This is a genomic window from Tessaracoccus caeni, from assembly GCF_029211185.1.
GTDB lineage: Bacteria > Actinomycetota > Actinomycetes > Propionibacteriales > Propionibacteriaceae > Arachnia > Arachnia caeni.
The window spans coordinates 1-56,829 of the sequence record NZ_JARGDO010000005.1 but is presented as its reverse complement, the minus strand read 5'-3'; the positions used below and the strand labels follow the sequence as shown (position 1 = coordinate 56,829).

Annotated in this window: 49 protein-coding genes, 1 tRNA gene and 4 pseudogenes; 33 read left to right on the top strand and 21 right to left on the bottom strand. The window is 66.9% G+C overall.

Annotation, left to right across the window (positions count from 1 at the left end; translation table 11 throughout):
* Window positions 1–12 precede the first annotated feature (12 nt).
* Window positions 13–1,428 carry a pyruvate kinase gene (pyk, locus tag P0D62_RS05990; protein WP_275701719.1) on the top strand — a complete coding sequence of 472 codons (1,416 nt, stop codon included), beginning with the start codon at window positions 13–15 and terminating at the stop codon, window positions 1,426–1,428.
* Window positions 1,429–1,491: 63 nt separating this feature from the next.
* Here pyk and P0D62_RS05985 read toward each other — a convergent pair.
* Window positions 1,492–1,577, bottom strand: a tRNA-Leu gene (locus P0D62_RS05985).
* A gap of 149 nt (window positions 1,578–1,726) precedes the next feature.
* On the opposite strand from P0D62_RS05985, the gene P0D62_RS05980 reads away from it, so the two are divergent.
* Window positions 1,727–2,311, top strand: coding sequence for an ANTAR domain-containing response regulator (locus P0D62_RS05980; RefSeq protein ID WP_275701718.1), 585 nt, complete (start codon window positions 1,727–1,729; stop codon window positions 2,309–2,311).
* A gap of 13 nt (window positions 2,312–2,324) precedes the next feature.
* On the opposite strand, the gene P0D62_RS05975 is transcribed toward P0D62_RS05980, so the two are convergent.
* Complete coding sequence (locus P0D62_RS05975; RefSeq protein WP_275701717.1) at window positions 2,325–2,735, bottom strand: PaaI family thioesterase; 411 nt, start codon at window positions 2,733–2,735, stop codon at window positions 2,325–2,327.
* 52 nt (window positions 2,736–2,787) lie between these two features.
* Here P0D62_RS05975 and polA point away from each other — a divergent pair, with 52 nt between their 5' ends.
* Entirely contained in the window at window positions 2,788–5,460 is a 2,673-nt protein-coding gene (polA, locus tag P0D62_RS05970) for a DNA polymerase I (RefSeq protein ID WP_275701716.1), read from the top strand.
* A 19-nt stretch (window positions 5,461–5,479) separates the two neighbouring features.
* Here the strand turns inward: polA and P0D62_RS05965 are convergent, their stop codons facing one another.
* On the bottom strand, window positions 5,480–6,193 hold the full coding sequence (locus P0D62_RS05965; RefSeq protein WP_275701715.1) for a class F sortase: 714 nt from the start codon (window positions 6,191–6,193) through the stop codon (window positions 5,480–5,482).
* Between the two features lie 180 nt (window positions 6,194–6,373).
* On the opposite strand from P0D62_RS05965, the gene rpsA reads away from it, so the two are divergent.
* Complete coding sequence (rpsA, locus tag P0D62_RS05960) at window positions 6,374–7,807, top strand: 30S ribosomal protein S1 (RefSeq protein WP_275701714.1); 1,434 nt, start codon at window positions 6,374–6,376, stop codon at window positions 7,805–7,807.
* A 72-nt stretch (window positions 7,808–7,879) separates the two neighbouring features.
* On the top strand, window positions 7,880–8,473 hold the full coding sequence (coaE, locus tag P0D62_RS05955; protein ID WP_275701713.1) for a dephospho-CoA kinase: 594 nt from the start codon (window positions 7,880–7,882) through the stop codon (window positions 8,471–8,473).
* On the opposite strand, the gene P0D62_RS05950 is transcribed toward coaE, so the two are convergent.
* Entirely contained in the window at window positions 8,470–9,714 is a 1,245-nt protein-coding gene (locus P0D62_RS05950) for an MFS transporter (protein ID WP_275701712.1), read from the bottom strand. The two genes, coaE and P0D62_RS05950, sit on opposite strands and share 4 nt — an antisense overlap.
* A 139-nt stretch (window positions 9,715–9,853) precedes the next feature.
* Between P0D62_RS05950 and P0D62_RS05945 the strand changes: the two genes are divergently transcribed.
* The 4 genes from P0D62_RS05945 (at window position 9,854) to P0D62_RS05930 (ending at window position 11,981) form a co-directional block, all read left to right on the top strand.
* The gene (locus P0D62_RS05945) at window positions 9,854–10,087 is read left to right on the top strand and encodes a nucleoside triphosphate pyrophosphohydrolase family protein (protein ID WP_275701711.1); all 234 of its coding nucleotides are present in this window, start codon (window positions 9,854–9,856) and stop codon (window positions 10,085–10,087) included.
* 31 nt (window positions 10,088–10,118) lie between these two features.
* Window positions 10,119–10,367 (top strand): ribbon-helix-helix domain-containing protein, encoded by a 249-nt coding sequence (locus P0D62_RS05940; protein WP_275701710.1) that lies wholly within the window; start codon window positions 10,119–10,121, stop codon window positions 10,365–10,367.
* Complete coding sequence (locus P0D62_RS05935; RefSeq protein WP_275701709.1) at window positions 10,364–10,792, top strand: TA system VapC family ribonuclease toxin; 429 nt, start codon at window positions 10,364–10,366, stop codon at window positions 10,790–10,792. Before P0D62_RS05940 ends, P0D62_RS05935 begins: the two co-directional genes overlap by 4 nt.
* A 142-nt stretch (window positions 10,793–10,934) precedes the next feature.
* Window positions 10,935–11,981 (top strand): S66 family peptidase, encoded by a 1,047-nt coding sequence (locus P0D62_RS05930; protein ID WP_275701708.1) that lies wholly within the window; start codon window positions 10,935–10,937, stop codon window positions 11,979–11,981.
* 10 nt (window positions 11,982–11,991) lie between these two features.
* On the opposite strand, the gene uvrB is transcribed toward P0D62_RS05930, so the two are convergent.
* A complete protein-coding gene (gene uvrB / locus P0D62_RS05925; RefSeq protein ID WP_275701707.1) occupies window positions 11,992–14,046 on the bottom strand; it encodes an excinuclease ABC subunit UvrB in 2,055 nt (684 codons plus the stop codon).
* A 55-nt stretch (window positions 14,047–14,101) separates the two neighbouring features.
* On the bottom strand, window positions 14,102–14,818 hold the full coding sequence (locus P0D62_RS05920; protein ID WP_275701706.1) for a maleylpyruvate isomerase family mycothiol-dependent enzyme: 717 nt from the start codon (window positions 14,816–14,818) through the stop codon (window positions 14,102–14,104).
* A gap of 112 nt (window positions 14,819–14,930) precedes the next feature.
* On the opposite strand from P0D62_RS05920, the gene uvrA reads away from it, so the two are divergent.
* Entirely contained in the window at window positions 14,931–17,783 is a 2,853-nt protein-coding gene (uvrA, locus tag P0D62_RS05915; protein WP_319946989.1) for an excinuclease ABC subunit UvrA, read from the top strand.
* Between the two features lie 5 nt (window positions 17,784–17,788).
* Here uvrA and P0D62_RS05910 read toward each other — a convergent pair whose 3' ends face one another.
* A complete protein-coding gene (locus P0D62_RS05910; protein WP_275701705.1) occupies window positions 17,789–18,376 on the bottom strand; it encodes a hypothetical protein in 588 nt (195 codons plus the stop codon).
* A gap of 59 nt (window positions 18,377–18,435) precedes the next feature.
* On the opposite strand from P0D62_RS05910, the gene uvrC reads away from it, so the two are divergent.
* A complete protein-coding gene (uvrC, locus tag P0D62_RS05905) occupies window positions 18,436–20,361 on the top strand; it encodes an excinuclease ABC subunit UvrC (RefSeq protein ID WP_275701704.1) in 1,926 nt (641 codons plus the stop codon).
* A 400-nt stretch (window positions 20,362–20,761) separates the two neighbouring features.
* Here uvrC and P0D62_RS05900 read toward each other — a convergent pair.
* The 4 genes and pseudogenes from P0D62_RS05900 to P0D62_RS05885 all read right to left on the bottom strand — a co-directional run.
* A pseudogene (locus P0D62_RS05900) lies at window positions 20,762–21,535 on the bottom strand (IS3 family transposase); the annotation flags it as partial.
* 5 nt (window positions 21,536–21,540) lie between these two features.
* Window positions 21,541–22,404: pseudogene (gene istA, locus P0D62_RS05895) on the bottom strand (IS21 family transposase); the annotation flags it as partial.
* 128 nt (window positions 22,405–22,532) lie between these two features.
* Window positions 22,533–22,694: pseudogene (locus P0D62_RS05890) on the bottom strand (ISL3 family transposase); the annotation flags it as partial.
* Window positions 22,695–22,873: 179 nt separating this feature from the next.
* Window positions 22,874–23,089, bottom strand: coding sequence for a hypothetical protein (locus P0D62_RS05885; protein WP_275701703.1), 216 nt, complete (start codon window positions 23,087–23,089; stop codon window positions 22,874–22,876).
* A 176-nt stretch (window positions 23,090–23,265) separates the two neighbouring features.
* On the opposite strand from P0D62_RS05885, the gene P0D62_RS05880 reads away from it, so the two are divergent.
* Window positions 23,266–23,964: a glycine-rich domain-containing protein gene (locus P0D62_RS05880; RefSeq protein WP_275701702.1), complete on the top strand. Its 699-nt coding sequence runs from the start codon at window positions 23,266–23,268 to the stop codon at window positions 23,962–23,964.
* 198 nt (window positions 23,965–24,162) lie between these two features.
* On the opposite strand, the pseudogene P0D62_RS05875 reads toward P0D62_RS05880, so the two are convergent.
* Window positions 24,163–24,520: pseudogene (locus P0D62_RS05875) on the bottom strand (transposase); the annotation flags it as partial.
* Window positions 24,521–24,694: 174 nt separating this feature from the next.
* Here P0D62_RS05875 and P0D62_RS05870 point away from each other — a divergent pair.
* Together P0D62_RS05870 and P0D62_RS05865 are read left to right on the top strand one after the other, a co-directional pair.
* On the top strand, window positions 24,695–24,952 hold the full coding sequence (locus P0D62_RS05870; RefSeq protein ID WP_275701701.1) for a transposase family protein: 258 nt from the start codon (window positions 24,695–24,697) through the stop codon (window positions 24,950–24,952).
* Window positions 24,953–25,567: 615 nt separating this feature from the next.
* Window positions 25,568–26,416 carry an alpha/beta hydrolase gene (locus P0D62_RS05865; protein WP_275701700.1) on the top strand — a complete coding sequence of 283 codons (849 nt, stop codon included), beginning with the start codon at window positions 25,568–25,570 and terminating at the stop codon, window positions 26,414–26,416.
* Between the two features lie 68 nt (window positions 26,417–26,484).
* On the opposite strand, the gene P0D62_RS05860 is transcribed toward P0D62_RS05865, so the two are convergent.
* Complete coding sequence (locus tag P0D62_RS05860; RefSeq protein WP_275701699.1) at window positions 26,485–26,889, bottom strand: type II toxin-antitoxin system VapC family toxin; 405 nt, start codon at window positions 26,887–26,889, stop codon at window positions 26,485–26,487.
* Window positions 26,886–27,128, bottom strand: a complete 243-nt coding sequence (locus P0D62_RS05855; RefSeq protein WP_275701698.1) for a FitA-like ribbon-helix-helix domain-containing protein — start codon at window positions 27,126–27,128, stop codon at window positions 26,886–26,888. Before P0D62_RS05855 ends, P0D62_RS05860 begins: the two co-directional genes overlap by 4 nt.
* 193 nt (window positions 27,129–27,321) lie before the next feature.
* Here P0D62_RS05855 and P0D62_RS05850 point away from each other — a divergent pair, with 193 nt between their 5' ends.
* From P0D62_RS05850 to P0D62_RS05805, 10 genes are all read left to right on the top strand, one after another.
* On the top strand, window positions 27,322–28,533 hold the full coding sequence (locus P0D62_RS05850) for a globin domain-containing protein (protein WP_275701697.1): 1,212 nt from the start codon (window positions 27,322–27,324) through the stop codon (window positions 28,531–28,533).
* 122 nt (window positions 28,534–28,655) lie between these two features.
* Complete coding sequence (locus P0D62_RS05845) at window positions 28,656–29,570, top strand: alpha/beta hydrolase (RefSeq protein ID WP_275701696.1); 915 nt, start codon at window positions 28,656–28,658, stop codon at window positions 29,568–29,570.
* A gap of 120 nt (window positions 29,571–29,690) precedes the next feature.
* Entirely contained in the window at window positions 29,691–31,271 is a 1,581-nt protein-coding gene (locus P0D62_RS05840) for an FTR1 family iron permease (RefSeq protein WP_275701695.1), read from the top strand.
* A gap of 5 nt (window positions 31,272–31,276) precedes the next feature.
* Window positions 31,277–31,936 carry an iron transporter gene (locus P0D62_RS05835; RefSeq protein ID WP_275701694.1) on the top strand — a complete coding sequence of 220 codons (660 nt, stop codon included), beginning with the start codon at window positions 31,277–31,279 and terminating at the stop codon, window positions 31,934–31,936.
* Between the two features lie 19 nt (window positions 31,937–31,955).
* Window positions 31,956–33,227: a DUF2318 domain-containing protein gene (locus tag P0D62_RS05830; RefSeq protein ID WP_275701693.1), complete on the top strand. Its 1,272-nt coding sequence runs from the start codon at window positions 31,956–31,958 to the stop codon at window positions 33,225–33,227.
* Window position 33,228: 1 nt separating this feature from the next.
* Entirely contained in the window at window positions 33,229–34,509 is a 1,281-nt protein-coding gene (locus P0D62_RS05825; protein WP_275701692.1) for an ABC transporter permease, read from the top strand.
* Window positions 34,510–34,513: 4 nt separating this feature from the next.
* A complete protein-coding gene (locus P0D62_RS05820; protein ID WP_275701691.1) occupies window positions 34,514–35,656 on the top strand; it encodes an ABC transporter permease in 1,143 nt (380 codons plus the stop codon).
* A 1-nt stretch (window position 35,657) separates the two neighbouring features.
* Complete coding sequence (locus P0D62_RS05815; protein ID WP_275701690.1) at window positions 35,658–36,365, top strand: ABC transporter ATP-binding protein; 708 nt, start codon at window positions 35,658–35,660, stop codon at window positions 36,363–36,365.
* Complete coding sequence (locus P0D62_RS05810; RefSeq protein WP_275701689.1) at window positions 36,362–36,805, top strand: FMN-binding protein; 444 nt, start codon at window positions 36,362–36,364, stop codon at window positions 36,803–36,805. Before P0D62_RS05815 ends, P0D62_RS05810 begins: the two co-directional genes overlap by 4 nt.
* A 224-nt stretch (window positions 36,806–37,029) precedes the next feature.
* The gene (locus tag P0D62_RS05805) at window positions 37,030–37,866 is read left to right on the top strand and encodes an FAD:protein FMN transferase (protein WP_275701688.1); all 837 of its coding nucleotides are present in this window, start codon (window positions 37,030–37,032) and stop codon (window positions 37,864–37,866) included.
* A 43-nt stretch (window positions 37,867–37,909) separates the two neighbouring features.
* Here P0D62_RS05805 and P0D62_RS05800 read toward each other — a convergent pair whose 3' ends face one another.
* Window positions 37,910–39,349, bottom strand: coding sequence for an MGH1-like glycoside hydrolase domain-containing protein (locus P0D62_RS05800; protein ID WP_275701687.1), 1,440 nt, complete (start codon window positions 39,347–39,349; stop codon window positions 37,910–37,912).
* 169 nt (window positions 39,350–39,518) lie between these two features.
* Between P0D62_RS05800 and P0D62_RS05795 the strand changes: the two genes are divergently transcribed.
* Genes P0D62_RS05795 through P0D62_RS05785 form a run of 3 tightly spaced genes read left to right on the top strand, consistent with a single transcriptional unit; the run spans window position 39,519 to window position 41,421 of the window.
* Window positions 39,519–40,115 (top strand): biotin transporter BioY, encoded by a 597-nt coding sequence (locus tag P0D62_RS05795; protein ID WP_275701686.1) that lies wholly within the window; start codon window positions 39,519–39,521, stop codon window positions 40,113–40,115.
* Window positions 40,112–40,810, top strand: coding sequence for an energy-coupling factor ABC transporter ATP-binding protein (locus tag P0D62_RS05790; protein ID WP_275701685.1), 699 nt, complete (start codon window positions 40,112–40,114; stop codon window positions 40,808–40,810). The genes P0D62_RS05795 and P0D62_RS05790 overlap by 4 nt, the downstream gene beginning before the upstream one ends.
* Window positions 40,807–41,421: an energy-coupling factor transporter transmembrane component T family protein gene (locus P0D62_RS05785; RefSeq protein ID WP_275701684.1), complete on the top strand. Its 615-nt coding sequence runs from the start codon at window positions 40,807–40,809 to the stop codon at window positions 41,419–41,421. The genes P0D62_RS05790 and P0D62_RS05785 overlap by 4 nt, the downstream gene beginning before the upstream one ends.
* 4 nt (window positions 41,422–41,425) lie before the next feature.
* Here the strand turns inward: P0D62_RS05785 and P0D62_RS05780 are convergent, their stop codons facing one another.
* The 6 genes from P0D62_RS05780 to P0D62_RS05755 all read right to left on the bottom strand — a co-directional run bounded on the left by P0D62_RS05780 (window position 41,426) and on the right by P0D62_RS05755 (window position 50,454).
* The gene (locus P0D62_RS05780; protein ID WP_275701683.1) at window positions 41,426–43,897 is read right to left on the bottom strand and encodes a DUF6493 family protein; all 2,472 of its coding nucleotides are present in this window, start codon (window positions 43,895–43,897) and stop codon (window positions 41,426–41,428) included.
* On the bottom strand, window positions 43,894–45,189 hold the full coding sequence (locus tag P0D62_RS05775; RefSeq protein WP_275701682.1) for an SWIM zinc finger family protein: 1,296 nt from the start codon (window positions 45,187–45,189) through the stop codon (window positions 43,894–43,896). Before P0D62_RS05775 ends, P0D62_RS05780 begins: the two co-directional genes overlap by 4 nt.
* Window positions 45,190–45,281: 92 nt before the next feature.
* Entirely contained in the window at window positions 45,282–46,121 is an 840-nt protein-coding gene (locus tag P0D62_RS05770; RefSeq protein WP_275701681.1) for a PRD domain-containing protein, read from the bottom strand.
* Window positions 46,122–46,214: 93 nt separating this feature from the next.
* Window positions 46,215–48,158 (bottom strand): beta-glucoside-specific PTS transporter subunit IIABC, encoded by a 1,944-nt coding sequence (locus P0D62_RS05765; protein ID WP_275701680.1) that lies wholly within the window; start codon window positions 48,156–48,158, stop codon window positions 46,215–46,217.
* Window positions 48,158–49,606 carry a glycoside hydrolase family 1 protein gene (locus tag P0D62_RS05760; RefSeq protein WP_275701679.1) on the bottom strand — a complete coding sequence of 483 codons (1,449 nt, stop codon included), beginning with the start codon at window positions 49,604–49,606 and terminating at the stop codon, window positions 48,158–48,160. The genes P0D62_RS05765 and P0D62_RS05760 overlap by 1 nt, the downstream gene beginning before the upstream one ends.
* 401 nt (window positions 49,607–50,007) lie before the next feature.
* Window positions 50,008–50,454: a helix-turn-helix domain-containing protein gene (locus P0D62_RS05755; RefSeq protein ID WP_275701678.1), complete on the bottom strand. Its 447-nt coding sequence runs from the start codon at window positions 50,452–50,454 to the stop codon at window positions 50,008–50,010.
* Window positions 50,455–50,648: 194 nt separating this feature from the next.
* Here P0D62_RS05755 and rapZ point away from each other — a divergent pair, with 194 nt between their 5' ends.
* The 6 genes from rapZ (at window position 50,649) to tpiA (ending at window position 56,703) form a co-directional block, all read left to right on the top strand.
* A complete protein-coding gene (gene rapZ, locus P0D62_RS05750; protein ID WP_275701677.1) occupies window positions 50,649–51,500 on the top strand; it encodes an RNase adapter RapZ in 852 nt (283 codons plus the stop codon).
* Complete coding sequence (locus tag P0D62_RS05745; RefSeq protein WP_275701676.1) at window positions 51,497–52,438, top strand: gluconeogenesis factor YvcK family protein; 942 nt, start codon at window positions 51,497–51,499, stop codon at window positions 52,436–52,438. Before rapZ ends, P0D62_RS05745 begins: the two co-directional genes overlap by 4 nt.
* Before the next feature lie 19 nt (window positions 52,439–52,457).
* On the top strand, window positions 52,458–53,438 hold the full coding sequence (gene whiA / locus P0D62_RS05740) for a DNA-binding protein WhiA (RefSeq protein WP_275701675.1): 981 nt from the start codon (window positions 52,458–52,460) through the stop codon (window positions 53,436–53,438).
* A 173-nt stretch (window positions 53,439–53,611) separates the two neighbouring features.
* Complete coding sequence (gene gap / locus P0D62_RS05735; protein WP_275701674.1) at window positions 53,612–54,607, top strand: type I glyceraldehyde-3-phosphate dehydrogenase; 996 nt, start codon at window positions 53,612–53,614, stop codon at window positions 54,605–54,607.
* Between the two features lie 105 nt (window positions 54,608–54,712).
* A complete protein-coding gene (locus P0D62_RS05730; RefSeq protein ID WP_275701673.1) occupies window positions 54,713–55,924 on the top strand; it encodes a phosphoglycerate kinase in 1,212 nt (403 codons plus the stop codon).
* Complete coding sequence (tpiA, locus tag P0D62_RS05725; RefSeq protein ID WP_275701672.1) at window positions 55,924–56,703, top strand: triose-phosphate isomerase; 780 nt, start codon at window positions 55,924–55,926, stop codon at window positions 56,701–56,703. The genes P0D62_RS05730 and tpiA overlap by 1 nt, the downstream gene beginning before the upstream one ends.
* Window positions 56,704–56,829 lie beyond the last annotated feature (126 nt).

The window sequence follows — 56,829 nt, the reverse complement described above, 5'->3', positions numbered from 1 at the left end:
TACGATTACGCCGTGCGTAGAGCAAAGATCGTATGTACCCTTGGCCCCGCTGCGGAGAAGACCGAGCGCCTGATCGAGTTGATCGGTGCCGGCATGAACGTCGCTCGGCTCAACATGAGCCACGGCGACTATGACGAGCACGCCGCTCGTCTGCGCAACGTGCGTGAGGCCTCAGCTACCCTCGGCCAGCCCGTCGGCGTCCTCGCCGACCTGCAGGGCCCCAAGATTCGTCTCGGCCGTTTCGAGAACGGTCCCGTCCAGCTCGAGCCCGGAGCGACGTTCACCATCACCATCAACGACGTCCCGGGCACGGTGGAGCGCTGCTCCACCACCTACAAGGGCCTGTGCGGCGACGTCAAGCCCGGCGACGACATCCTGATCGATGACGGCAAGGTCGGCCTCCGCGCCATCGAGGTCACCGACACCGAGGTCGTCTGCCGTGTCGTCGTTCCCGGCCCCGTGTCCAACAACAAGGGCATCAACCTGCCCGGCGTGGCCGTGTCCGTCCCGGCCCTGAGCGAGAAGGACGAGCGCGACCTGCGCTGGGCCCTCGCTCAGGACATCGACATGATCGCCCTCTCCTTCGTGCGCAGCGCCGACGACGTCAAGCGCGTGCACGAGATCATGGACGAGGAAGGCCGACGCATCCCCGTCATCGCGAAGCTGGAGAAGCCTCAGGCGATCGACAACCTGCAGGACATCGTCGACTCCTTCGACGCCCTGATGGTCGCCCGCGGTGACCTCGGCGTCGAGCTGCCCCTGGAGGACGTGCCGCTGGTGCAGAAGCGCATCATCAACGCGGCGCGCCGCTGGGCGAAGCCGGTGATCGTGGCCACCCAGATGCTCGATTCGATGATCGCCAACCCGCGTCCCACGCGTGCCGAGACCTCCGACGTCGCCAACGCGGTGCTGGACGGTGCCGACGCGGTGATGCTCTCCGGCGAGACCTCGATCGGTGCCTTCCCGGTGGAGACCGTCTCCACCATGGCGCGCATCATCAAGCGCACCGAGGAAGAGGGCCACAACCAGATCCATCACATCGACTGGGATCCGCACACCACCGGTGGCGTCCTGGCCTATGTGGCCAACGATGTGGCTCAGCGGATGAACGCCCGCTATCTCATCGGATTCACCAAGTCCGGCGACACCGGCTCGCGGCTGGCTCGGCTCCGTTCCGACATCCCGCTGCTGGTGTTCACCCCCGACGTGTCCACCCGTCAGCGGATGACCCTGACCTGGGGTGTGCGCACCATCATCACGCCCACCTTCGGCGATCAGGACAAGATGGTCGAGTACGTGGAGAACTTCCTCCTGGACAACGACATGATGAAGATAGGGGAGCGCGTCGTGATCCTGTCGGGCTCGCCCATGGGCCTGCCCGGCAAGACCAACAACCTGCGCGTGCTGCGCGCCAAGGAACGCGGCTGACGCTCGCGGGAGCACAGCGATGAGGGCCGGACGCCATGTGGCGTCCGGCCCTCACCTTTTCTGTGGTGCCCGGGAGGGGAGTCGAACCCCTACGGCCTTGCGGCCAGACGGGTTTGAGCCGTCCGCGTATACCATTCCGCCACCCGGGCCTGCCCTAGCGCATCCACTAGGGCGAACATCATTGTGCCATAGGTCCACGGAACTTTTCTCCAGGGGGAATTTGTTGCGGAGACGCGATAGGATTTGCGCGGGGCAGATCGACGAGAAGCCCCAGTAGACGTTTAGGAAGAGACAGTGCATGAGTAAGAAGAAGCCAACCGTGCTCGTTGCCGAGGACGAGGCCCTGATCCGTCTTGATCTCGTCGAGCTCCTCGGAGAGGAGGGTTACGAGGTTGTCGGCCAGGCAGCTGACGGCGAGGAAGCCGTGGAGCTGGCGCGCAAGCTCGTGCCCGACCTGGTGATCATGGATGTGAAGATGCCCAAGATGGACGGGATCGCGGCGGCGGAGGTGATCGCCGAGGAGCGCATCGCGCCCATCGTGATGCTCACCGCCTTCAGCCAGCGCGATCTGGTCGAGCGGGCGCGCGACGCCGGCGCGATGGCCTACGTCGTCAAGCCGTTCGACGCCTCCGACGTGGTGCCCGCCATCGAGATCGCGATGGGCCGGTTCGCCGAGCTCAAGGCGATCGAGGACGAGCTGGCCTCCTTGGAGGAGCGCTTCGAGTCCCGCAAGATCATCGATCAGGCCAAGGGCATCCTGCAGAAGGATCTGGGGCTCACCGAGCCCGAGGCCTTCCGCTGGATCCAGAAGACCGCGATGGATCTGCGCAAGTCGATGCGCGATGTCGCCGAGGGCGTCATCAGCCACAACAAGAAGAAGTAGGGCTCGGCACCTCTCACCCGCGCGCCGGCAGGTCGACCATCTGACAGGTCAGCCTGCCGGTCGCCGTTACCCGGCCTTGATCGTCGGTGAGCGTCACTTCGTAGATGGCCAACCGTTCGCCCAGGTGGATGGCGGTGGCCACACCCGTGACCATCCCGGAGCGCGCGGAGCGCACGTGGGTCACGTTGAGGTCGACGCCCACCCCGGCGCGGCCTCTCGGACGTCCATGGGCATAGGCGCCCATCGACGCCAGCGATTCGATCAGCACGCCGTTGGCGCCGCCATGCAGCAGCCCGAACGGCTGCTGGTTGGCCTCGACGGGCATGACGCCGCATACCCGCTCGGGGGTGAGCTCGGTCAGCACGATGCCCATCTTCTGGTCGAGCGGGGAAACCATGGGCACGGCCCAGTCGGGGAGAGTCATGTGCCGAGCCTATCGATCTCATACTGTCGGGGCGGACCGATAGGCTCGTGGGGTGACCAACAGCAAGCGGCTTCTACTGATCGACGGCCATTCGGTGGCCTACCGGGCGTTCTTCGCGCTGCCGGTGGACAACTTCGCGACCTCCACGGGGCAGCACACCAACGCGGTGTTCGGGTTCACCTCGATGCTGATCAACGTGCTCCGCGACGAGCAGCCCACACATCTGGCGGTGGCCTTCGACGTGTCCCGGCACTCGTTCCGCACCGACTCCTACCCGGAGTACAAGGCCACCCGCTCCGCGTCGCCGGCGGAGTTCAAGGGGCAGGTCGAGCTGCTCAAGGACGTGCTGGATGCGCTCAACGTCGTGCATCTGGAATCAGAGGGCTATGAGGCCGACGACATCATCGCCACCTTGGCCACCCAGGCGGGTTCGGAGGGCTTCGAGGTCTCGATCGTCACGGGAGACCGCGACGCCATGCAGCTGGTCACCGACAAGGTCACGGTCCTGTACCCGCGCAAGGGCGTCTCGGATCTCGCCCGCATGACGCCGGAGAGCGTCGAGGAGAAGTACCTGGTGCCGCCCGCGCGCTACCCGGAGCTCGCGGCCCTGGTGGGGGAGGCCAGCGACAACCTGCCGGGCGTGCCCGGCGTCGGCCCCAAGACCGCGGCCAAGTGGCTCGCCCAGTACGACGGGCTGGAGAACCTGCTGGAGCGCGCAGAGCAGGTGCCGGGCAAGGCCGGTCAGTCCTTCCGCGATCATCTCGAAGACGTGCGGCGCAACCGCCGGCTCAATGCGCTGGTGCGCGACGTGGCGCTGCCGATGGGGCCCGACGAGCTGGAGCGCCACGACTGGGATCGGGAACGGGTGCACAGCCTGTTCGACGCGCTGGAGTTCCGGGTGCTGCGCGAGCGGCTGCTGGAGCTGAGCCCGTCGGAGCCGGTCGCCGTCGAGCAGCTCGAGGTGCGCGGACAACGGCTGGCGGCAGGGGCGCTGCCCGGATGGCTGGATGCGCACGCGAAGGATCCGGTCGCCCTCCACGTGGTGGGTCTCTGGGGCGCCGGTGCGGGCGACGTCTTCGCGCTGGCGTTCGCGGCCGGCGACGGCGAGGGCGCCTATGTCGACGTGGCGGAGCTCGGTCCGGAGGACGAGCAGGGGCTCGCCGACTGGCTGGCCGACCCGGCGCGGGGCAAGGTGCTGCACGAAGCCAAGGGGCCCATGCTGGCCTGTCGCTCGCGCGGCTGGCAGCTGAGCGGCGTCCTCTTCGACACGCTGCTGGCCGCCTATCTGCTGCGGCCCGATCAGCGCACCTACGACCTGGCCGACCTGGTGCTGCGGTACCTGAAGCGCGATCTCGCTCCCACCGAGGCCAGCGATCAAGGCCAGCTCGCCTTCGACTTCGACGAGGAGAGCGACGACGACGCCGACTCCGCGCTGCGCACGGCGCGCGCGATCTTCGACCTGGCCGAGGTGCTCCGCCCCGAGCTGGGGCAGCGCGGCGTCGCCGCTCTGCTCGACCAGGTGGAGCTGCCGCTGCAGCGCACGCTGGCCGACATGGAGGTGCTCGGCGTCGCCGTCGACCTCGATCGGCTGAACGGGCTGCGCGACGACTTCGACGGGCTCGTCAGCGGTGCCCAGCAGGCCGCTTATGACGTGCTCGGCCACGAGGTGAACCTGGGCTCGCCCAAGCAGCTGCAGGGCGTGCTCTTCGACGAACTGGGCATGCCCAAGACGCGGCGCACCAAGTCGGGCTACACCACCGACGCGGAGGCGCTCGAGTCGCTGTTCGCCAAGACGGGCCACCCGTTCCTCGAGCACCTGCTGGCGCACCGCGACGCGATCCGGCTGCGGCAGACCGTCGACGGGCTGCTCGCCGCGGTCAAGGACGACGGGCGCATCCACACCACCTACGTGCAGACCATCGCCGCCACCGGGCGCCTGTCATCGGTGGATCCCAACCTGCAGAACATCCCGATCCGCACCCCCATGGGCCGACGCATCCGCAGCGCCTTCGTGCCGGGCCGCGGCTACGAGACGTTGATGAGCGCCGACTACTCGCAGATCGAGATGCGCCTGATGGCCCACGCCAGCGGCGACGAGGGGCTGATCGACGCGTTCCGCTCCGGTCGCGACTTCCACAACGAGATGGCGGCCATCGTCTTCCATGTGCCGTCCGAAGAGGTGACGGGGGAGATGCGCGCCCGGATCAAGGCGATGAACTACGGTCTCGCCTATGGGCTCAGCGCCTTCGGGCTGTCCAACCAGCTCAAGATCTCGGTGGCCGAGGCGCGGGAGCTGATGGACGCCTATTTCGCGCGGGTCGGCGGAGTGCGCGAGTACTTGGCGAAGGTCGTCGAGGAGGCGCGTACCCGCGGCTACACCGAGACGCTGCTGGGCCGGCGCCGCTACCTGCCGGATCTCACCTCCAGCAACCGGCAGCGTCGCGAGATGGCCGAGCGCGCGGCGCTCAATTCGCCGATCCAGGGGTCCGCCGCCGACGTTATCAAGGTGGCGATGATCAAGGTGGCCGATGCGCTGAAGGCCTCCGGCCTGCAGAGCCGGATGCTGCTTCAGGTGCACGACGAGCTGGTGCTGGAGATCGCGCCGGGGGAGACCGACGCCGTCGCATCGTTGGTTAAGGCCGAGATGGCGGGCGCCATGGAGCTGGCGGTGCCGTTGGAGGTCTCCATCGGCGTCGGATCGTCCTGGCAGGACGCCGCCCACTGACCATGGTGGGCGGCGGGCGTCAGATCGCGTCGGCGTAGAACAGCGCCCGGTTCTCCCAGATTTCGGTGTCCCAGTCGAAGGCCGTGCAGATGATGAGGACCAGCGACGGGGCGCCGTCCTCCTTGATCATCACGTCCGAGTTAGGGTCGTAATCGGCCGCCACGATCTCGGTGAAGTCGGCGTACTCGTAGCAGGCCGTGTTGCCCTTGTCGTCGTGGAGGGCGATGATGTCGCCCTTCTTCAGGGGGGTCTTGTCGGTCTTCTCGTCCAAGAGCTCGTTGCCCAGCGCTCCGCCGTTGCGGTAGGTGTGAATCGACAGGATCACGCGGCCTTCATCGTCGCCCGGGATCGGACCCTCGTTCCACCAGGCGGCCACGCGGGCCTCGCGCTTGGGGGGCGCGGGAATCGAGCCATCGTCGGTGAGGGGCAGGGAGACCACCGGCTCGTCGACGTCCAACGATTCGATGGTGTAGCGCGTGGGAGTGAAGCCCTCGGTGGCCGTCGTCACGCATCCGGCCGGCGGGGAGTCGGCAACGGAGACGGAGGGGGAGGGAGAAGCGGCCGGAGCGGGCGAGCTGGTTGCAGATGGTTCTGTGACCATGCTCACGGAGCCGGTGGGCTTGGGTTCGGTGTTCTGGCCGTCGGGCCTGCTGAGGTAGTAGACGAGCGCTACCAGGATCACCGCGACCACGGCGATCACGGCGTAGCGAACACGGCGCTGCGAGGAAGTCACCCCGCTATCCTAGGCGTAGTCGCTGGGGTCAGTTTGACCATGCGTTCCACGCGGGGATAGGCTGGTTGGGCATTGTGGCCTGCCCGCCTTCAGACCTAGCGAGGCTGGCTCGCCCTGGCGGCCTCGCCGCCGAGGCAAGGTTACGGGCACAGAAGAATTATCCAATCGGAGCCCTACTACATGACCTCCTCCACTGAGGCATCGACTGTCGCAGTCGACGACTTTGGCACTCCCGAGGCTTTCCTCGCCGCGGTTGACGCCACTATCAAGTACTTCAATGACGGGGACATCGTCTCCGGCACCGTCGTCAAGGTTGATCGGGACGAGGTCCTGCTCGACATCGGCTACAAGACCGAAGGCGTCATCCCCTCCAAGGAACTCTCCATCAAGCACGATGTTGACCCGTTCGACGTGGTCCAGGTCGGCGATGAGATCGAGGCCCTGGTGCAGCAGAAGGAGGACAAGGAAGGCCGCCTGATCCTCTCCAAGAAGCGTGCCCAGTACGAGCGCGCCTGGGGTGCGATCGAGAAGATCAAGGAAGAGGACGGCGTCGTCACCGGCTCCGTCATCGAGGTCGTCAAGGGCGGCCTGATCGTCGACATCGGCCTGCGCGGCTTCCTGCCCGCGTCGCTGGTGGAGATGCGTCGCGTCCGCGACCTCCAGCCCTACGTGGGCATGGAGCTCGAGGCCAAGATCATCGAGCTGGACAAGAACCGCAACAACGTGGTGCTGTCGCGTCGCGCGTGGCTGGAGCAGACCCAGTCCGAGGTTCGCCAGACCTTCCTCACCCAGCTGCAGAAGGGCCAGATCCGCAAGGGTGTCGTGTCCTCGATCGTCAACTTCGGCGCCTTCGTCGATCTTGGCGGCGTCGACGGCCTGGTGCACGTCTCCGAGCTGTCCTGGAAGCACATCGATCACCCGAACGAGGTTGTCGAGGTCGGCATGCCCGTCACCGTCGAGGTGCTCGAGGTGGACATGGATCGCGAGCGCGTCTCCCTGTCGCTCAAGGCCACCCAGGAAGATCCGTGGCAGACCTTCGCCCGTCTGCACCAGATCGGCCAGATCGTGCCCGGCAAGGTCACCAAGCTGGTTCCGTTCGGTGCGTTCGTCCGCGTGGGCGAGGGCATTGAGGGCCTGGTGCACGTCTCCGAGCTGGCCGAGCGTCACGTGGAGATCCCCGAGCAGGTTGTCACCGTCGGCGACCAGGTCATGGTCAAGGTCATCGACATCGATCTCGATCGTCGTCGCGTCTCCCTGTCGCTCAAGCAGGCGAACGAGGGCATCGACGTCGCGGCCGACGAGTTCGACCCGTCGCTGTACGGCATGACCGCCTCGTACGACGACCAGGGCAACTACATCTACCCCGAGGGCTTCGATCCGGAGACCAACGAGTGGAAGGACGGCTACGAGGACCAGCGCGCCGCTTGGGAGCAGCAGTACGCCGAGGCCCAGGCTCGCTGGGAGGCCCACAAGCGTCAGGTCGAGGAGGCCGAGAAGGCCGGCCAGGAGGCCGTCGCCCCGCAGGCTTACGTGTCCGAGGACACCGGCGCCGGTTCGCTGGCATCGGACGAGGCCCTGCAGGCCCTGCGCGACAAGCTGACCGGTGGTCGCTGATCGCAGCCTGAGTTAACTCTCACGAGAACCCGCTCCCTTCAAGGGGGCGGGTTTTCTCGTATCCTCTGCCGTATGCGGATCGGTGTGACGGGCGGGATCGCCTCGGGAAAGACCTTGGTGTCGGACGCGCTGGCCAGGCTGGGCGCCGTGGTGATCGACGCCGACCTGATCGCCCGCGAGGTCGTGGAGCCGGGCACCGCGGGACTCGCGGAGATCGTCGAGCGCTTCGGGCCGGAGATCCTGGGGGACGACGGCGCCCTCGATCGCGCCGCGTTAGGGGAGATCGTCTTCGCCGATGACGCGGCGCGGGCGGATCTGAACGCGATCGTGCATCCGCGGGTGCGGGCGCGCGCCAGTGCGTTGGAGGCGTCGGCACCGACCGGAGCCGTGGTGGCGCATATCATCCCGCTGCTCGTCGAGACGGGGCAGCAGGATGCCTACGACGGGGTGCTGGTGGTCGACGCTCCGGACGATGTGCGCGAGCGGCGTCTCATGCAGCGCAATGCGCTCACGCGAGAGCAGGCGCGGGCGCGGATCGCCGCCCAGGCCACCCGCGACGAGCGGCTGGCGGCGGCCACCTGGGTGATTGACAACTCGGGCGCTCCCGAGGGCGCCGTCGCCCAGGTCGAGGCTTGGTGGGCGGAGGTCGTCGGCCCGGTCTCTTAGGCCGCCTTGGCCTTCTCGACGACGGGAGCGGGGGCCTCGAGCTTGCGGACCTCGGGGGACAGCAGCGCGAAGGCGACGGTGACCAGCATCAGGCAGGCGGCGCCGATCATGGACGGCCGTGCGCCCCACCACACCACGGCGTGTCCAGCCAGCATCAACCCGATGGGGCCGAACATGGTGGAGCCGAAGGCGTCATACGCCGCGACACGAGACAGCGCGTCGGCGGGGATGAGCCGCTGCATGGTGGTGTTCCAGAGCACGCCGAACAGGTCGAAGGCGGCGCCCATCACGAAGGCGAGGGGAACCACCACCCACAGCGGCGCGCCCAGGCCGAGCGCGAGAAACACCGGTGCCGCCAGACTGGTCAGCAGCACGCCGACGAAGATGGGGCGCTTCGGGCGGATCCGCATGGCGATCAGCACACCGAACACCATGCCGAGTGCGTCACCGGCGAGAATCCAGGACCAGGGGCCCGGACCACCCAGCTCGGTGTCGGAGAGCACCGGCCCGAGCACGCCGAAGCAGGCCTGGAACAGCAGCACCAGGAATGAGAACTGCAGCACGACGACCCAGATCCACTGCCGGGACGAGAACTCGTGCCAGCCGCGCTTGAGGTCGCCGAAGGCGGAGTGGGACTCGCTGCGATGATCGGTGAGCCCGGTCAGCCCGGACACGATGGTGCCGGAGGTGGCGAACAGCAGCGACGAGCCCAGCAGCGCCCACGCCCCGCCGACGAGGGTGACGAGCCAACCGGCGAAAACCAAGCCCGAGATGCGGGCGACGTTGGCGCCCAGCGCGAGCAGTGCGTTGCCGGGCTGGAGCTGCTCCGGCTTGAGCACCTCGGGGATGATGCCCGTGAGGGCCGGCATCATGATGGCGATCCCGATGCCGCTGAAGGCCGCCGCGGCACACAGTGCCCAGAGGGGCGGGTTGCCGCTGAGCAGGAGGACAGCCAGGAGGCCGAAGGCCAGCGCCGAAGAGAACTCGCCCACCATCATCACCTTCTGCCGCGGGAAGCGGTCGGCGATCACGCCGCCGATCAGCAGGAAGACGATCATCGGCACGCTCTCGGCGGTGAGCACCAGCGACAGCGCCTCGCTGTCGCCTCCGGGAAGATGCAGCACGCCGAAAGCCAGCGCCACGGGTGCGAAGGCGGTGCCGCCCATCGAGGCGGTGCGGGCGAAGAAGAGTCGTGCGAACTGCGGATCGCGCAGCAACGACCAGTCGGCGTGCATGAGCATACTTCCTGAAGAGAGGGGTGACGGTGGGCCCGAGTCGGGCGGAGCCGAACTAGCTTAATGCAGGTGGGGCGGCGAACCTAAGAGATTCCGCAAGTAGGTGCCACCTACTTGCGGGATCTCTAGTACGGGACTCTTTGTCGTGCCGGGTGACGTCGGGTTTGTCGGAGACGTCGGTGATCTCGCGAAACGGACTCAGGCCAAGGCCGGAGTGAGGCCCCATGGTGAGTTGGACAAGGCTCTGGAGTACGAACTCGCCGACTGCCTATGGTCGCTGATCGCCATCGCTGATGCCTTCGAGATCGATCTCGAGAGCGCCTTCCACCGGACCATGGATGAACTGTTCGATCAGTCGGGCGGTGACTTTGCATCTTGATGCCTGCCTTATGGCGCGTCATGATGTATACATGCGAACCACACTGACACTCGAAGAAGACGTCGCTCGTCTTGTTGCTGACGCGACACATCGGGAACGTCGTTCCACCAAGGACGTCATCAATGATGCGCTTCGCCGTGCGCTCAGCACTCAGGAAGTCCGGCCGTACAGCCCTCCTGTGTTCCGGGCCGACCCGGTGCCGGGCACCGATCATGGGCGGCTCAATCAGCTTGTCGATGAGCTTGACGACGACGCGCTCCTGGAGAAGCTCAGGCCATGATCGTTCCCGACGTGAATCTGCTGATCTATGCGCACGTCGACGGCTATTCGCAGCACGACGTTGCACGGCGGTGGTGGGGAGCCCTTCTGTCCAGTACCCAGACGGTCGGAATCGTCAGTCCTGTGGCGATGGGATTCGTGAGGATCGTCACTAACCGGCGCGCGCTCAGCCAACCACTGTCCGTCGACCAAGCGGTCGATGTGGTCGATGGGTGGTTCGCGCAGCCGCAGGTTCGCTTCCTTCCTGACACGGAGGCCACAGCGCACCGCGCATTTCACCTGCTGAGGCGTGTGGGTACGGCCGGCAACCTTACGACTGACGCTCAGATTGCAGCGCACGCGTGGGAACAGGCCGCAACGGTCGCTACCAACGACGCAGACTTTGCCCGGTTCCCTGAGATCAAGATCACCAACCCATTGGTTTAAGAGGTACCTGCGGAATCTCTAGCGTACGGAATCGCTCAGTCGTGGTACCGCGAAACTGCAGGAAACTTGTCGCGAAACTGCAAGTTTTGGTCCGCGAAACGGCAAGTCCTACGTCACGGGGCCGTGGCGATAGGGTGGCGGCATGCGTACCCTGGTCCATCCGCCGAAGCTGAATCCCGGGGACAAGGTGGCGGTCTTGTCGCCATCGTTCGCCGCTCCTGGGTATGCGCCGGCTTTACACGAGCAGGCGATGCGCCGGTTGACGGATGCGACGGGGCTGGTGCCGGTCGAGTTCCCGACCACGCGGCAGCTGGGTGCGTCCCCAGAAGCTCGGGCGGCTGACGTCAACGCGGCTCTCGCCGATCCGGAGATCCGGGCGATTCTGGCGACGGTCGGCGGCGAGGACCAGATCCGACTGATCCGTCATCTCGACGCCGACCTGCTGCGCACCGATCCCAAACCCTTCCTGGGATACAGCGATAACACGAACATCCTCAACTGGTTCTGGACCAACGGGGTGGCCGGCTTCTACGGCGGCTCGACGCAGGTGCAGATCGGTCCGGGGCCCGGCATCGACGAGGTCCACCTGGCTTCCCTCACGGCGGCCCTGCTCACCGGGGAGAGGGTCGAACTGACGGAGCCCGGCGAGTCGGAGGACTATGGCCACGACTGGGCCGATTCACGCGCCCTCACCGAGTTCGGCGAGCGCGAGTCGACGGAGCCTTGGGTGTGGGCCGGCCCTGCGCGCACGGTCACCGGACCAACCTGGGGCGGGTGCATCGAGGTGATCGACTGGATCGCCTTGGCTGACCGGATGCCGTCGAACGATGACCTGGACGACAGCATCCTGCTGTTGGAGACGAGCCAGGAGCTTCCGCGCCACATGGACGTGCGCGACTGGGTGCGGTCGCTGGGTGAGCGCGGAGTGCTGGAGCGCGTCCAGGGTGTGGTGGTCGCTCGTCCGCCGGCGAGCACTCTAGGGCATGAACGCCCGAGCCCACAGCAGCGCCAGGAATGGCGAAAGGCTCAACGCGAGGCCGTGATCGCAGAGGTGAGCCGGTACAACCCGGATGCCGTGATCTGCGTCGGCCCGCCCTTCGGTCATACCCGGCCGCAGTGGATCGTGCCGTACGGCGGCGAGATCACGCTCGACGGCGAATCCCAGAAGGTCTTCGCCGACTACCGCTGAGAAGCATCCGCTACTTGTTGGCCTCGATCATCTGGCGGAGCTCGCGCTTCAGATCGGCGATCTCGTCGCGGTGCCTCGCGGCCACCTCGAACTGGAGTTCGGCAGCCGCCTGGTGCATCTGCGAGGTGAGATCTTCGATCAGCTGGCGCAGCTCCGTCTCCGCCATGGACGAAGGGTCCAGGCCCTTGGTGCGTTTGGCCGGGGTGCCGCGCAGCAACTCGTCGGTGTCGGCGTCCTCGCGGGCGAGGGCGTCGGTGAGGTCGGCGATCTTCTTGCGCAGCGGAGTCGGATCTATGCCGTGCTCCTTGTTGTAGGCCAGCTGGATGTCCCGGCGACGATTGGTCTCGGCGATGGCCGCTTCCATCGACGGGGTGATCTTGTCGGCGTACATGTGCACTTGGCCGGCGACGTTACGCGCGGCTCGGCCGATGGTCTGGATGAGCGAACGCTCCGAGCGCAGGAAGCCCTCCTTGTCGGCGTCCAGAATGGCCACCAGCGACACCTCGGGGAGGTCGAGGCCCTCGCGGAGCAGGTTGATGCCCACCAGCACGTCGTAGCTGCCCAGCCGCAGCTCGCGCAGTAGCTCGATGCGTTTGATGGTGTCGATATCGGAGTGCAGGTAGCGAGCCTTGACGCTGTGATCCATCAGGTAGTCGGTGAGATCCTCGGCCATCTTCTTGGTGAGGGTGGTGACCAGCACGCGCTCGTCGCGCTCGACGCGGGCCTTGATCTCGCCCATCAGGTCGTCGATCTGGCCCTTGGTGGGCTTCAGCACCACCTCGGGATCGATCAGGCCGGTGGGTCGGATGATCTGCTCCACCACGCCGTCGGCGCGCTCCATCTCGTAAGGGCCGGGGGTGGCCGAGAGGTAGACGGTCTGCCCGATCCGCTCGACGAACTCGTCGAAACGCAGCGGGCGGTTGTCGAGCGCCGAGGGCAGCCGGAAGCCGTGGTCGACGAGGGTGCGCTTGCGGGAGGCGTCGCCCTCGTACATGCCGCCGACCTGTGGGATGGTGACGTGCGACTCGTCCACCACCAGCACGAAGTCTTCGGGGAAGTAGTCGATCAGACACGACGGGGCCGAGCCGGCCTCGCGCCCGTCGATGTGGCGCGAGTAGTTCTCGATGCCGGAGCAGGTGCCGATCTGACGCATCATCTCGATGTCGTACGAGGTGCGCATGCGCAGCCGCTGGGCCTCCAACAGCTTGCCCTGTGCCTCCAGATCCTGCAGCCGGATGGCCAGCTCCTTCTCGATGCCGGCGATGGCGCGCTCCATCCGGTCTGACCCGGCGGCGTAGTGCGTGGCGGGGAAGATGTAGGCCTCGTTGTCCTCGTGCAGCACCTGGCCGGTGAGTGGATGCAGCGTGGCGATGCGCTCGATCTCGTCACCGAAGAACTCGATACGAACCGCGTTCTCCTCGTACATGGGAAACACCTCGAGGGTGTCTCCCTTCACGCGGAAAGTGCCGCGCCCGCCGCCGATGTCGTTGCGCGCGTACTGGATGTCGACGAGGTGGCGCAGCAACTGGTCGCGGTCGAACTCGTCGCCCACCGTCAGCGTGACCCGCTGGTTGAGGTACTCCTCGGGCGTGCCCAGGCCGTAGATGGCGGAGACGCTGGCGACCACGATCACGTCGCGTCGGGTGAACAGCGAGCTCGTGGCCGAGTGCCGCATCCGCTCGACCTCCTCGTTCAGCGACGAGTCCTTCTCGATGTAGGTGTCTGTCTGTGGGACGTAGGCTTCGGGCTGGTAGTAGTCGTAGTACGAGACGAAGTACTCGACGGCGTTGTTGGGCATCAGCTGCCGCAGCTCGTTGGCGAACTGGGCGGCGAGCGTCTTGTTGGGCTGCATCACGAGCAGCGGACGCTGCAGCCGTTCCGCCAGCCAGGCCACCGTCGCGGTCTTGCCAGTGCCGGTGGCGCCGAGCAGCACCAGGTTCTTCTCGCCGGCGTTGATCCGCCGTTCAAGCTCCGCAATGGCGGCCGGCTGATCGCCGGAAGGGGTGTACTCGGAGACGACGCGAAGCGGCGCCACCTGGCGAGTGGTCTCTTCAATAGGACGCATTCATCCAGAGTAGACGCCGCCTCTGACAGTCTGTGTGAGACCGTGTGGCGATCGCTCACTCAGTGGACGACTCGTCGCCTCTTTCGGTGTTGAGACCGCTGATCGCCGGCGAGTCGACGCCGCGCGCGAGCCACCACAGGAGATCGACGCCGGGGCCCATGAGGGTGGAGGTGTCGCCGTCGCCGCCGGCGCGGGCCGAGAAACCCTCATCCGACATGATCAGCACCGGCGGCAGGTTGCTGCGGTTGGCTTCGCGGCGCAGCTGGAAGTCGAGGAGCGCGTTCAGCACGGCGCCGGATACCTGCGGGGGTTCGCCCGTCAGGTCGCTGTGGTGCAGGACCACTTCGCTGAGGCGGGCGAGCGGGAGTTCGCCGGCCGTGACCACGAGGCTCGGCCCCAGCGCGACGGTGCGGCCCACGTCGTCGAGATTCGCGAACGCGGCCTGGAGCTCGCTGGCCGTCGTGTCCAGTTCGATCTGGAGCGTCAGCGGATCGGCGAGCGCGCCGGTCTCGATCGCCAGACGCTTGCTCTCGTCGTCGGCGTACAGGCGACGAAGACGGCCGTCCGTCAGCCCCTTGCACAGGCGGATCATGGCCTTGGCGTTCTCCACCAGATGCGCCGCGACGTGTGAGCGCGTCCAGCCGGGAAGCCTCGACGGTGCCGCCCAGTCATCCACCGAGTATGCGATCGTGTCGCCAAGGAGAGCCGACGTCTGATCGCGGGTGGCGTCGACGAGCTCCGCGAAGGCGGTCGCGTCTGGGGTGCTCGTCATGTAGTAAACCTATCAAAAGGTGGGGAGAAGCCGGTCGGACAGGTGGTGATCGCGATCACGTCGTCTGCGTGCGTTCGTCGTGCTAATGGAACTGTCGGTGGCCCGTTCTAGGATGGCGGGCGTGAATGATCGACTGGTGGTGCGGGGTGCCCGCGTGCACAATCTGAAGAACGTCTCGCTGGATCTGCCTCGGGACGCGCTGATCGTGTTCACGGGGTTGAGCGGATCCGGCAAGTCTTCGTTGGCCTTCGACACGATCTTCGCGGAGGGGCAGCGTCGCTATGTCGAGTCGCTGTCGGCGTACGCGCGCCAGTTCCTCGGGCAGATGGACAAGCCCGACGTCGACTTCATCGAGGGCCTCTCGCCCGCGGTCTCGATCGACCAGAAATCCACCAGCCGCAACCCGCGCTCCACGGTCGGCACCATCACCGAGGTCTACGACTATCTGCGCCTGCTGTTCGCGCGCATCGGCGTCGCGCACTGCGAGGTGTGCGGCGCGCCCATCGGTCGGCAGACGCCGCAGCAGATCGTCGACCGTCTTCTTGGGCTGGAGGAGGGCACCCGTTTCCAGATCCTGGCCCCGCTGGTGCATGGCCGCAAGGGCGAGTACGCAGAGCTGTTCCGCCAACTCATCGGCGACGGCTACAGCCGCGTGCGCATCGACGGCGAGGTGCACCAGCTCACCGAGCTGCCGGCGCTGGACAAGAACCGCAAACACAACATCGAGGCGATCGTCGACCGCGCGGTGGTGCGGCCCAAGGCCAAGCAGCGCATCACCGAGTCGGTCGAGACGGCGCTGCAGCTGGCGGGCGGCGTCGTGATGATCGACTTCGTCGACCTGCCTGCCGACGACCCCGAACGGTTCAAGCGCTACTCGGAGAAGATGGGCTGCCCCAACGAGCACGACGTGTCCATCGACGAGCTGGAGCCGCGGCAGTTCTCCTTCAACGGGCCGTGGGGCGCCTGCCCCGGATGTTCCGGCCTCGGCACGGTCTTGGATCCCGATCCCGAGCTGCTGATCCCCGACGCGGATCTGTCGCTGGCCGAGGGCGCCATCGCGCCGTGGGCGTCGGCGCATCTTCGCTCGCACTACGACCACGTGCTGGCGTCGCTGGCCGAGGAGAACGGGTTCTCCTTCGTCGAGCCGTGGAAGGATCTGCCGGCGTCGGCCAAGAGACTTCTTCTCAGCGGGGTGAAGGGCAACGTGGTGGTGAGCTACCGCAACCGCTTCGGCCGGGTGCGCAGCTTCAGCCAGAAGTTCGAGGGCGTGGTCAACTTCATTCGACGACGCCACGAGGAGGCCGAGACCGATTCGGGGCGCGAGCGCTGGGGTTCCTACATGCGCGAGATCCCTTGCTCGGAGTGTGCGGGCGCACGCTTGAAGCCGTCGACGCTGGCCGTCACGGTGCGCGACAAGTCGATCGCAGATGTGGCCAACATGTCGATCGGGGAGGCGTCACAGTTCCTGAACGCGCTCCAGCTCACCGAGCGCGAGGCCGCGATCGCGCGGCGGGTGATCAAGGAGATCCGCGAGCGCCTGAAGTTCCTGCTCGACGTCGGCCTCGACTATCTGACGCTGTCGCGCGCGGCCGGCACGCTGTCCGGGGGCGAGGCTCAGCGCATCCGGTTGGCGACGCAGATCGGGTCGGGCCTCGTCGGCGTGCTCTACGTGCTCGACGAACCCAGCATCGGCCTGCACCAGCGCGACAACCTGCGGCTTATCGAGACCCTGGAGCGGCTGCGAAACCTCGGTAACACGCTGATCGTCGTCGAGCACGACGAGGACACCATCCGGGCGGCCGACTGGGTGGTCGATATCGGCCCCGGCGCTGGCGAGCATGGTGGCGAGGTGGTGGTCTCCGGTTCCTTCGAGGATCTGCTGGCCTCCGACGAGTCCCGCACCGGGCAGTATCTGTCGGGTCGTCTCTCGATCCCCGTGCCCGCCGTGCGGCGCACCGGCAATGGGGGGAAGATCACGGTGCGGGGTGCGCGGGAGAACAACCTGCGCGAGGTCACCGTCGATTTCCCTCTGGGGGAGCTGATCGCCGTCACCGGAGTGTCCGGATCGGGCAAGTCGTCGCTGGTCAACGGCATCCTCTACCCGGCCGCGGCCAAGCTGATCTACAACGCCAAGGCGGTGCCGGGCAAACACAAGTCGATCGCCGGCCTGGACAATATCGACAAGGTGATCCAGGTGGATCAGTCGCCGATCGGGCGCACGCCTCGGTCCAACCCGGCCACGTATACGGGCGTGTTCGACAAGGTACGTGCGCTATTCGCGCAGACGCCCGAAGCGAAGGTGCGCGGCTACATGCCGGGTCGCTTCTCCTTCAACGTCAAGGGCGGACGCTGCGAGAACTGCATGGGCGACGGCACCATCAAGATCGAGATGAACTTCCTCCCCGACGTGTATGTGCCCTGCGAGGTGTGCCACGGCGCCCGGTATAACCGGGAGACGCTGGAGGTGCGCTACAAGGGCAAGACCATCTCCGAGGTGCTCGACATGCCGATCAGCGAGGCGGTGGGCTTCTTCGAGTCGATCAACTCGATCGCGCGGCACCTCAAGACGCTGGAGGAGGTGGGCCTCGGGTATGTGCGTCTCGGCCAGCCTGCCACCACTTTGTCCGGCGGCGAGGCGCAGCGCGTGAAGCTGGCGGCGGAACTCCAGAAGCGTTCCACCGGGCGCACCCTCTACGTGCTCGACGAGCCCACCACGGGCCTGCACTTCGAGGACATCCGCAAGTTGCTGGCGGTGCTGCAGCGCCTGGTCGACGCGGGCAACACCGTCGTGGTGATCGAGCACAACCTCGACGTGATCAAGTCGGCAGACCACCTGATCGACATGGGTCCGGAGGGCGGCAATCGTGGTGGCCAAGTTGTCGCTACTGGCACGCCGGAGGAGGTCGCGGTGGCCGAGGGATCGGAGACGGGGCGCTTCCTGAAGCCGCTGCTGGAGTTCGCGTAGGTGAGCTAGTTCGGGATGACCGGCCGCATCGATTCGGGCCGGATGCGGTTGGCGGCGTACTTTCCGCCCCAGAACGCGATGGCTGCGGCGGCGAGGAACGGCAGTGCCTGAAGGATCAGGCGCAGATAGCGGTACTGGACAATGTCGATCGACTCGTACGAGTAGACCGTCACCTGCTGGGCTCCGCCGTCGCAGGTCACCAGATAGTTGCCGGCGGGAGCGTCGAAGAGCGAGGCAGGGAGCGGAGGATTGCCCTCGACCGTCACCTCGGTGAGCGGCAGTTGCGTGCCATCTCTATCTGCCACCGTGCATTCAGGGAGCGGGCCCTCCGTGTTGGTCACCGCGTAGGTGCCCTCCGTCTGGATGCTGATGGAGCCGTCGAGGCCTGGGATGTAGCGCTGCGCCAGGTGCGATCCGGGCACATTGGTGATCGAGCTCAGCACGAACACCGCGCCGATTCCCACCATCACCACCGCGACGATGCTGGTGACGATCCGCACCACGAGCGCGATCTTGCCCCGTCGCGCGAAGCGGCGGATCTGGATCCGGTACTCCGCCGCAGCAGCACGGCGGACGTCGTGGTCTTGGTTCATGCGTCAAGCCTACCGGCGGGCTGTCCGCGCTGTCGGAGGTCGGGCCTATCATCGGAGCCATGGCCGATCCTTCGACGTACCGCCCCGCGCAGGGTTCCATTCCCACGGATCCCGGCGTCTATCGGTTCTTCGACGCTTTCGGCACGGTGCTCTACGTGGGCAAGGCCAAGAACCTGCGTCAGCGTCTCAACTCCTACTTCGCCGACCCGTCGGCGCTCCACTTCCGCACCCAGACGATGGTGCGCACCGCCGCGCGGGTGGATTGGACGGTGGTGGCCAACGAACTCGAGGCCTTGCAGCTGGAGTACACCTGGATCCAGCAGTTCGACCCTCGGTTCAACGTCAAGTACCGCGACGACAAGTCCTATCCGTGGCTGGCGATCACCTGGTCGGAGGAGTTCCCGCGTGTCTTCGTCGGGCGGGGGGCAAAGCAGCGAGGCACCCGCTACTTCGGCCCGTTCGGCCAGGCCTGGGCCATTCGCGACACCGTCGACCTGATGCTGCGCGTGTTCCCCATGCGCTCCTGCACCAAGGGCGTGTTCAACCGCGCCCAGTCGTCGGGGAGGGCGTGCCTGCTGGGTGACATCGGCAAATGCTCCGCACCGTGCGTCGGCCGGGTGAGCCCGGAGGAGCATCGCGAGATCGTCTCCGATTTCTGCTCGTTCATGGCCGGCAACACCGACGCGATGATCGGCAAGGTCGAGAACGAGATGTACAAGGCCTCGGCCGAGCTCAACTTCGAGCGGGCAGCCCTGCTGCGCGACTCGCTGGGGGCGCTAAAGAAGGTGGGGGAGAAGAACTCGGTGGTGCTGAACGAGGGCACCCGCACCGACATCGTCGGGTTCGCCGACGACGGCCAGCAGGTGGCGGTGCAGGCCTTCCATATCGTCGACGGGCGGATTCTCGGGGAACGCGGCTGGATAGCCGATCGTGCCGATGATAGGCCACTCACGGGCCTGCTGGAGGCCTTCCTCGAGCAGCTCTACGAGGACCGCGACCTGCAGATCCCGCCCATGATCCTCAGCTCGGTGGAGGCTGATCAGGTGCTCGTCGACTACCTGGCCGAGCGGCGCGGCGGACCGGTGACGATCAAGGTGCCATTGCGCGGTGAGAAGCGGCGACTGCTGGATACCGTCGTGAGAAATGCCGAGTTAGCGCTGCAGCGGTCCCGAACCAAGCGTGCCACCGATGTGACCACCCGCAACGCGGCCCTGGACGAGTTGGCCGAGGCGCTGGGGCTCGATGCGCCGCCGCTGCGCATCGAGGGTTACGACATCTCGCACACGATGGGCACCGAGGTGGTGGGCTCGATGGTGGTGTTCGAGGACGGTCTGGCCCGCAAGAGCGAGTATCGGCGTTTCGTGATCAAGTCTTTCGAGGGCTCGAACGACGTCGCGGCCATGGACGAGGTGCTCTCGCGGCGGCTGCGCCGGCTGGTCGAGGAGCGCTCGGGAGACGTCGAGCTGATCGATGCCACCACCCGCAGCGCCCGCAAGTTCGCCTACGCCCCGGCGCTCATCGTCGTCGACGGCGGCCTTCCCCAGGTGAACGCGGCGGCGGAGGTGCTGGAGCGGTTGGGGCTCTCCGATGAGATCGCCCTCTGTGGGTTGGCCAAGCGCCTGGAGGAGGTGTGGCTGCCGGGGGAGGAGTTCCCGGTGATTTTGCCGCGAGCGTCCGAGGGCCTGTATCTGCTGCAGCGCCTGCGCGACGAGGCCCACCGCTTCGCCATCACCCACCACCGGGGACGCCGGGCCAAGCACGCCGTGGAGTCGATCCTCGACGACGTGTCAGGTCTTGGTGAGATGCGCCGCAAGGCCCTGCTGGCCTACTTCGGCAGCCTCCGAAAGCTGCGTGCGGCGTCGGAAGACGAGATCGCCCAGGTTCCCGGCTTCGGCCCGACCTTGGCGAAGGCGGTTAAGGAGGCCGTGGCAGGAACCGGTGGTGAGGCCATCAACCTGACCACGGGCGAGGTCATCGAGATGTGACCCCGTGCGGACGCGGGTTCCGCTTTCGGCCGCCGGATACTCCTTTTGAGGTTTCGGCCTGGGGGCTCGTTCCTCAAGGAGTATCTATGGTGTGCTTCGCGCTTTCTTGATTGTCGAGGCTTCTGCCCGGGACCTCGTACTTCGAGGCTGTGAGTATTTGGTGGTGGCTGGCCTGGGGCTCAGCTGGCAGGGTTAGCCGTGCCGGTTTCCCCCATGGATGTGGTCGTGACTCTTTCGAGGCCCGACCGGCACCCCGCGTGACAGCAGTTGGTGTCGTGTCATCAAGGAGACCTGTCCGCACCACACCCCACAGGGGGACACCGGTCGGCTATCCCAGCCCACCCGTGTTGACCTAATAGAAGGGCCTTGGCCCTGGTTCTTGGACACGGTGTCATTTCGGTTATGCCGCTTCCCCGAGCGTAGCGGAGACGGTCGTCTCGTAGGCGTTCGGGGTGATGCTGCCGATCGCGGAGTGCCGCCTTCGCGTGTTGTAGCGGTTCGCCCACCGGAACACGGCCCGGTAGGCCGTGGCCTGGTCGGGGAACGCGGGTGCGCCGTCGAGCAGTTCGCGCTTGAGCGTCGCGTTGAACGACTCGGCGAGGGCGTTGTCCGCGCTGGAGCCGACCTGGCTCATCGACTGGACCACGCCGAGGTCCTGGCAGAGCGTGGTGTAGGACTTCGAGGTGTAGACAGACCCGTGGTCTGAGTGAAACACCGCGCCGGCGAGGCAGCCGCGCTCGCGCCACGCGGCTTTCAGGGCGTCGGTGACGAGCTCGGTGCGCATGTGGCCGGCCATCGCCCAGCCGGCGAGCTTGCGCGAGCCCAGATCGATACACGACGCGAAATACAGGGTGCTGCCGTCGGCGATCGGCAGGTAGGTGATGTCACCGACGTAGCGACGGCCTGGCTCCCCGACGCTGAAATCGCGGCCCAACAGGTCAGGGAACCGCCTGCCGGACTGGTCCGGGATCGTGGTCTTCATCCGGCGCCTGAGGCGGATGCCGGCCAGAGCGTTCTCGCGCATCACACGCGCGACGCGTTTGTGGTTGACCCGCTCGCCCACGGGCGCGTTCTCGTTGAGGTCGGCGGTGATCCGTGGTGCCCCGTAGGCGCGGTCGCCGCCCTGGGCGGGGTCTTGCAGCACTCGGATCCGCGCGGCCAGTGCCGCGTCGGCGCCGCCAGATCAACGCTTAGGTGGTCGGTCGGTTTCCCGCCGGCTCCCGAGCCGGTCGCCGGCGCTAACGAGCGCACCAGCCGCTGGTTCGCCCGGGGTAGCCAGTCGGTGAGTTGGGTGTTGAAGTCCTTGGGGCTGGTGAACGAGCGCCCCGGTAGGAACGAGGACTCGAAGCCGTTATGCCGCTCGACCATGCCCTTAAACTCCGGATCACGGGGCGGGGCGAGCACGATCCGGGTCGCGAGCGTCCCAGCGAACGCAGCCGCCGAAGCGGTCACCGTGCCCCCGCCACCGATCGCTGATTCCCGGTCCCACCACAACCGTTTCGTGACCGCACCCAGCCCGGCGAGCAGTACCCACATGCCCGCGAGGATGTCACCCGCGCTCCGGGTCGGGATCATCCGCGCGCTGATGTAACGCGAGTAGGCCAGAGTCATCACCAACACCGGCAGCATCGCCAACTGGCCACCACCGACCGGGATCCTCGGCTCCGGGAACCACAGGTCGCACTGCATGGTGTCGCCGGGCTCGTGCACGATCCGATCCACCGGATCCACGCCCCGGTACTCCGGACGGATCGCACGTACCCTGTCCTTGAGTACCGTGATCGACCTCGTCCAACCGATCCGTTCCGCGATCACCGTGGCCGGCATCGTCGGATACTCCGCGAGCAACGCGCGGATCCGCGGCTCGACCGCGTCCACGATCGATCCCTTCGCCGGCCGCGCATATCGCGGTGGCTCGCTTGACGCCAACGCCGCACGCACTGTGTTCCGCGCCACACCAAGCCTGCGCGCGATCTCCTTGATCGGCACCCCCTCAGCCCGATACAGCCGACGGATCTCTGCCCAATCTTCCATCTTGATCACCCTCCCAGGGTTCAGGAAAGGGGTCAGGTTTCATCCGACACCCAGGGGTCAGTTTTCACGTGTCGGCGACACGGGTTGCGAGATCGATCACAGTGGCCAGATAGAGCCATCCCTGGTCGGCAGCCACACCCTCGGCAGCCACACCCCCGGCACCAGTCATCCGGTGCGACGACCCGGCACGCGATCACTGCCCGCCGAGCAGTGACATGCTGGCCCAGGGCTTCGAGACCGAGCTCGTCAAGACGGCAGAAGGTGGTCAGATCAGGGGCAGTGAAGGTAGCGTTGCGCACAGTCGAGGTCTTCTTGATGGACAGCGTAAGGAACTTCCATCCTGGAGGCCTCGACCCCTACCTCACCAGCGACACGCCCTCAGCTACCACGCGAGCTATCCACACCCTCAAATGCGAAGAGCCCGATTGCATGCGTCGACGAAAGACGACCAATGATCTTTTTGGAGGAGAAGATAGCTCTACAAGGATGAATCGAGGTTAGGGGTGCCGGTGACAAGGTTGAGTGCGGCGAGGTAGTCGGCCAGCTCCTCCGGCCCGCTGGCTTGGCCGCGGATGCGGAGGCGCCGGAACGGGTCTGCATCGTGGAGCGTGTTGGTGAGCCGGTAGGTGCGGCCCCCGTCGGGGTTGAGTCGGGTGGCGGCGGGGAGGAGTGGGTCGTGAGTGGCGGGGTTCACTCACAACCCACGCATCCTGCCGATCGATTGGGAATGCTGTGCAAAGTCGAGTCAACCGCAACCCGACACTGCCCGGAGGATGCCGTTGCCCGTTGCCCGTTGACGTGGCGAGTGCCGTGAAGTAGATTTTGGCGAAAGCGGATGAGCACCGTCATGCGACGAGAGGAGCTGGTGTCATGATCGACGATACCAAACCGTCCTGGAGCTATTTCACGGACGAGGAGATCCTATCCATCCTCGAGATATCGCGGCTCCAATTCAGAGAAGCATGGCAGGACGGATACATCATAAGTGACGAACGCGTTCTCTCGGGACTAACGCACATCAATGATTCTAATGACTACGTCAAGATTGTCTGGCGAGTTCAGCAGGAAAACCCCCATGACGCCCGGTACTTCGACCGAGACTACCTCGCGCGTGGAATCACGAATCTGAAGCTATTCTACGCGCTTGAAATCGTTGACGGGAAGAACCTTCATTCGTTGTCGAAGACGTTGGATGAGTTCTGGCACGCGCACCAGAACTTCAGCCGGGACTATACAAACTTCTGCGACACTGCATTCGGACCTAATCAGACACTCCACCATCTTCCAACTGATAAGCGGGATCTCGCCATCCAAGAGGCCATGGAGGCCCGATATCAGTACACGCGCCAGATGCTTGAGAAGATCGCCATTCGGGACGATGATTTCTGGGGGAATGACATCGTCATATGCTGCAGCGACGACACAGCGGTTCCTGAAGGATTCATCTTCTGGAGGCCTGCCCTCATCGCGATTGAGCCGGCGTGTCGCATGTATGACGATGACCGCCTCAACCAGGCACTAAGGAAGAAGACCAACTTCGTACTCGAGGGCTTCGCTTCCCTCAAATGAAGGGAAGGCGGCTTCCGGTCTAGCCTCGATCTTTCATGGGCGGCTTCTCGGTCGCCGGTGGCGGGCTGTGACCGTCGTGTGAGTCTGATTGTGGTGTACGAGTACGACAGTTTCGCCGGGTGGTGCACCGGGTGGGGCGAGGGGTTCCACGGCTCCCTGGGCATTTCTGCTTCTCGGAACGGGTTTTGGTGGGCGGGGTTAGGTATGCCCGATCGCGGCCAGGACCGTGAGGGCGGCCGTGAGGACGCCTACCCAGGGGTGATGCTGGGGATAGTGGAGCCTGGTCTGGCGTCCCCCGCGGCCCACGAGTGCGCTGATGCTGAACAGGCGGTGGCGTAGTCGTTTGGGTTCCCACCGGCGGGCGTTACCGGTGAGAGCGAGGAGTTGCATCCAGGTGGTCAGTTCACAGGCCGGCGCGACGATGGCGCATCAGATCTGGTTCTGGGCGAAGCCATGCAGGGGCAGGTTGCCTCAGTCCGGTGTCTTTCGCGATCCGGATCCGGTCCTCGCAACGGGCCCGGCGACGGTGTCATAGTTCGAGGTCGGCCAACTGGCCTGAGTTGGGTCGAACGCCTTAGTGTCTTGCCCAGGGTGCCGTCAAAGTCGGGTGTAAAGGTGCCTGACTAGGTGGTTTGTGTGGTTCGCGGCGTGGCGAACGGCAGGGACGCGGTCCCGCTGGTGAGGATGTGGGTGTTCAACGTCCAACCCTCGAGCCAAGGAACCGCGTCCGGTGACATCTTCCCCTGTCGCGGCGTGTGCTGTCGACCCGAAAGTCTTGCGCGCCGCCCGATTGTCCCAACTGTTCACCCATATCCCCGATCCCCGTAAAGCGCGGGGGCGACGACACGCGCTGCCGGTGATCCTCGCGCTCGCGGTCGCTGCGGTCGCCACTGGCGCGAAGTCGGTGTACGCGATCGCTGACTACGCTGCCGACACCGGGATCGAGATCCTGACCCGGCTCGGGTATCCCGCGAGCAATCGTCAGTGAAGCAACATTTCGGCGTGTGATCGAAGCGTTGGACGCCGAGACCTTCTCGTGGGTCTGCGGCGCGTGGCTGAGGATGCGCGCAACCACGAGCGCTGGCCGGCTGGTGATCGGGTTGGACGGGAAACCGTGCGCGGCGCCCGTGACGGTGACGCGAGGGCCCCGCATTTGGTGGCCGCCTGCACCCACGTCGACGGTGTGGTCCTTGGCCAAACTCAAGTCGATGATAAATCGAACGAGATCCCCGCAACCCGGCATCTACTAGGCCTGATGAACCTGACCGGGGTGGTCGTGACGATGGACGCGTTATGCGGGGGTATTGGCCTGGGAGTCCCCGTTGAAGTTCCGGTACCAGATCAGTCGCTACGGATTGACCCAGATCCTCGAATAGAGTGTCCATATCCGTGTATCGCTGATCTGTCTTCTGGGTTTATTTCGTCCGGTGGTGTTCCTTTTGAGCCGTTTTCCACGGCCCTTGTGGATCCGAGAGTATGAGTGGATGGCTGTGACCTGGGCTCGGAGGTCTTGGCAACGAAACCTGCGTGGAGGCTCTGAGTGCTCCGCTGTTTCTGCATTGTTTCTGCCGCAAGATCGTGGATGGCACGCTAGCATGTGCGCGTGAGTCCAGTGGAGATCAAGACTCTCGACGGCTCGGCGGAACACGAACACGGTGTCGTCTGGCTGAATGTGCCGTACGCCCGCCCCTCGGGCGACCCGTTGCGCCTTCAGGTCGTCTGGCCACCGATACCGGACTGGTTCAGCGACACCCGCTACCCGACCATCGCGTTCATCCAGGGCTCCGGCTGGCGTTGGCAGCAACTCGGGCAGTGGCTCGTGGCCCTGTCGCAGTTCGCGCGACGCGGCTACGTCGTCGCCATCGTCGAACACCGGCCGACCGAGATCGCCCCGTTCCCCGCACAGATCGAGGATGTACGGGCTGCCGTTCGGTTCCTGCATGAGAACGCCGAGCAGTTCCGCGTCGACGTTGACCGCATCGCGCTCTGGGGCGACTCCTCGGGCGGGCATTTGGCCGCGCTCGCCGCTATCACCGATGGCACTGCGGACGCCCCTGGCGTGCACGATGTTGAGCCACTTGGCATCGGCGCGGTCGTCAGCTTCTACGGACCGAGCGACATCGCGCGGATGCCCGATGACGACGCCTGCGACGACCTCCTCGGCGGCTTCGACCCCAAGCAGCACCCTGAGTTGGCCGCCTCTGCTACCGCCTCGACCTACATCCGGCCCGCAACCGAAGGGCCCCTCCCGCCCTTTCTCCTCATGCATGGCAGCGAGGATCCGGGCGTCCCGTTCGAGCAGAGCGCGATCCTGGGTCAAGCGCTGGTCGACGCAGGCCACGAGGCCGAGCTATACCGCCTCGAGGGTGCTGGGCACGGTGCCGGTGCGTTCTTCAGCGGGCCGGTTCTCGACATCGTCGACGACTTTCTCCGCAAGCATCTCGACGTCTGACCAGAAAGCTCCGCGTTCCTCCGGCTCATCGATGTAGTGAAGGGCAGTGCGCCCGAGAAGGTGGTCACTCAGCGGTAGGGGTCAATGATCGCCACTCCGCAATCGGTCAGGTTTGCGTCGCGTGTTGCGAGGATGGCCCCGTGGCTCTTTGTTATCGCCAGGATCTGGCAGTCCTCGTGGCTGATCGGGCGTCCTTCAGTCCGCCGTTGCGCGAGAAGAGACGCGTACTCGTCTGCTGCTTCGTCATCGAACGGGAGACCTTGAGCGGGCAAGGACTCAAGGAGTCGGTTAGCTCGTGCGGATAGGTCGTCTTTGCGTCGACCCTCAGGTAACTGCTTGATTCCCGCGAGCACTTCGGCTCTCGTGACAGAGGTAATGCGCAACTCCTGCGGCGGCTGTGACTCCGTCCAGCGAACGACTGTTGGATCGTCACGCATGAGGTAGGACAGCACGTTGGTGTCAAGGACGATCACAACGAGATGTCCCTGGGGGTGCTCCGATTGGTTGTGAAATCTGGGATGTCATGGGCGGCTACTCCGGCAAAGGCTCGCTTCACCGCCTGTGCGAGGCCTTCTGGCTCTCCGTCGGTGGCGACGGCTTGAGTCAAGATCTCACGCACCTCCGCCTCCATGGAATGCCCGTGGCGAAGGGCGCGCTGCCGGATGCGTTCGCGGACGGACGGGGCAAGATCCTGGATTGTCATCGTCTCCATGCTGGTCACCTCCTGGCTCAAGGCTACGTTTCAGACGATGCGTGCACAATGCGCCCACATGAGGGTGTGGAAAACCCTTACGCCGTCGCCAGGGCGAGTGTTGCGAAAATCCAAAATCCCTGCGCTAACTCATCTATGCTGGCGCGATCCGACCCCTTCGACGACGCCGTCGTATGCCTGCTTAGGAGCCCCCGTGAAGTTGTCCCCCGCCTCTGAGGCCATCGTCAAAGCCACTGCCTCTGTCGTGGCTGAGAACGCCGAGACGATCACGCGAACGTTCTACCCCGACATGTTCGCAGCGCACCCCGAACTGATGCGCGTGTTCAACAAAGCCAACCAGGCGATCGGCGAGCAGCCCAAGGCGCTGGCGGCCTCCGTCGTGGCGTACGCGGTGAACCTGATCGACCCGAACGCCCCCGACTTCACCCCGGTCATGCAACGCATCGCGCACAAGCACGTGTCGCTGGGGATCAAGGCGCAGGAATACACGATCGTCGGCCATCACCTGATGAAGGCGGTGGGTGCGGTGCTCGGCGACGCGGTCACGCCCGAGGTGGCGGCGGCCTGGGATGAGGTCTACTGGCTGTTCGGCTGTGCGCTGATCGCGGAGGAGGCCAAGCTGTACGCGCTGGGTGGAACCGATCCCGATCATCCGTGGCGCACCTACCGCGTCGTGGAGCGCTTCGAGGAGAGCGACGACATCTTCAGCCTGGTGCTGGCTCCCGTCGACGGTGACACCCCGAGGCACGCCACCGGCCAGTACGTCGCGATCGCCGTCGATCTGCCAGACGGTTCACGCCAGCCCCGGCAGTACACGATCTCCTCGGGTCCGCGTGGGGACGCGCTGCGGGTGACGATCAAGCGGGTGAAGGGGGTCGACGGTGCTCCCGACGGCCAGGTGTCGAACTGGCTCGGCGACAACGCGAAGCCGGGCACCGTCCTGGAGCTCTCGCAGCCCTGTGGTGACCTGGTGCTGGAGGATAGCGACGACCCCATCGTGCTGATCTCGGCTGGCATCGGGATCACGCCGGTTGCCGCGATCCTCGAGGATCTGTCGCGCCGCCAGCCCAATCGCACCGTCCGGCTGTTCCACGCCGATCACAGCCACGACACGCACACCTTCTACCCGTCGCTGCGCCGCCAGGTGCTTTCCATGGCGGATGCTCGCGCCCAGAACTGGTACGAGGAGGGTGCCGACGAAGCTCCGACGCTGCGGCCCGCGCGTCCGGGGCTGATGGACCTCGCCGACGTCGAACTGCCCGAGAATCCGATCGTGTTCATGTGCGGCCCGCTGCCGTTCATGTACGCCGCCCGCCAGCAACTGCTGGCGCGAGGCGTCAACCCCGAGCGGATCCGCTACGAGGTGTTCGGCCCCGACATGTGGGCGCAGAACCCCGACGCCTGAGCGAGTCACTCTCCTTGCCCGGGGCCTCCCGCAGCTCCGCCGTGGATGTCGGTCTGGCCGTGCCGTCGTCCTCGGATGGGCCTGTGGGACGGTGTGTCGGATAGCGGCAGTACCCTTCGGGCATGGCATTTGCGTCGTGGTCGCTTCCGGGTCTCGTGTTGGCCGCGGTGCTGGTGCTGGCGATGGTGCTCTTCCCGTTGGTGCTCGCGGCGTGGAGTCGGGGACGCGTTCCCACGGCGGTGATCGTCGGAGCCTCCGCGGCGTTCGCGGTGGTCGCGCTGCTGGGTTCGGCGTGGGCAGTGCAGCGGTCGCTGATCTACTACCCGGATACAACTGACCCCGGGAGCGCGTCGACGCGGTTCGCGTCCGGTCAAGACGTGGAACTGCACACCGGCGACGGCATGACGTTGAATGCCTGGCGTGTCGATCCTGCCTCGCCCAACGGAATGGCCGTGCTCTATCTACCTGGCAACGGCGGCAACCGGCTGGTGCGCTCGGAGGTGGGGCAGCAGCTGGCCGACCGCGGCTTCACCGTGCTGCTGGTCGACTATCGCGGCTACGGCGGCAATCCCGGCTCGCCCAGCGAAGACGGGCTGATTCGCGACGCGGAAGCAGCCGCCACCTACCTCGTCGACGCGGGGTTCGCCCCCGAGCGCACCGTGTATGTGGGGGAGTCGATCGGCACCGGTGTCGCGGTGGCTCTGGCTGCGGAGCGCCCACCCGCCGGCGTGGTGCTCCGGTCGCCCTACACCAGGCTCTCCGACGTCGCGACGGAACAAGTGGGACTGCCCATCGGGTGGCTGCTGAGCGATCGTTTCGACACGATGGGACGCATTGGCGACGTCGATTCTCCCTTGCTCGTCCTGGCGGGGGTGGAGGATCAACTGATTCCGCCAACCCAGAGCGAGGAGGTGGCAGCGGGCGCGCCCAACTTGCACGAGATCGTCATCCTCCCCGGTGCGGGGCACAACGACGACGCGTGGTTCGGGTCGTATCTGGCCGACCAAGTGGCGGCCTTTGCTGAACACCTCGGGTAGCACGACGACGTGCTGTCTTAAGCCACCCCCGTCGCTGAGCCTCGGTGAGGCCAGGCTAGCCTACAAATTGTAGTAGTCCCGTTTGGTAACGGGTCGGTAACGAAAATTGGTGGCTACGCGATGCGACGGATTCTGACTTGGCTGGGAGCGGTGCTCCTTGCGGTGGCGATCGCCTGGTCGGCGGTCGCTCCGGCCTCGGCCGACGAGAAGTGGCAGGAGATCTCGGAGACGGTGGCGTCCCTCGTCCAGGAGGTGCCGGCGCTGCATGAGGCCGGCGATGCCAAGGGCGTCGAGGCCGCGCTGCGCAAGGCCTACTACGAGGAATACCAGGCGAAGGGTCTCGAGGACGAGATCAAGCACCGGCTGGGGGCGGACCGGGCGAAGGCCTTCCAGACGGCGATCGTCGAACTGCGCAATCTTTCGCGGGAGGACGCGCCGCAAGCCGAGATCGACGAACTCACTGCGGCCCTGCTCACCCAGCTGTCCACGGACGTCGAAGAAGTCCAGACCGCCCCGGAGGTGACCGACCGGTGGGGGAGGGTCGCGGCGAGCATCGTCGAGGCCGCGAACAACACGTTGGCGCTGCACGAGCAGGGAAAGCACGACGACGCGCTGAAGGAGGCCACCCGGGCCTACCTCCAGCACTACGAGGCCGACGGACTCGAAAAGGCGACGCTGTCCTACCTGCCCGGCGGGCGTGCGGCCCAGGTGGAGGCCCAGTTCCGCGCCCTTCGGGTGGGGGCGCGTGACGGCGCACCCATCGAGGAGCTGCGCGCCACCGCCGAGACGCTGGGTCAGATGGTGACCGAGGACGCCGTCGCCCTCGACTCGCTGGGCGCCAGCGAGTCCGTCGGATGGAGCGGCTTCGTCGCCGCCTTCGTGATCCTTCTCCGGGAGGGCGTCGAGGCGCTGCTGGTGGTGGCGGCGGTCATCGCCTATGTGGTCAAGACCGGCCGACGCGACCAGCTGAGGGGCGTCTACCTCGGCATCGGCGCCGCTGCGCTCATGAGCATCGCGCTCGCCCTGACGTTCAGCAGCCTGAGCAGCAGCGGGGCACTCGGCCTGACCCAGGAACTCCTCGAGGGCTTCGTCGGCTTCCTTGCCGTCGCCATGCTGATCTACATCAGCTCCTGGATCCTCTCCAAGTCGGAGGGCGACGCCTGGCACCGCTACATCAACGCGACGATCGACAAGAAGGCCGAGTCCGGCGGGCGTTGGGCCCTGTTCGCGGTCGTCTTCTTAGCCGTCGCCCGCGAGGGTTTCGAGACCATTTTGTTCTTCGTGCCCGTCTTCGGGGCCGCCCAGACCTCCGGCGACCACCTGCTGATCTGGGCCGGCGTCGCCACGGCCGTCGTGCTGCTCGCCACCTTGTTCGTCGCGGTGCGCTTCTTCGGCGTCAAGCTGCCGCTGCGCCCGTTCTTCCGCTGGATGGCCGTGCTGCTGTCGATCCTGGCGGTCACCATGGCCGGCGGCGCGGCGAAGGAACTGCAGGACGCCATGATCCTCGAGGTCACGCCGCTGCCCGGCATGCCGACGGTCGAGTGGCTGGGCCTGTACCCGACGGTCGAGACGCTGGTGACTCAGGGCATCGTCGCCGTCATCGTCGTGGCGCTCGCCGTGTGGCAGTTCCGCAAGTCTTCCGCCGTGAAGGCGGATACCCCTCTCAACAAGAACACCGAAGAAAGGGTTGAGACAAAGTGAAGATCATGTGGAAGGCGGCTATCGCCTCAAGCGCGCTCGCGCTCCTGCTGACCGGATGCGCCGGGGACACGGCACCTGGCACCACCGACACCCCGCCTGCTGCCGCCGACACGGGCACCCCGTCGGATCCCGCCCCTGAGGCGACGGACCCTGAGGAGCCGGCCGATCCGAATCTCGTCGGCATCAATGAACTGGCGGTCGGCGACTCCGGCCCGCAGCAGGCCGGCGACTACCTCGAGGTGAACGCGGTCTACTTCCAGGCCATCGACATGGAGCACGGCACCATGGCCATGCCGCCGGCCTCCGAGTCGGACATGCACTTCGAGGTCGACATCAAGACGACGGAGAAGGCCAAGGAGATCGGCTTCGAGGCCGAGCAGTTCATGCCGTACCTCAAGATCACCCCGAAGCTCACCGAGAAGACCACCGGGGAGGTCGTCGAACTGGGCACCCTGATGCCGATGATCGCCTCCGACGGCGCTCACTACGGCAACAACATCAAGCTGGCGCCCGGCCTCTACACCGTCGAACTGACCATCCAGTCGCCGGCCGACGACTTCATGCTGCACACCGGAAAAGACACCAGCGGCGTGCAGGGCCGGTTCTGGACCGAGCCGCTGAAGGTTACCTTCGACAACTTCGAGTGGGCCGGCCAGCTCCTCTGACGGAGTAGACACCCCATCCATGCTGAAGCTCTTCGTCACCGCGGCTCAACTCGCACTTCCGTTGTGCGTGCTGTCCGCGACGCTCATCGTCAACCGCGCCTACGCGCCGGCCGCACGCCGGCGCGTAGGGCGGATGACGGTGGCAGGCCTCCTGATCGGGGCCGGGGCCGCCGCCGTGATCGTCTGGCTGCGGCTCAACACCCGCCACATCTCGTTGCCCCTGGTCACCCTGTGGGGCGGCACGGCTTTGGTTTTGTTCCTGCTGGCCTTCCTGGTTGCGGTGTGGACGGTGGGCCGGCGTCCGCTCGTCACGACGGATGGCCTCGGCCTCACCCGCCGCGTGCTCACGCTGACCAGCGTCGCAGCACTGCTGGTGGTCCACTTCTTCTACGGCATCCCGCTGTATCTCGCGCTCGACGGGGTGGTCCCGATGGGCGGGGTGCTGTTTGCCAGCGACTCCCTCATCAACCTGATCGGCTACCTGCTGGGCGTCGCCGTCGCCGCAGCCGCGGGCGTCGTGCTGGCCATGGCTTTGGGACGAGTGCCCGGGCTGGCTCGCCGGATCGCCACCACGACGGTGGTGGGCGTCGCCCTGCTCACACAGTGGCCGCCGCTGTATCAGCTGTACTCGACGGCGCGATTCCTGCCGAAGAGTTCCCTCAACTTCCGCGCCCTGCTGCTGGTGCAGCGCAACGGCGTGGTGTTCCTGCTCGCGCTCGTCGTGGTGGTGGTCGCGGTGGCGGCGATCAGCTACGCGACACGTCGCCGGCAGGCCCCGGCCGACGCGGTGCCCGCCGAGCATCGCCTGGTGAAGGCCGAGGCCGTGTCGCGACGACGCGTGCTCGCCTGGTCGATCGCGCTCGGCGCCGGGCTGACCACCACCTACACCGTCGGCAAGAAGATCGCCGAGGCTGTTCCCGAGCTCTCGCCCATCGAGGCATCGGTGATCGACGGGCCCCATGTCAAGGTCGACCTGCGGCTGGTGAGCGACGGTCACCTCCACCGCTTCGCCTACCCGTCGAGCGGCGGCACCGAGGTGCGCTTCATCGTCATCCAGAAGAACCCCACGTCGTTCGGAACCGGCCTGGACGCCTGCGAGATCTGCGGTCCCAGCGGCTACTACGAGCGCGACGGCAAGGTGGTGTGCCGCGAGTGCGACGTGATCATGAACACCCAGACCATCGGCTTCCCCGGTGGCTGCAATCCCATCCCCATCGACTACGAGCTCACCGGGAACGCGCTGCTGTTCCAGGTGGACGAGCTGGAAGAGAAAGCGCGGGTGTTCGCCTGACATGTTCTTCTTGCGAATGATCTCCAAGGCCCTGCGCCAGCAGCTGGGGAAGCGCGTGATGATCGCGGTAACGATCTGCCTCGGCGCGGCGCTGACCACGTCGATGATGGCCGTGATGCTCGACATCGGCGACAAGGTGAAGCAGGAGCTGAGCTCCTACGGCGCGAATATCGAGGTGACACCCAAGGGCGCCTCCGTCGTCTCCGAGCTCTACGGCACCGACGAGGAGCCCACGGGCGCGTTGGTGGAGAGCGAACTTCCCCGGCTGAAGTCGATCTTCTGGGCCTACAACCTCGAGGACTTCGCCCCCTACCTGAAGACGACGGTGCGCGTCGGCACGGCGGAGCCCACCGATGTCACCCTCAGCGGCACCTGGTTCACCCACACCATGACGCTCGACATCGGCGAACCCGTCGAGACGGGGCTGCTGCGGCTGCGCGAGTGGTGGGACGTCGACGGCGTATGGGCCGATGACGACGACCCGCAGCAGGCGATGGTCGGCGCCAACGTCGCGGCGGCGCAGGGTTGGTCCGTCGGCGACGAGTTCCAGGTCTCCGGTACCAAGGGCGACGCGACGCTGCGGGTGGCGGGCATCTTCCACGCCGGCGACGACGAGGACGACACCATCTACGCCCCGCTCGCCACCGCGCAGCAGCTGACGGCGCGCCCCGGCGAGGTGGACCGGATCGAGGTGCGCGCGATCACCACGCCCGAGAACGAGCTGTCCCAGCGCGCCGAACGTGACCCCTCCAGCCTGTCGGTGGCCGACTGGGAGACCTGGTACTGCACGGCCTACGTGTCGTCGATCTCCTATCAGATCGAGGAGGCGCTGACGGATGCGGTGGCCAAGCCGGTGCGCCAGATCGCCGACTCCGAGGGCGTGATCCTGGAGAAGACGCAGCTGATCATGGGCCTGATCGCCGTGCTGGCGATGGTGGGATCCGCGCTCGGCATCGCCAACCTGGTGACGGCCAGCGTGATGGAGCGCGCGCCCGAGATCGGTTTGCTGAAGGCGATCGGCGCGCGCAACGCCTCCGTCGTGCTGCTGATCCTGGCGGAGACGATGGTGGTGGGCCTGGTGGGCGGCGTCGTGGGTTTCGGGCTGGGTGTCGGCCTCGCGCAGATCATCGGGCAGATGGTGTTCTCGTCGTGGATCACGCTACGGCCCCTGGTGCTGCCGGTGATGGCCGTGCTGGTGATCTCGATGATCCTGGCCGGCTCCCTGCCCTCGCTGCGGGCCTTGATGAAGCTCAAGCCCTCCGACGTCCTCCACGGGAAGTGATCGCATGACACGCGCCAGGATGTATGTGCGGATGATCACCAAGGCCTTCATCCGCCGGATCTCCCGAGTCGTCATCGCCTCGCTGTCGATCGTCGTCGGGGCGGCGACGCTGTCCACGCTCGCGATCATCACCTACACCGTGCCCGCGGAGATGGCCCGCGAGCTGCGCTCCTACGGCGCCAACCTCGTCGTTTCGCCGGCCGGCACCAAGACGGTGCACCTCGACGACGTGGCCACGATCAACGCGGCCCTGACTGCGGCGGACGTCTCCGTCGTCGGGCACGCGCCGTACCGCCAGGACAACCTGCTCTACAACCAGCAGCCCATGCCCGCCATGGCCACCGACTTCGCGCTGGCCACCGCGATGCGGCCTTACTGGAGCGTCGACGGCGAGGTGCCCGATCGGCCGGGCGAGGTGCTCGTCGGACGGGATCTAGAGAAGCGCTATGGCTTCGAGGTGGGCGATCAGATCGCACTGATCGCGCAGGTGGAGGAGGGGGTCGACTCCCAGCCGACCACCATGACGGTCTCAGGCCTGCTGCGCACCGGCGGCCCCGAGGACACCATGCTGCTGATGTCCCTCGATGACCTCGAGGCGGCCTCGCCCGCCGACGGCCGGATCGACATGGTCGAGTACTCGCTGCTGGCGAACGAGGGCGAGCTGGAGTCGATCGCCACCACGATCGACGCGGCCGACGAGTCGGTGCACGCGCAGGTGATTAAACGCATCACGCGCTCCGAGTCGGGGGTTCTCCTCACGCTGCGCTCCCTGATCTGGATCGTCAGCCTGGTGATCGGCGCGCTCACGTTGATCAGCGTCACCACGACGATGAACGCCGTCGTCGGCGAACGGGCCACCGAGTTGGCGCTGAAGAAGGCATTGGGTGCCTCCAGCCGGCAGCTCGTCGGCGAGTTCATTGGGGAGGGTGTCGTGCTGGGCCTGTTCGGCGGCCTGGTCGGCGCGCTGGTCGGCATCGCCATCGGCGGCCTGATCACCCGCGAGGTCTTCAACTTCGGCCTGCAGGCGAGCGTCTGGGTAGTGCCCGTGACGATGCTGCTCGCCGCCGTCGTCAGTGGAGTGGGCAGCTTCCTGACCGTCAAACGCATCATCACCATCGATCCGGCCCTGGTGCTGGGGGGAGAATGACATGAACTCGAAAGAGGTCTACAGCCTGAGCGGCGTCAGCCGGCTCTACGGCGACGTAGCGGCGCTGGACACCATCGATCTGACCATTCACAAGGGCGAATGGCTCTCCATCGTCGGCCCGTCGGGCTCCGGCAAGACCACGCTGATGAACATCCTCGGCTGCATGGACACCGCCACCTCCGGCACCGTGCTGCTCGACGGCGAACGGCTGGACAAGCAGGGCGAGCGCGAGCTGGCGGCCATCCGGCGCCGGCGGATCGGACTGATCTTCCAGAAGTTCCATCTGGTCAAACACCTGACGGCGCTGGAGAACGTGATGGTGGCGCAGTACTACCATTCGCTGCCGGACGAGGCGGAGGCCCGCGCGGCGCTGGAGCGCGTCGGGATGGGCGCCAGGGCCAGCCACCTCCCCCGTCAGATGTCGGGCGGCGAGCAGCAGCGCGTGTGCGTGGCGCGGGCGCTGATCAACTCGCCGTCGGTGGTGCTGGCCGACGAGCCCACCGGCAACCTCGACGAGGCGAACGAACGAAAAGTGCTCGATCTCTTCCGGCAGTTGCACGACGAGGGAACCACCTTGATCGTCGTCACCCACGACGCGATGGTCGCGGCCCAGGGGCAGCGTCAGGTGATCCTCAACCACGGCCGCATCGCCCAGGTCATCGAGACCGACGACTATGTGCGGGCCTTCGGCGCGAAGGCGGCATCGTGAGCCGCGCGCGCACCCGGCTGCTGGCCCTGGTGGGTGCGGTCGGCGTCGTCGCGCTCTCGGGCTGCGGGCTCAGTATGAGCGCTGCCGACCACCCAGACGGCGTATACCGGGGTGAGAGCACGCCCGACGATGCCGGGGCGGTGGGCACCGTCGAGTTCACCATCGCCGACGGCGTGATCACCGAGGCGCGGTTCGTGATCACCGACGCCGACGGCACCCCGCACGACGAGAACTACGGCCTCTCGAAGGCCACAGGAGAGCCCGTCGACAAGGCCTTCTATCAGCGCGCCCAGGCAGCGGTGGCGGCCGAGCAGCAGTACGTCGCTCAGTTCAAGGAGGCCAGCGACGCAGACGAGGTGGACATCATCGCCGGGGCCTCGCTGTCGCATCGCCAGTTCGTGGAGGCCGTCACCGACGCGCTGAGCCGCGGAGCGGCGTGAGTGGCAGCCGGGAAGCGCGCTGGTCGGAGTCGGCCGCGATGGGCACCGTCGTGCACCTCTGCCTGGTGGACGAGCCAGGTGGCCCGACTTGCTCGGGATCCGCGACCTCGCCCTCGACCACCCCCTCACCCAATCCAGGAAAATCGGCCATTGGCCGATTTTCGGCACAAGACACCGAAAAATCGGCCATTGGCCGATTTTCGGTGCGGGGTGGAGAGGAGTGGATGGGCCGGGCTGGGGGCTCGGTGCCGGGGCAGGCCGGCGCCTTGCACGCCTTGGTGGCCGAGGTCGACGCGGCGCTGTCCCGCTTCCGGCCGGACAGCGACGTCGGACGGTTGAACCAGGCGGCTGGAGCCTGGGTGCCGGTGGGGGAGCATCTGGTGGCCGTCGCGCGCGCCGCGGAGCGATACCGCGTCGAGACCGGCGGGGTCTTCAGCGCGGTGACGGCGGCCGACGGTGCTGGGCGCGCGCTGCGCCTCCGGCCGGCCGGCGCCAGGGGCTGGGAGGCTCGGCTCGACGACGACTGCCAGGTCGACTTCGGGGCCATCGCCAAGGGGTATGCCGCCGACCTGGTCCGGGACCGGGCGGCCGCCACCGGCGTGCTCGCCTCGCTCGGCACGTCGTCGGTGTCGGTCGGCGGTGACGCCCCGCGCGGAGGAGCCTGGCGGATCGCCCTGGGGTCGCCGTGGCACGAGCTGGACGAGACCCTCGGCTACCTGGAGGTGCCCTGCGGATCGTTTTCAATGTCGGGCATCCGAGGTCACCGGCTGGGCGTCGAGCCCGTCGTCGTCCGGCACGTCCGGGATCCTCGCACGGGCGAGGAGGCGCACACCGACCTGTGTTCCGTGGCGGTGGTCAGTGACGACGGCATGCGCAGCGAGGCGATCTCCACGGCAGCCCTGGTGCTCGGCCTCGAAGACGGCATGGCGCTGTGTCGGCGGCTCGGCGTTGACGCGGTCTTCCTCACGGCCTCCGGGCGGCTGTTCGCGTCTCCCGGGCTTGCCTCGCGGATCGCCCTGCGGCCCGGGATAGAGGAACGATTGACAGCGCTCCGCCCCTGATCGCAGGACCACCCAGCGCCGTCGTGTGTGCGGCAGAACATCGTCACTTGAGGCGCTCCATCTCCAAGACCACCTCATGATGCCCCGACAGAGACGCCGGGAGATGCACGTCGCCATCGACGAGCCGGCCGTCCAGCCGCACTGAGGCGAGCCGATCTCCGCTCCCGGTCACCGTGATGGTCAGCGAGGAATCGCGGTAGCGGAAGGCGGAGAGCGTCGCGCCGTCGAAGCGTTCGGGCACGATCGGCGCGAAGCGGATCCCGTCCTCGGAGAGGCGCATGCCCAGCACCCCGTGGTGGATCATCCGAAGGTAGGCGGTCGCGGACCAGGTCTGGTGCGGTTCGCTGGGCCAGTGGGCACCTTCCTGCCAGCCGCCGTCGACCTCACCATTGATCGCGTTGTAGATTTCGAAGAACTCGCCGTCGCTGCCGAGAAAGAGGCGTTCGAGGTCGTCGAGGTTCTGTTCGAACACCGCGGACTCGCCGACGACGGCCGCCGTCGAGCCGAACATGCCCATCACCATCGGCCAGCAGACGGCGTTGTGCCGGCCCGGTTGTTCGTCGGAGAAGCGCTCAGGGAAGTGCGGCCAGACGTTGACCACTCCCTGCGGCTGGCGATGGGTTCTCCGCAGGATGTCTCGCGCGAGGTCGGGATCCGCGACGCCGAAGAGCGCCGCGAAGGCGATCCCGCAAGCCTCTTCGTCGTCCGCGACGGAACCCTCCGCGTCGCCGCTTCCGTGCAGCAGGTAGCCGTATTGCCTCGCCGTCGGCCGCCAGAGCTGCGCGTCGATGGCCGAGGCCAGCGCGTCGGCGCGTTCGTCGAAGGATTCCTCCGGGGCGTCCAATGCGCGAGACATGGCTGCGAGCGTGCGCAGCGCGCCGACGTAGAGCGTGTTGGTGGAGAGGCACATCAGTTCGTGCGCCGGCGGGTAGTCGAGCACGAAGCTCGATCCGTTGCCCGGCTCCCATGGCGGTCGGGGATAGCCGGAGATGCCGTCCTGCATCACCGCTCCGCCCGCGTAGAGACCGTGTGCCGGGCGGAAGCGTCGCTCATGCAGGATCGCGAGCGACCGCGCGCCCACTCCACGTGCCCACGCGAGGAACTCCCTGTCGCCGGTGGCCAGGTAGTGGTGCCACGCGGCGAGCACCCAGATGATCTGGTCCCACCACTGATCGTCCTGGGCGAGGATCGGCTCATCGCTTCCTTGGCAGACCATGACGAGCGTGTCCCGCGCGACGTCCGGTGCGAGGAAGCTGGCCGCGTTCCAGGCGTTGATGGCGGCATCCCGTGTCCAGGGATCGGGGTAGTGGGCGCCCGCGCGGATGAACCTCGGGGGTTCGTCGGCACTCCGCCCCGCGACGATGTTGAGGTCCAACAGGTTGTGAACCGCCCTCGAATACAGGAATCCGCTGGCCTCGCCGCCCGGCACCGCGAGGACGGGCCGGTGGTGATGGGTGCCTTCGATGCCTGGTTTCTCGACCATCGCAGCGCCGCCTCTCCTCGGGATGACCACATCGTAGGGACTGATCACCCGAGCGTGTGACGAGGCGCAGGGTTGGGCTCGGAAAGACCCGCGGAACGCCGGTTTGAACGTTGTTCAATAACGGTGTTAGATGGTGCTCATCCGCACAGGGAGCCTGAAGGAGATCGTCATGAGCAGCCGTGCAGAAGCCACAGCCCGACCCAAAGGGTTCGCGTCTGCAGACCTCGCCTACATCGCCGTGTTCGCCGCGCTGCTGGCGGCCCTGTCGCTCGCTCCGGCGGTGCCCATCGGCGTCGTCCCCGCGCCCATCACGCTCCAGCTCGTGGGTGTCGCGCTGGCGGGCCTGTGCCTCGGCTGGTGGCGCGGTGCGCTCGCCGTGGGCCTCTACGTTCTGGTGGGCCTGGCCGGGCTGCCGGTCTTCGCGGGTGGCAAGGCCGGCATCGGTGTGCTGGCGGGCCCGACGGGTGGCTACCTGATCGCCTTCATCCTCGCGGCGGCGCTGACCGGCGCGATCGCCCAGGGGATCGTCAGGCGCGGTCTGACCGTCCTCACCCCGGTGTGGTTCTTCCTGGCCTGCATGGTGGCGCGGGTGCTGATCGTCTGGCCGCTCGGCGCCGCCGGCATGGCTCGCGCGGTGCCTATGCCCTTCGGGGATGCCATCGTGTTGGAACTCACCTTCTGGGTGCCCGACGCGGTCAAGTTCGCCATCGCGTCGCTGCTGGCATTTGCGGTGCACAAGGCTTTCCCGCGACTATTCATTCGATGATCGAACTGCATGCCGTCAGCGTTGTGATCCCGGCCGTGCGCCGGGGCGAGGCTGATCGCGTGCTGCTCGACGACGTCACCCTTTCACTGCCCGAACGCCGGATCGCGGTGATCGGGGCCAACGGCTCCGGCAAGTCGACGTTGCTGCGGCTGCTGAACGGTCTGCGCGCGCCGTCGTCGGGTCAGGTGCTGGTCGATGGGCTCGACACCGTGCGTGACGCCAAGGCTGTGCGACAGAAGGTGGGCTTCGTCTTCACCGATCCGCTGGCGCAGCTGCTGATGTCCACGCCCATCGAAGACGTGGAGCTGAGCCTGCAGGCCACCATCAAGGACCGCCGCGCCCGCACCGAGCGCGCCCGGCAGCTGCTAGCTGAGCGTGGCATCGAGCGCGTCGCGCATCAGAGCATCTACGACCTCAGCGGGGGAGAGCGTCAGCTGGTGGCGCTCACCAGCGTGCTGGCCGTCGAGCCCACCGTGCTGGTGGCCGACGAGCCCACCACCCTGCTCGACCTGCGCAACAAGCTCGCCTGGCGTCGCACCCTGGCCGAGCTGGAGCAGCAGGTGATCTTCTCCACCCACGATCTCGACGTGGCCGCCGATGCTGATCGGGTGCTCGTCATCGACGACGGGCGCGTCCTCGCCGACGGGCACCCCGACGACGCGATCGCCGCCTACGTGGGAGCCATGGCCCGATGAACGCCCACACGAGTCTGCTCGGCGTCTACCAGCCAGGCGACGGGTGGCTGTTCCGGCTGCCGATCGGCTGGAAGTACCTGCTGATGTTGGCCGTCGCCGTGCCCCCCGTGCTGGTGAGGGAGTGGTGGATCACCGCCGCCGCGCTGATCGTGGTGCTCGTCGCCCTGCTCACCTCGCGCGTCTCGCTGGGCCGGATCCTCGATGTGGGCTGGTACCTGTGGGTGCTGCTCGGCGTAATGGTCGCCTATCAGCTGATCTCACTGCTGCCCGTGATGGCTTTCGTTGGCCCTGGCAATCTGTTGGCTGCGGTACTGGCAGCCCGGATGCTCACGCTCACGACGTCGACGCCCGACCTGATGGACGCGCTGGCCCGAGCGCTGGGGCCGCTGCGTCATGTCGGGGTCAATCCCAGGGCCGTGACGCTGACCATCGCGCTGATGATCCGCTCCATCCCGTTCCTGGCCGGTGCCGTGCAGGACGCCCGCGACGCAGCCCATGCGCGTGGGAGGACCCGCAATCCGGTGGCGCTGCTCACGCCGGCGGTCGTCGGCGCGGTGGCCTACGCGCAGCGCACCGGCGAGGCCCTAGAGGCTCGCGGACTTCCGCGTTGACGCTCTAACCGGAGAGCACCGTGCGTAGACGCCGGGCTTCGACGGTGAGGCGCGCCGAGCCGGACCTGTCGGCAACCGCGTCGAGTCCCGGAACCGACTCTCTCGCCCCGACGACCAGTGCCGCCTCGGCCGCGATGCCGACCAGGTCGGCGGCTCCCGGACGTGCGCGCGTCGCCTCGAACAGCACTGGCAGCGCCTGGCGCAGCAGGTTCCAGACGTACCGGGATCCGGCGACGCTTGAGGCCGCCACGTCGCGCAGATGCGACGCCCACCGTCCGAGTTTGTAGCTGGGAAGCGGCGCGGCCAGCGCCCAGGCCGGACCGGCGGCCACGCCGTCGAGCGCGCCTGTTGCCAGAAGGCCCAACGTGGCGTCGGTGGCGGCGGCGCGCAGCTGGGTGTGGTCGGCTGTGGCGGCGTCGGCGAGCGCGAGGTGGCTGGCCGGGCCCAGCGCTCCCTGCTGATGCGGAAAGGCGATGAGGGGCGCCGTCTGGTTGACGGTGCCGCGCCACCATTCGAGAGCCTTCAAGTCGTGCAGAGCGAGCGCCTCGCGCAGGGTCGGCAGCAGTGCGACGTCCACCTCCTCGCTGAGGTGCGCGCCTCCATCCGCTCGGGGCGTCGAGAGTCGGAGGAGCAGACCGCCGCCGCGTCCCGAGGTGCCAGGCCACTCGCCCATGAGAGCGACGTAGGGGTAGTTCGAGTTGTCGCGCAGCTCGAGGCTCAACTCGGGCCCGGGCACCGGCCCACGTCGTAGCTCGCTGACCAACCACGACGCGGCCTCGCCGCCGATGGCCTCCACCTGCGCCGCGAAGCCGGGGCTTGGGTCGAGCGGCAGCCGCAGCCAGGCTGCCTCGAGGTCTCGCGGCAGGACCGGCCGAGACTCGCGCTGAGCACGACGAAGATCGTCGAGCAGTCGATCTGGATCGACGAGCCCGGTGCTGTCACGAGGGAAGGACAGCAGCAGCACCTCGTCCTGCAGGTGGCCGAGAACTTCGCGGGCGCGCTGGACGTTCGGGGCGAGGGCGCGGCGGGCCCGGACAGGCCGACGCGGGAGGAGAAGGCGATCTGCCAACGACGGCCGCCAGATCAGAGAGAACTCGTTCAGCATCATGGGCCAGTGCGCGGACCGATCGCGGAGGGGCAGTGCCTTCTTCTGCTGCGGTGTGAGCGAGGCCCCGAACCGGGCGAAGCCATCGATGAGGCGCTCGTCGTCGCCGAAGGTCGGCCCGACCTTGGCCGCCCGGCGGACCAAGTCGATCAGCTCGTCGACGGATTCGATCCTGGGGAGGGGTGGGGCAAGGAGCAGTGGAGGCAGCTCGGGCAGGGCGGGCGCGCTCTCGGTTGAGGCTCCTCGGATGCTGGGGCTGACCGCCTCCATGGCCCAAGCGATTTCGGCAGCAGCATCGCCCGCCGGAAGACTGCCGACCAAGGCCAAGGCCTTCTCCTGCACGATCCGCTTGGGGTGGGAGAGCCCGATGCCGGCGACGCGCACCACCTCGGCGGCGGCCTCCGGTGTGCCCTTGGCCAAGGCCCTCAACCAGACCAGCGCCGCCTGAGGAACTCCGGCATCCGCCCTGGTCAGGGCCACTTCGCAGGCGATCACGGCGGTGGAACGATCGGCCTCGGCACCCCGAAGCGCAGCCAGGGCATGCCGCGCGACGAATGCCTCTTTGGACTCCACCAGAGCCAGATACTCCCGTCGATGGGCCAGCGCCTCCTCGGGCGTGGGGGAGAGCTCCTCGACGAAGTCCAGCGCTGCCCGCAGATGCGGTTTCATGCCACCCCGAACCAGGCAGGCGAGCGCACGATTGTGTAAGTCGGTGCGATCGACCTTGCCTTCTCGCACCCACTGCCCGGCGAGTTCCGCCCACCGCCGCTGCTTCCCTTCTGCCTCCCACACGGCGTTCGGAGGAGGAACCGCGTCGTGCAATCTGTCGGAATCCAAGGCCCGCAGGAGCAGCGTGGGGAGTTCGGGGTCGACGGTGAACTGGGCATCGGCGTCGAGGGTCACCTCCTGGCGCCGCAGCCAGTGCACGGCGTAGTCGGGGGTGTCGAGGTGCCGGAGCCCCAGGTGCTGGAGGATCGGATCGATCACGTCCCAAGCCGCCTGGCTGGCGCCTCCCCGCATGAGCGTTCCTGCCAAGATCTCGGCGAGTCGTCGCTGCCAGGCCGCTGGACGCCCAAGCACCACGGCAGTCTTCTCCGGCCAGGTTCCCCAGTCGAACTCCTCGGCTGCACGCTCCGGCGACGGCGTGGTGGCGAGCTGCGCGATCGCGAGCCCGGCACTGCCGACCGGGTTTTTCGCGAACGGGCGGTCAGACTTGGGGGATCGCCACCACGCGGCCTCCTCCTTCTCCAGCGACCGAATCAGGGGCTTCGTGGTCTCCCGCTCGGCCTCAGACACACCGTCATACAGCCGCAGGACTTCCGCGTCGCGATCGCGCCGGATCGCTCGCTCCAGCGCCTCCAGGTCGATCATGCGCTCAGCTCCACAGCCAAACCATGCTTGCAAGGGCCCCGACTGGTGCCGTGACGCAGCCCCCAGTCGCAGCCGCACAGCCAACCGCCGTCGGTGCGTCGGAGGCGGTAAGTCGATGCGCCGGAGCGCACCGTCGCCGCCTCGTTCTCCAGCGTGATGGCGCCCTCCTCGACGAGGCGTTGGGCCGCTACCAGCCGAGGGTTTCGGCGGGCGGCCTTGTCGGCGTCGTAGGGAAGATCACGATGGAAGAACCGGCCGTCGGCGTTGTCGAAGCCGACGCGGCCGGACGTGCCCAGCCTGGTGAGGGTGCGCCGCACGCGCGGCTCGTCCCAGCCGAGCGCCAGGGCGAGTTCTGCGGAACCGGCGCCGGGCGTCCAGGCCAACACGTCGAGGACGGCGTCGGCGTCGTGCGCGTCGCCGGTGGCGAGGTCGCGCAGCACCCCGCCCTCGCCGCTGAACCCACGCGCGACGTCGGGTGACAGCACGAGGGTGAGATGCGCCGTCGGCAGCACGAGCTGCCACGCGCTGGATCGCGGCTCGCTGCCGCCGTCGGTGGGACCGTAGATGCGCAGCGCGGTCGTGAACCGCAGCAGCGGGAGCAGCTCGGCGAGACGATGGGCGCCGTCGAGATAGACGGCGCCAGCAGAGGCGGTGGCGGACAGGCGCAACGTGCGTCCAGAGGGCACCACCCAGATCCGCCGGCCATTCGGTGGCAGCGACCGAAGGAAGCGCAGCGCGTCGATGGCGCCGAGTTCGGCCAGCGGGTGCATCGTGGCGCAGGCCACCGAGGCCTCGCCGAAGCCGCGCACCCACCGATCCGGCAGCTTCACCTTCCGCTCGACGTGGGTCTCCGTCTTGGTGGTGGCGGTGACGGCGTCGCGGCCCACCGAGAGGTGTAGCGGTTCGCCGGAGCGGATGGTCGACAGCGCGTGCCGCAGCGGGGGATTGACGTCGATGTTGGTGGTGCCCAGTTCCCCGAGTTCGCCGTCCAGCGACGTCAGGTCGAACCGGGCGTATACCCCGCCGCAGCCGGAGAATGACTCGAATCTGAGCCGTTCGCCGTCGCTGGTGACGACGGGATCCAGCGAACTCCAGTCGATCCGCGAGTAGTAGCTCGTCGCGGCGACGTTGGCGACCGCCAGGATGCCGCGCGCGCACTCCTCCGCGTCGACGACGAACCCGCTGAAGAAATGCGGACTGTCCACCAGCCCCGAGGGGCCGGTGGCCATCGAGGTGGCCAGTTCGATGGAGCGGTCGTCGGCGATGGACTCCCAGGCATAGGTCACCGTCATGGCTGAAGCCTATGGGTTGCCTCCGACAAAGAAGACGCAGCATCCACCCGCAGGCGAGGACCAGTGGTCCGACGCTGTCATGCCCATGCGGTTCAGTTCTGTTCCGCGGCCTGAGCCAGACGGGCGATGTGGAGGGTGAGGTAGGTGACCTCGTCGTCCGACAGTGACTGGTCGTCGAGCGTGAGCAGGTAGCGGATGCGCTCGGCGCAATGATGCGCAGCGGGGTGCGCGTCGGTGATGGCCGATCGAATGCTCACCGCCTCGCCCTCGTACTGCTTGCGGCTGTGCAGGCGAACGAACAGGTAGCGCAGATGGGTGACGAACCTGGCGACGCCCATGGAGTTGCGGTCGATCGTCGTTCCCAGCTCGGCCTCGATCAGGCTGAGGATCCGGTTGAGCTTGGTGGTCATCTCGACCATCGGCGCGATATTGGTGCCCGAGAACTGGGCGTTGACGATGTGCATCGCCACCGCGACGGCCTCGTCGTCGGGAAGGTCGATGCCGAGACGTCGACGCACCAGGTCGACGGCGTCTCGTCCGACAGCCATCTCGTTGGGGTAGAGCTGGGTCACCTCCCACCGGAGGGGGTAGTCGAGTTCCAGGCCCGTGCGACTGCGCTGAACAGCGAAGCAGAGGTGGTCGGCCAGAGGAAGGATGAGCGACTGGCTGACGCGCACGGCGAGCCGGGAGTGCGCCATCTCAGCGATCTCACGGGCGACCTTGACCGTCTCGAGTGGTGTGTCGGTCAGCAGGGCCGCGAGCCGGTCGAGCGAGGTGGTCTGATCGGGGACGAAACGCTCGCTCACGGCGTCCGGGTCGATCCGGTCGCCCGGCTTGCGGCCGTAGCCGATCGCGCGACCGAGCACGATGGAGACGCCGTCGTCGTCGGTGACCATGACGGCGTTGTTGTTGAGGACCCGCGTGACGCGCATTCCAGGGAAGTCCTTCTTCTCGTGGCGTGGGGGACGGACCGGGCCGAGGTCCGGTCCGTCCCCCACACCGCATTGATGCGAGGGTAGTGCCTTCTAGCGGCCGACCAACAGGGCCGGTGTCGACGCGGTCACGTCGCCGTCCGCGAGTGGACGGACCGTGCCGAAGTCGTCGCTGTTGGTGACGATGACCACGGTGGTCGTGTCGAGCCCGGCGGCCTTGATGGCCTCGAGATCGGCCTCGACCAGCACATCGCCGGCCTTGACCTCGGTGCCCTTTGCCACCCTGTTCGAGAACGGCGCGCCCTGGAGCGAGACCGTGTCGAGCCCCACGTGGATCAGCAGGTCGACGCCGTCGACGGTGCGCAGCCCGATGGCATGTGGCATCGCGACCACGATCTTGGCGTCCGCAGGAGAGGTGACGCGCCCGGATGTCGGCACGACGCCGAAGCCCTGGCCCATGGCACCGCTCGAGAACACCTTGTCCTTGACCTCTGCCAGCGGGATGATCCTGCCGGTCATCGGCGACGCGATCTCCACGTCGACGGCCGATGGCGCAGCGTCGGCGATAACCTCTCCTGCCTCGGCAGCGGCCTCGGCGGCCACGTCGGCGGCGTCCTTGGCCTTGTCGGCTGCAGAGAAGCCGAAGAAGTAGGTGCCCACCGTGGCGAGCACGAACGACAGGCCAGTGGCCACCAGCAGCCAGATGAAGTTGGCTTCGTTGCCGTCCGGATCGATACCGATGGGCAGCGTGAGCAAGCCGGGAGCGCCGGTGCCGAACACCAGGACCCCGAATGCGCCCGTGAGGCCGCCGCCGATCGCACCGGCGATGCAGCCGATGATGAGCGGACGCTTGCGCGGCAGGTTGACGCCGTAGATGGCCGGCTCGGTGATGCCGAAGATGCCGGCGATGACGGTGGAGCCGACGATCGCCTTTTGCTGCCGGTTCTTGAGGCGCAGGAACACGCCCAGTGCCGCACCGGCCTGCGCCAGCACGGCCGGGAAGGCCGCCGACTTGACGGGGTCGAAGCCCTGGGTGGCCAGGTTGTTGATGAAGATCGGCACGATGCCCCAGTGGATGCCGAAGATCACCAGCACCTGCCACAGGCCACCCATCAGCACGCCCATCAGGATGGGGGAGAAGCTGTATGCGGCCTGGATCAGCGCGGCCATGCCGTTGCCGAGATAGACGCCGAGGGGGCCGAGCGTCATCAGCGTCAGCGGCACCATGATGACCAGCGCGAGCAGCGGGGTGATGAAGTTGCGCACCGCCTCATGAATGCGATTGTTGAAGAACTTCTCGATGTAGCTCATCACCCAGACGCCGAGCACGATCGGCACCACCGACGAAGTGTAGCTCTGCAGCAGCACGGGGATGCCGAAGAAATCGACGTCGTTGCCCGCCTGGCCCCAGGCTCGCAACGTGGTGGGCCCGACGCCGCCTTCACCGTCCGGCATGTTGATGGTGGCCAGTTGCGTGTAAAGCAGAGCGCCGGCCAGCGTGAGCGCCGTGTACGGGTTCGAGTTGAACTTCCGCGCGGCGGTGACCGCGAGGTACATCGGCAGGAACATGAACAGCGCGTCGGCGGCGGCGTACAGGATGTGGTAGGTCGGCATCGTCGTGGTGAGCCAACCGGCGGACACCGCGATGAGCAGGAGGCCCTTGAGGATGCCGGTGGCCGCCATGACGCCGAGGATGGGCGCGAAGATCGACGACACGACGTCGATGATGCGCCCGACGACGGTCCCGCTCGCCGGGGCGTCGTCGCCCTTGCCTTCGCGGTCGGCGGTGAGGCTCGCGGGGAGACCCGCGTAGACCTTCGGAACGTTGTTGCCGATGACGACCTGGAACTGGCCGCCGTTCTCGACGACGGTGATGACGCCGGGGAGCGAGGTCACCGCGTCCTTGTCTGCCTTGCTGCGGTCCTTGAGGGTGATGCGGAGGCGGGTGGCGCAGTGCACGACCGCGCCGATGTTGCCCTCCCCGCCCACCTTGGCCACGATGTCCTTGGCCAAGGTTGCGTAGTCGACGCCTGCCATCAGTTGCCTTCCTTGTCGGTGTGGGGTGTTTCGTCGAGGCTGGCGCCGCGGGTCTCGATGACCTTCTGGTACCAGTAGGAGCTCTTCTTGCGAGACCGGGCCAGCTCGCGCAGGTCGAACTCGTCGCGGTCGATGTGGATGAAGCCGTATCGCTTCTTGACGCCCTGGTGGGTGGAGATCAGGTCGATGGCCGACCACGGGCAGTAGCCGAGCACGCCGACGCCGTCGGCGATCGCCAATTGGATCTGCTCGATGTGCCGACGCAGGTAGTCGATGCGGTAGTCGTCGTGGACCATGCCGTCCTCGGCGAGCTCGTCGTAGGCGCCCAGGCCGTTCTCGGTGACGAGCAGCGGCAGGTGGTAGCGGTCCCAGAGCTCGCGGAAGGTGACGCGGAACCCGACTGGGTCGATCTCCCAGCCGAAGGCGTTCTTCTGCAGCCCGGGGTTGTCGACGGCCTTGTAGAGGCCGATCTCGCCGCGCACCATCTGCTGGTCAGCACCGCGCACGCGCAGGTCGGACGCGTCGCCGCTCGGAGCCGCCACCGTCTGGGTGGCGTAGTAGTTGAACGCGAGGAAGTCGGGCTTGGCGGCGGCCAGGATCTCCATGTCGCCGTCGGCGATGGTAGGAGCCCAGCCCTTCTTGACCAGGTAGGCCCAGGCCACGTTGTTGTACTGACCGCGAACCGCCAGATCGGTGTAGAGCCAGTTGCGGATCGCGTTCCAGTCCTGAGCCGTGACCATGTCCTCGGGCGTGCAGGACGCGGGGTAGACGTAGGCGATGTTCGGCGCCGGCCCGATCTTGGCGTCGGGCAGTGTCTCGTGGCATCGGATCATCACACGTGCCTGAGCGAGGAACATGCCGTGGTTCTGCTGGAACAGATCCTTCTGCGCCTCGTCGCCGGACAGCGTCGTCGTGCCCAGCATCTTGCCGTGCATGATCATCATGTTCTGCTCGTTGATGGTGAGCCAGTACTTCACCTTCGAGCCGTACTCGCGGAAGAGGACGTCGCCGAATCTGACGAAGGCGTCCACCGTCTCCGGGTTCGCCCATCCGCCCCGCTCCGCCAGCGCTTGCGGCAGATCGAAGTGGAACATCGTGACGATCGGGATGATGTCGTGCGCGAGCAGCTCGTCGATGAGCCGGTGGTAGAAGTCGATGCCGGCCTGATTCTCGGGACCGTCGCCGGACGGCAGGATCCGCGTCCAGGCGATGGAGAACCGGTAGGCCTTGAGCCCGATCTCGGCCATCAGCGCCACGTCTTCGGCGTAGCGGTGGTAGTGGTCTGCGGCCACCTTGTAGTCGGTGGTGCCCTCCGGGAAGTGGGTGCGGGCGTCCTGCACCGACGGGCCCTTGCCGTCGGCGTCCCAGGCGCCCTCCACCTGGTAGGCGGAGGTCGACGCACCCCACAGGAACCCCTCTGGGAACGCGGGAACGACGTCATACTGCATAAAACTGCTCCTTCTCGATGTCTCGTTGGGTCTTGCAGCGAACGAGCTTCGGGCAAACAAAAAAGGACCCCGACCCGGACGACACAAAATCATCCGAAGCCTGAGTCCTTGCCTCATCGCTGAGTGACATGCCCAATGCTCGGCCCCCGAAGGGACAGGCGCCACTCTAGATCTGCTCTCGCGCGAATGTCAATGACCCGACGTGGCTACGCAAGACCTCCGCGTTGTCAGGAGCTGTGCTTAACAGCCTTTCCGCAGGGAACCCTGACGGCCTGACGCGTTGGGGTGTGAGCCGGCAAGCCGGCGGCGGAGGGGAGATCACCAAGAAGGCTGCGGCCGCGTATACGGGAGCGACGAAGCAGGACGCGCGGCCACGCCACGCCGGGACACGCCCCTCGGACTCACTTATAAAGTCCGGCCGCTGCAGCCCGCTCGGTCAGGTCGTCCAACGCGGCGCGCCGCTCGGCTCGCATGCGACGCTGATAGTCCACCAAGTCGCTGAGGCGGACCCTACGATGGCGACCTCCAGCTGGGCGTTCATGAGCGATCTCGCCGTGATCGATCAGCTTGACCAGGGTAGGCCGGCTGATTCCAAGGAAGTTGGCCGCCTCCTGTGTGGTGAGCCGCTGATCGAGAGGCGCGACGGTGATCGCCTTGCCCGCACCCATCGACTCGACCACCTTGACCAACACCTGATAGGCCTCCATTGGTAACGGCACCGTTTGACCATCAGGCCCCAGAAGAGCGGCCGGCTCCGTGACATGCGCGAGGAAGCGTGATAGATCCAGCATCGCTTCCATATCAGCAGGCGGAAGGACGGTCGTCGGCTCTGTCGTCGGTGAAGACATGCACCAAGCATACGCTTGAATCGAAATATTCGAAAGGGGTGAGAGTGCTACCCGCGTGGCCACGTGGCGACCGACGAGTGTCAGTTCGGGTGCCTGACGGATCAGGAGACAAGCACCTCAGCGGGTGGGACGTGTCGACCGGCAGCGGAGATCGAGAACGTCGCCCGCTCGGCAACATCGATAGGCTGTGGCCCATGCAGGAGTTCACCATCATCACTGGTCTGTCCGGAGCGGGTCGTCGTACCGTCGCTCACGCCATGGAAGACCTGGGGTGGTACGTCGTCGACAACTTGCCGCCGGCCATGCTGCCTGCGCTGTCGGAGTCCTTGGAGGAGGTGGGGGAGCACCGGATCGCCGTCGTCACCGACGTGCGCAGCCGCTCGCTCTTCGCGCAGCTGCCCAGGGCGATGGAGCGGCTCCGGGATCGTGGCTTCCGGATCACCATGGTGTACCTGGAGGCCACCGATGACGTGATCGTGCAGCGGCAGGAGTCCAACCGTCGGCCGCTGCCGCTGCAGGGCGACGGGCGTCTGCTGGACGGCATCAGGAAAGAACGCGAGCTGCTGGCTCAGCTTCGGGCCGACGCCGACATCGTCGTCGACACCACTCGCCTCAATGCGCGTCAGCTCGTGCAGCGCATCGTGAACCACTTCGGCGACGACGCCAGCGACCAGCTGAAGGTGGCGCTGATCTCGTTCGGCTTCAAGAACGGGGTGCCCGTCGATGCCGACATGGTCTTCGACGTGCGCTTCCTCCCCAATCCGTTCTGGATCCCGGAACTGCGGCCCAAGTCGGGTCTGAGCAAGGACGTGGCGTCCTACGTGCTCAAACACGATCAGGCGCAGCGCTTCCAGCAGCATATGCTCGACCTACTCATCGATGTCGCGCCCGGTTACCTCACCGAGGGCAAGCGTCAGGTGACGGTCGCCGTCGGCTGCACGGGCGGCAAGCACCGTTCGACCTCGATGAGCGAAGAACTGGCGACTCGGCTGCGTGAACAGGGGGTCACCGTCAGCATCCTGCACCGCGACCTAGGGAAGGAGTGAGCGGCTTGCGACAGCTCCCCAGGGTAGTGGCCTTCGGCGGCGGGCATGGGCTCTCCGCTTCGCTCAGCGCGCTGCGCCGGATCACCGACCAGCTCACCGCCGTGGTGACGGTCGCCGACGATGGCGGCTCCTCCGGCCGGCTCCGCAAGGAGTTCGCCTGCCTTCCGCCCGGGGATCTGCGCATGGCGCTGGCCGCGCTCTGCTCCGATGACAAAGTAGGGCGCACCTGGGCGAGCGTGCTGCAGGCCCGATATAACGGAAGCGGCCCCCTCGCCGGTCATGCGGTGGGCAATCTGCTGATCGCCGGGCTCTGGCAGGAGTTCGACGACCCCGTCGAAGGCCTCGACATGGTGGGCGATCTGCTGCGCACCCGCGGTCGCGTGCTGCCGATGAGCTCGGTGCCGCTCGACATCGAGGCTGACGTGCTGGGCCTCGACCCCATGGAGCCCGACGAGATCTGCACGCTCTCCGGACAGTCGACGGTGGCCAAGACCATGGCCACCGTGCAATCGGTGCGTCTGGTGCCCGATCGGCCGCCGGCCCGGCCCGAGGCCGTCGCCGCGGTCGAGGAGGCCGACGCCGTCGTGCTCGGTCCTGGATCGTGGTTCACCAGCGTGATCCCGCACCTGCTGGTGCCCGAGCTCGCCGCCGCCATCGGGCGTACCAAGGCCACCCGGATCCTGGTGCTCAACATCGCCTCTGCGGCCGAGACCGACGGCTTCACGGCCTCCAGGCACATCGAGCTGCTCGCCGAGCACGCGCCGGAGCTGCGCCTGGACAAGGTGATCGTCGACGTCGCGTTCGCCGATCGTTATCTCGAGCGTTTCGTCGCCGCTCTCGGGGGCGACGTCGTGATCGCCGACCTGCGCGCCAGGGACGGCTCGACCACCCACGACATCAACCGGCTCGCGTCGGTGTTCAGCGAGGTCATCGGATGACCGAAGGAAGAGGTGCCGCATGGCGTTGACCCAGAAGGTGAAGTCGGAGCTGGCCGCCGTGCCTGCCGCGCAGCCCAACGCCCGCCGGGCGGAGGCGATCTCGCTGCTGCGCTTCGGCGGGGGACTACACCTGGTGGCCGGGTCCATCGTGGTGGAGGCCGAGCTCGACACGTCGGCGGCCGCGCGTCGGCTGCGCCGTTTCCTCGCCGAGCTGTACTCGGTGGAGAGCGAGCTGATGGTGATCAACGCCTCCGGCCTGCGCCGGGGAACGCGGTACTGCCTGCGCGTGGGCCGGCAGGGTGAGGAGCTCGCACGCCTCACCGGCCTGATCGATCGCAACCGACGCCCCGTGCGCGGCCTTCCGCCGACCGTCGTCGGAGGCTCGCAGGCCGATCAGGTGGCGGTGTGGCGTGGCGCCTTCCTCGCCCGCGGCTCGCTCACCGAACCCGGACGCTCGATGGCGCTGGAAATCACCTGCCCCGGATCCGAGGCGGCGCTGGCGCTGGTCGGTGCCGCGCGCCGGCTCGGGGTGGAAGCCAAATCGCGCGAGGTGCGCGGCGTCGATCGCGTCGTGGTGCGCGACGGCGAGCAGATCGCCGACCTGCTCACCCGGATGGGTGCCCAGGAGACCCGGCTCGATTGGGAAGAGCGACGGATGCGTCGCGAAGTGCACGCCCAGGCCAACCGGCTGGCCAACTTCGACGATGCCAACCTCCGGCGTTCGGCCCGGGCCGCGGTCACGGCGTCGGCCAGGGTGGAGCGGGCGCTGGAGATCCTCGGCGCCGACGCGCCCGATCACCTCACCTCCGCGGGGAAACTGCGGCTGGAGCACCGCCAGGCCAGCCTGGAGGAACTCGGCCAGCTGCACGAGCCGCCGCTGACCAAGGACGCCATCGCGGGTCGCATCCGACGCCTGCTCACCGCGGCCGACAGGGCCGCTCGCAGCCAGGGGATCGCCACCACCGAGGAGAGCCTGCCGCCCGAACTCAGGGATGCCTGAGCTCGCGTGACAAGGCCATATAACGGTTGATGAACATCGGGTGACCAGAACCGGACCCCCCTATCGCCTACGCCCTGTAGTGCGGTTAGGATGGGCTTCGTCCGTTTGTTGTTCCGCTCGTAGGAAATCCCCAACGTTGTGGAGCACAGGTATCTCGAAGGAGATCACTTCATATGACCGTTAAGGTTGCAATCAACGGCTTCGGCCGCATCGGCCGTAACTACTTCCGCGCTCTGGTCGCCTCGGGTGCCGACCTCGACGTCGTGGCAGTCAACGACCTGACTGACAACAAGACCCTCGCTCACCTCCTGAAGTACGACTCGATCCTGGGCCGTTTCCCCGGTGAGGTCACCTACACCGACGAGGCGATCTTCGTCGACGGCAAGGAGATCAAGGCCTTCGCCGAGCGCAACCCGGCCGATCTGCCCTGGGGCGACCTGGGCGTTGACATCGTGATCGAGTCCACCGGCTTCTTCGTGGACGCCACCAAGGCTCAGGCGCACCGCGACGCCGGCGCCAAGAAGGTGCTCATCTCGGCTCCGGCCAAGAACGAGGACATCACCATCGTGATGGGCGTCAACGACGGCCTCTACGACAACGACGCGCACAACATCATCTCCAACGCGTCCTGCACCACCAACTGCCTGGCCCCCATGGCCAAGGCGCTGAACGACGCTCTGGGCATCGTCAAGGGCCTGATGACCACCATCCACGCCTACACCCAGGACCAGAACCTGCAGGACGGCCCGCACAGCGACCTGCGTCGCTCGCGCGCCGCGGCCCTCAACATGGTTCCCACCACCACCGGTGCGGCCAAGGCCGTCGCGCTCGTGCTGCCGGAGCTGAAGGGCAAGCTGGACGGTTACGCGATGCGCGTTCCCACCCCCACCGGTTCCGCCACCGACCTCACCTTCGAGGCCGCCCGCGAGACCACCGTCGAAGAGGTCAACGCCATCGTCAAGGCTGCGGCCGACGGCAAGATCCTCAAGTACACCGAGGATCCCATCGTGTCCAAGGACATCGAGACCGATCCGGCCTCCTGCGTCTTCGATGCTCCGCTCACCAAGGTGATCGGCAACCAGGTCAAGGTCGTCGGCTGGTACGACAACGAGTGGGGCTACTCCAACCGCCTCGTCAACCTGACCGAGCTCGTCGCTTCCAAGCTCTGATCAGCTAGCACCACGGTGCATTGAGGGACGGCCCCGCGAACCCCACCTTCGGGGTCGCGGGGCCGTCTCCGCGTTCTCACCCCTTCTCAGAAAGGCTCACATCTTATGAAGACCGTTGACGATCTCGGAGATCTCACCGGCAAGCGGGTGCTCATCCGCTGCGACTTCAACGTCCCCCTGGACGCTGACAAGAACATCACCGACGATGGCCGCATCAAGGCGGCGCTGCCCACGCTCACCAAGCTGCGCGAGGCCGGCGCCCGCGTCGTGATCATGGCTCACCTGGGCCGTCCCAAGGGCGAGGCCAATCCCAAGTTCTCGCTGGCCCCCGTCGCCGCCCGCCTGGGCGAGCTGCTGGGTGTCGACGTGAAGCTGGCCGAGGACGTCGTCGGCGACTCCGCTGCCGCCACCGTCGCATCGCTGCAGGACGGCGACGTCGCCCTGCTGGAGAACGTGCGCTACGAGCCGGCTGAGGAGTCCAAGGACGAGGCCGCCCGCCAGGAGCTGGCCGCCAAGTACGCGGCCTTCGGCGACGTGTTCGTCTCCGACGGCTTCGGTGTGGTGCACCGCAAGCAGGCCTCTGTCTACGACGTGGCCAAGCTGCTGCCGAACGCCGCCGGCTACCTCGTGGCCAAGGAGGTGGGCATCCTCAAGCAGCTCACCGAGACCCCCGAGCGCCCGTACGTCGTCGTGCTCGGCGGCGCCAAGGTTGCCGACAAGCTCTCCGTCATCGACAACCTGCTGAAGGTTGCCGACACCCTGGTCATCGGCGGCGGCATGGCGTACACCTTCCTGAAGGCTCAGGGCAGCGGCATCGGCAACTCGCTGCTCGACGAGTCCAACCTGCAGACCTGCCTCGACTACGTCGAGACCGCCAAGAACGCGGGCAAGCAGATCCTGCTGCCCGTCGACGTGCGCGTCGCCAACGGCATGAACTTCGACGCTCGCACCGTCGACGGCGACGTCGAGATCGTGTTGGCCGACAAGATCCCCGACGGCAAGATGGGCCTCGACATCGGCCCTGAGACCGAGAAGCTGTACGCCGAGGCCATCACGGGCGCCAAGACGGTGTTCTGGAACGGTCCCATGGGCGTCTTCGAGATCAAGGCTCTGGCCGAGGGCACCGCCGCGGTGGCGCAGGCCCTCACCGAGACCGACGGCCTGTCCGTGGTCGGCGGCGGCGACTCCGCTGCGGCCGTGCGCGTGCTGGGCCATGCCGACGACGAGTTCGGCCACATTTCCACCGGCGGCGGCGCGTCGCTGGAGTTTTTGGAGGGCAAGGAACTGCCCGGTATCGCCGTTTTGGAGGAGAACTGATGACCCGCAAGCCCATCATGGCCGGCAACTGGAAGATGAACATCGACCACGTCGAGGCCACCGGACTGGTCGAGAAGATCAACTACACCCTGATCGACAAGAGCTGGGATCCGGAGCAGTCGGAGGCCGTGTTCTGCGTGCCGTTCACCGACATCCGCACCGTGCGCACCCTGATCGACGGCGACCGCCTGCGCTTCGGTCTCGGTGCGCAGAACGTGTCGCAGAACGACAACGGCGCCTACACCGGCGAGATCTCCACCTCGATGCTCAGCAAGCTGAACGTCGATTACGTGATCGTCGGTCACTCCGAGCGTCGTGAGTACTACGGCGAGACCGACGAGATCGTCGCCGCCAAGGCCGCCAAGGTGCTGTCTGCCGGCATGGTTCCGATCGTGTGCGTCGGCGAGGGCCTCGACATTCGCAAGGCCGGCGAGCACGTCAGCTACACGCTGGCGCAGCTGCGCGGCAGCCTGGCCGGCCTGACCGCCGAGCAGGTCGCGGGCATCGTCGTCGCCTACGAGCCCGTGTGGGCCATCGGCACCGGCGAGGTCGCCACCTCCGAGCAGGCCCAGGAGATGTGCGCCGCCATCCGCGCGGACATCGCCGAGGTCTACGGCCAGGAGGCCGCCGACGCGGTGCGCATCCAGTACGGCGGCTCGGTGAAGTCGGGCAACGTGGCGCAGATCATGGCGCAGCCCGATATCGACGGTGCTCTGGTGGGCGGCGCGAGCCTTCAGCCCGACGAGTTCGCGGCGATCGTGCGGTTCTACCAGCTCTGATCACCTGATACAGACGACGTCGGGGGGGGACCCAAGGTGCCCCCCCCCCGCGGTTTTTTGCCCGCCGCCCCCCCGGGAACGCGGGGGGCCCCGGGCGGGCGGGGGAGGTTGGGGGTTCTTGACCCC

Bases quoted from the DNA above. Each gene is read 5' to 3' on its own strand.
- P0D62_RS05835 (WP_275701694.1), top strand. From the start codon at position 31,277: ATGTGGAAGGCGGCTATCGCCTCAAGCGCGCTCGCGCTCCTGCTGACC.
- P0D62_RS05755 (WP_275701678.1), bottom strand. From the start codon at position 50,454: ATGTCTTCACCGACGACAGAGCCGACGACCGTCCTTCCGCCTGCTGAT.
- P0D62_RS05820 (WP_275701691.1), top strand. From the start codon at position 34,514: ATGACACGCGCCAGGATGTATGTGCGGATGATCACCAAGGCCTTCATC.
- P0D62_RS05800 (WP_275701687.1), bottom strand. From the start codon at position 39,349: ATGGTCGAGAAACCAGGCATCGAAGGCACCCATCACCACCGGCCCGTC.
- P0D62_RS05830 (WP_275701693.1), top strand. From the start codon at position 31,956: ATGCTGAAGCTCTTCGTCACCGCGGCTCAACTCGCACTTCCGTTGTGC.
- P0D62_RS05805 (WP_275701688.1), top strand. From the start codon at position 37,030: ATGGGCCGGGCTGGGGGCTCGGTGCCGGGGCAGGCCGGCGCCTTGCAC.
- P0D62_RS05775 (WP_275701682.1), bottom strand. From the start codon at position 45,189: ATGACGGTGACCTATGCCTGGGAGTCCATCGCCGACGACCGCTCCATC.
- P0D62_RS05840 (WP_275701695.1), top strand. From the start codon at position 29,691: ATGCGACGGATTCTGACTTGGCTGGGAGCGGTGCTCCTTGCGGTGGCG.
- P0D62_RS05975 (WP_275701717.1), bottom strand. From the start codon at position 2,735: ATGACTCTCCCCGACTGGGCCGTGCCCATGGTTTCCCCGCTCGACCAG.
- P0D62_RS05765 (WP_275701680.1), bottom strand. From the start codon at position 48,158: ATGGCAGGCGTCGACTACGCAACCTTGGCCAAGGACATCGTGGCCAAG.
- P0D62_RS05980 (WP_275701718.1), top strand. From the start codon at position 1,727: ATGAGTAAGAAGAAGCCAACCGTGCTCGTTGCCGAGGACGAGGCCCTG.
- P0D62_RS05950 (WP_275701712.1), bottom strand. From the start codon at position 9,714: ATGCTCATGCACGCCGACTGGTCGTTGCTGCGCGATCCGCAGTTCGCA.
- P0D62_RS05790 (WP_275701685.1), top strand. From the start codon at position 40,112: ATGATCGAACTGCATGCCGTCAGCGTTGTGATCCCGGCCGTGCGCCGG.
- P0D62_RS05825 (WP_275701692.1), top strand. From the start codon at position 33,229: ATGTTCTTCTTGCGAATGATCTCCAAGGCCCTGCGCCAGCAGCTGGGG.
- P0D62_RS05760 (WP_275701679.1), bottom strand. From the start codon at position 49,606: ATGCAGTATGACGTCGTTCCCGCGTTCCCAGAGGGGTTCCTGTGGGGT.
- P0D62_RS05920 (WP_275701706.1), bottom strand. From the start codon at position 14,818: ATGACGAGCACCCCAGACGCGACCGCCTTCGCGGAGCTCGTCGACGCC.
- tpiA (WP_275701672.1), top strand. From the start codon at position 55,924: ATGACCCGCAAGCCCATCATGGCCGGCAACTGGAAGATGAACATCGAC.
- P0D62_RS05785 (WP_275701684.1), top strand. From the start codon at position 40,807: ATGAACGCCCACACGAGTCTGCTCGGCGTCTACCAGCCAGGCGACGGG.
- rapZ (WP_275701677.1), top strand. From the start codon at position 50,649: ATGCAGGAGTTCACCATCATCACTGGTCTGTCCGGAGCGGGTCGTCGT.
- P0D62_RS05730 (WP_275701673.1), top strand. From the start codon at position 54,713: ATGAAGACCGTTGACGATCTCGGAGATCTCACCGGCAAGCGGGTGCTC.
- P0D62_RS05845 (WP_275701696.1), top strand. From the start codon at position 28,656: ATGGCATTTGCGTCGTGGTCGCTTCCGGGTCTCGTGTTGGCCGCGGTG.
- P0D62_RS05815 (WP_275701690.1), top strand. From the start codon at position 35,658: ATGAACTCGAAAGAGGTCTACAGCCTGAGCGGCGTCAGCCGGCTCTAC.
- uvrA (WP_319946989.1), top strand. From the start codon at position 14,931: ATGGCGGGCGTGAATGATCGACTGGTGGTGCGGGGTGCCCGCGTGCAC.
- P0D62_RS05935 (WP_275701709.1), top strand. From the start codon at position 10,364: ATGATCGTTCCCGACGTGAATCTGCTGATCTATGCGCACGTCGACGGC.
- P0D62_RS05795 (WP_275701686.1), top strand. From the start codon at position 39,519: ATGAGCAGCCGTGCAGAAGCCACAGCCCGACCCAAAGGGTTCGCGTCT.
- P0D62_RS05910 (WP_275701705.1), bottom strand. From the start codon at position 18,376: ATGAACCAAGACCACGACGTCCGCCGTGCTGCTGCGGCGGAGTACCGG.
- uvrC (WP_275701704.1), top strand. From the start codon at position 18,436: ATGGCCGATCCTTCGACGTACCGCCCCGCGCAGGGTTCCATTCCCACG.
- P0D62_RS05880 (WP_275701702.1), top strand. From the start codon at position 23,266: ATGATCGACGATACCAAACCGTCCTGGAGCTATTTCACGGACGAGGAG.
- uvrB (WP_275701707.1), bottom strand. From the start codon at position 14,046: ATGCGTCCTATTGAAGAGACCACTCGCCAGGTGGCGCCGCTTCGCGTC.
- rpsA (WP_275701714.1), top strand. From the start codon at position 6,374: ATGACCTCCTCCACTGAGGCATCGACTGTCGCAGTCGACGACTTTGGC.
- P0D62_RS05770 (WP_275701681.1), bottom strand. From the start codon at position 46,121: ATGCGCGTCACGCGGGTCCTCAACAACAACGCCGTCATGGTCACCGAC.
- coaE (WP_275701713.1), top strand. From the start codon at position 7,880: ATGCGGATCGGTGTGACGGGCGGGATCGCCTCGGGAAAGACCTTGGTG.
- whiA (WP_275701675.1), top strand. From the start codon at position 52,458: ATGGCGTTGACCCAGAAGGTGAAGTCGGAGCTGGCCGCCGTGCCTGCC.
- P0D62_RS05780 (WP_275701683.1), bottom strand. From the start codon at position 43,897: ATGATCGACCTGGAGGCGCTGGAGCGAGCGATCCGGCGCGATCGCGAC.
- gap (WP_275701674.1), top strand. From the start codon at position 53,612: ATGACCGTTAAGGTTGCAATCAACGGCTTCGGCCGCATCGGCCGTAAC.
- P0D62_RS05930 (WP_275701708.1), top strand. From the start codon at position 10,935: ATGCGTACCCTGGTCCATCCGCCGAAGCTGAATCCCGGGGACAAGGTG.
- P0D62_RS05855 (WP_275701698.1), bottom strand. From the start codon at position 27,128: ATGGAGACGATGACAATCCAGGATCTTGCCCCGTCCGTCCGCGAACGC.
- P0D62_RS05940 (WP_275701710.1), top strand. From the start codon at position 10,119: ATGCGAACCACACTGACACTCGAAGAAGACGTCGCTCGTCTTGTTGCT.